Annotated in this window: 48 protein-coding genes and 4 tRNA genes; 40 read left to right on the forward strand and 12 right to left on the reverse strand. The window is 71.6% G+C overall.

Features of this window, described 5'->3' with window-relative positions:
* Positions 1–125: 125 nt before the first annotated feature.
* The gene (locus tag ACWER9_RS24465) at positions 126–542 is read right to left on the reverse strand and encodes a helix-turn-helix domain-containing protein (protein ID WP_452304031.1); all 417 of its coding nucleotides are present in this window, start codon (positions 540–542) and stop codon (positions 126–128) included.
* A 248-nt stretch (positions 543–790) separates the two neighbouring features.
* Between ACWER9_RS24465 and ACWER9_RS24470 the strand changes: the two genes are divergently transcribed.
* Complete coding sequence (locus ACWER9_RS24470; RefSeq protein WP_452304032.1) at positions 791–1,231, forward strand: hypothetical protein; 441 nt, start codon at positions 791–793, stop codon at positions 1,229–1,231.
* 55 nt (positions 1,232–1,286) lie between these two features.
* Here ACWER9_RS24470 and ACWER9_RS24475 read toward each other — a convergent pair whose 3' ends face one another.
* Both ACWER9_RS24475 and ACWER9_RS24480 read right to left on the reverse strand, forming a co-directional pair.
* Complete coding sequence (locus ACWER9_RS24475) at positions 1,287–2,447, reverse strand: class I SAM-dependent methyltransferase (protein WP_452304033.1); 1,161 nt, start codon at positions 2,445–2,447, stop codon at positions 1,287–1,289.
* A gap of 89 nt (positions 2,448–2,536) precedes the next feature.
* Positions 2,537–4,207, reverse strand: a complete 1,671-nt coding sequence (locus ACWER9_RS24480; protein WP_452304034.1) for a DEAD/DEAH box helicase — start codon at positions 4,205–4,207, stop codon at positions 2,537–2,539.
* A 386-nt stretch (positions 4,208–4,593) separates the two neighbouring features.
* Here ACWER9_RS24480 and ACWER9_RS24485 point away from each other — a divergent pair, with 386 nt between their 5' ends.
* A complete protein-coding gene (locus ACWER9_RS24485; protein ID WP_452304035.1) occupies positions 4,594–5,235 on the forward strand; it encodes a ferritin-like fold-containing protein in 642 nt (213 codons plus the stop codon).
* A gap of 75 nt (positions 5,236–5,310) precedes the next feature.
* On the opposite strand, the gene ACWER9_RS24490 is transcribed toward ACWER9_RS24485, so the two are convergent.
* Together ACWER9_RS24490 and ACWER9_RS24495 are read right to left on the reverse strand one after the other, a co-directional pair.
* Positions 5,311–5,538, reverse strand: coding sequence for a DUF3107 domain-containing protein (locus tag ACWER9_RS24490; protein WP_030329796.1), 228 nt, complete (start codon positions 5,536–5,538; stop codon positions 5,311–5,313).
* Between the two features lie 64 nt (positions 5,539–5,602).
* Positions 5,603–6,241 carry a TetR/AcrR family transcriptional regulator gene (locus ACWER9_RS24495; RefSeq protein WP_030489514.1) on the reverse strand — a complete coding sequence of 213 codons (639 nt, stop codon included), beginning with the start codon at positions 6,239–6,241 and terminating at the stop codon, positions 5,603–5,605.
* Between the two features lie 149 nt (positions 6,242–6,390).
* Here ACWER9_RS24495 and ACWER9_RS24500 point away from each other — a divergent pair, with 149 nt between their 5' ends.
* The 6 genes from ACWER9_RS24500 to ACWER9_RS24525 all read left to right on the forward strand — a co-directional run bounded on the left by ACWER9_RS24500 (position 6,391) and on the right by ACWER9_RS24525 (position 14,747).
* Positions 6,391–9,600 carry a hypothetical protein gene (locus tag ACWER9_RS24500; protein ID WP_452304037.1) on the forward strand — a complete coding sequence of 1,070 codons (3,210 nt, stop codon included), beginning with the start codon at positions 6,391–6,393 and terminating at the stop codon, positions 9,598–9,600.
* Positions 9,601–9,623: 23 nt separating this feature from the next.
* Positions 9,624–10,598 (forward strand): alpha/beta fold hydrolase, encoded by a 975-nt coding sequence (locus tag ACWER9_RS24505; RefSeq protein WP_452304038.1) that lies wholly within the window; start codon positions 9,624–9,626, stop codon positions 10,596–10,598.
* 5 nt (positions 10,599–10,603) lie between these two features.
* On the forward strand, positions 10,604–11,452 hold the full coding sequence (locus tag ACWER9_RS24510; protein WP_452304039.1) for a DUF3152 domain-containing protein: 849 nt from the start codon (positions 10,604–10,606) through the stop codon (positions 11,450–11,452).
* 103 nt (positions 11,453–11,555) lie between these two features.
* Positions 11,556–12,374 (forward strand): DUF3152 domain-containing protein, encoded by an 819-nt coding sequence (locus tag ACWER9_RS24515; protein ID WP_452304040.1) that lies wholly within the window; start codon positions 11,556–11,558, stop codon positions 12,372–12,374.
* 123 nt (positions 12,375–12,497) lie between these two features.
* The gene (moeZ, locus tag ACWER9_RS24520) at positions 12,498–13,679 is read left to right on the forward strand and encodes an adenylyltransferase/sulfurtransferase MoeZ (protein ID WP_452304041.1); all 1,182 of its coding nucleotides are present in this window, start codon (positions 12,498–12,500) and stop codon (positions 13,677–13,679) included.
* A gap of 231 nt (positions 13,680–13,910) precedes the next feature.
* Positions 13,911–14,747, forward strand: a complete 837-nt coding sequence (locus tag ACWER9_RS24525; protein ID WP_452304042.1) for a squalene--hopene cyclase — start codon at positions 13,911–13,913, stop codon at positions 14,745–14,747.
* Positions 14,748–14,784: 37 nt separating this feature from the next.
* Here the strand turns inward: ACWER9_RS24525 and ACWER9_RS24530 are convergent, their stop codons facing one another.
* Positions 14,785–16,026 carry a glutamate-5-semialdehyde dehydrogenase gene (locus ACWER9_RS24530; RefSeq protein ID WP_452304043.1) on the reverse strand — a complete coding sequence of 414 codons (1,242 nt, stop codon included), beginning with the start codon at positions 16,024–16,026 and terminating at the stop codon, positions 14,785–14,787.
* A 10-nt stretch (positions 16,027–16,036) separates the two neighbouring features.
* Positions 16,037–17,194 (reverse strand): glutamate 5-kinase, encoded by a 1,158-nt coding sequence (gene proB, locus ACWER9_RS24535; RefSeq protein ID WP_452304044.1) that lies wholly within the window; start codon positions 17,192–17,194, stop codon positions 16,037–16,039.
* Between the two features lie 13 nt (positions 17,195–17,207).
* Here proB and ACWER9_RS24540 point away from each other — a divergent pair, with 13 nt between their 5' ends.
* Complete coding sequence (locus ACWER9_RS24540) at positions 17,208–17,522, forward strand: MGMT family protein (RefSeq protein ID WP_452304045.1); 315 nt, start codon at positions 17,208–17,210, stop codon at positions 17,520–17,522.
* A gap of 26 nt (positions 17,523–17,548) precedes the next feature.
* On the opposite strand, the gene ACWER9_RS24545 is transcribed toward ACWER9_RS24540, so the two are convergent.
* The gene (locus ACWER9_RS24545) at positions 17,549–18,757 is read right to left on the reverse strand and encodes a hypothetical protein (protein ID WP_452304046.1); all 1,209 of its coding nucleotides are present in this window, start codon (positions 18,755–18,757) and stop codon (positions 17,549–17,551) included.
* Entirely contained in the window at positions 18,750–19,298 is a 549-nt protein-coding gene (locus tag ACWER9_RS24550; protein WP_452304069.1) for a SigE family RNA polymerase sigma factor, read from the reverse strand. Before ACWER9_RS24550 ends, ACWER9_RS24545 begins: the two co-directional genes overlap by 8 nt.
* 180 nt (positions 19,299–19,478) lie before the next feature.
* Between ACWER9_RS24550 and ACWER9_RS24555 the strand changes: the two genes are divergently transcribed.
* The 4 genes from ACWER9_RS24555 to ACWER9_RS24570 all read left to right on the forward strand — a co-directional run bounded on the left by ACWER9_RS24555 (position 19,479) and on the right by ACWER9_RS24570 (position 24,525).
* Complete coding sequence (locus tag ACWER9_RS24555) at positions 19,479–20,864, forward strand: MFS transporter (protein ID WP_452304047.1); 1,386 nt, start codon at positions 19,479–19,481, stop codon at positions 20,862–20,864.
* 27 nt (positions 20,865–20,891) lie between these two features.
* Positions 20,892–22,385 (forward strand): pyridoxal phosphate-dependent decarboxylase family protein, encoded by a 1,494-nt coding sequence (locus ACWER9_RS24560; protein WP_452304048.1) that lies wholly within the window; start codon positions 20,892–20,894, stop codon positions 22,383–22,385.
* A gap of 161 nt (positions 22,386–22,546) precedes the next feature.
* Positions 22,547–23,128, forward strand: a complete 582-nt coding sequence (locus ACWER9_RS24565) for an NADH-quinone oxidoreductase subunit B (protein ID WP_088987536.1) — start codon at positions 22,547–22,549, stop codon at positions 23,126–23,128.
* Between the two features lie 80 nt (positions 23,129–23,208).
* Positions 23,209–24,525, forward strand: coding sequence for a DUF2252 domain-containing protein (locus ACWER9_RS24570; RefSeq protein WP_452304049.1), 1,317 nt, complete (start codon positions 23,209–23,211; stop codon positions 24,523–24,525).
* 15 nt (positions 24,526–24,540) lie between these two features.
* Here the strand turns inward: ACWER9_RS24570 and ACWER9_RS24575 are convergent, their stop codons facing one another.
* Positions 24,541–25,587: a glucose 1-dehydrogenase gene (locus tag ACWER9_RS24575; RefSeq protein ID WP_452304050.1), complete on the reverse strand. Its 1,047-nt coding sequence runs from the start codon at positions 25,585–25,587 to the stop codon at positions 24,541–24,543.
* Between the two features lie 105 nt (positions 25,588–25,692).
* Here ACWER9_RS24575 and ACWER9_RS24580 point away from each other — a divergent pair, with 105 nt between their 5' ends.
* Positions 25,693–26,523: an NADH-quinone oxidoreductase subunit C gene (locus ACWER9_RS24580; protein ID WP_452304051.1), complete on the forward strand. Its 831-nt coding sequence runs from the start codon at positions 25,693–25,695 to the stop codon at positions 26,521–26,523.
* Positions 26,523–27,485, forward strand: a complete 963-nt coding sequence (locus tag ACWER9_RS24585) for a complex I subunit 1/NuoH family protein (RefSeq protein WP_357355056.1) — start codon at positions 26,523–26,525, stop codon at positions 27,483–27,485. Before ACWER9_RS24580 ends, ACWER9_RS24585 begins: the two co-directional genes overlap by 1 nt.
* 294 nt (positions 27,486–27,779) lie before the next feature.
* Here ACWER9_RS24585 and ACWER9_RS24590 read toward each other — a convergent pair whose 3' ends face one another.
* Complete coding sequence (locus ACWER9_RS24590) at positions 27,780–28,799, reverse strand: glutathione S-transferase family protein (RefSeq protein ID WP_452304052.1); 1,020 nt, start codon at positions 28,797–28,799, stop codon at positions 27,780–27,782.
* Between the two features lie 85 nt (positions 28,800–28,884).
* Here ACWER9_RS24590 and ACWER9_RS24595 point away from each other — a divergent pair, with 85 nt between their 5' ends.
* From ACWER9_RS24595 to ACWER9_RS24635, 9 genes are all read left to right on the forward strand, one after another.
* Positions 28,885–29,313: an ester cyclase gene (locus ACWER9_RS24595; protein WP_452304053.1), complete on the forward strand. Its 429-nt coding sequence runs from the start codon at positions 28,885–28,887 to the stop codon at positions 29,311–29,313.
* A gap of 84 nt (positions 29,314–29,397) precedes the next feature.
* Positions 29,398–30,009: a NuoI/complex I 23 kDa subunit family protein gene (locus ACWER9_RS24600; protein ID WP_452304054.1), complete on the forward strand. Its 612-nt coding sequence runs from the start codon at positions 29,398–29,400 to the stop codon at positions 30,007–30,009.
* A gap of 25 nt (positions 30,010–30,034) precedes the next feature.
* On the forward strand, positions 30,035–30,595 hold the full coding sequence (locus tag ACWER9_RS24605) for an NADH-quinone oxidoreductase subunit J family protein (RefSeq protein WP_452304055.1): 561 nt from the start codon (positions 30,035–30,037) through the stop codon (positions 30,593–30,595).
* On the forward strand, positions 30,592–30,954 hold the full coding sequence (nuoK, locus tag ACWER9_RS24610) for an NADH-quinone oxidoreductase subunit NuoK (protein WP_452304056.1): 363 nt from the start codon (positions 30,592–30,594) through the stop codon (positions 30,952–30,954). Before ACWER9_RS24605 ends, nuoK begins: the two co-directional genes overlap by 4 nt.
* Positions 30,951–32,882 (forward strand): NADH-quinone oxidoreductase subunit 5 family protein, encoded by a 1,932-nt coding sequence (locus ACWER9_RS24615; protein ID WP_452304057.1) that lies wholly within the window; start codon positions 30,951–30,953, stop codon positions 32,880–32,882. The genes nuoK and ACWER9_RS24615 overlap by 4 nt, the downstream gene beginning before the upstream one ends.
* Positions 32,879–34,387 (forward strand): complex I subunit 4 family protein, encoded by a 1,509-nt coding sequence (locus ACWER9_RS24620; protein ID WP_452304058.1) that lies wholly within the window; start codon positions 32,879–32,881, stop codon positions 34,385–34,387. The genes ACWER9_RS24615 and ACWER9_RS24620 overlap by 4 nt, the downstream gene beginning before the upstream one ends.
* A 55-nt stretch (positions 34,388–34,442) precedes the next feature.
* Complete coding sequence (locus tag ACWER9_RS24625; RefSeq protein ID WP_452304059.1) at positions 34,443–35,930, forward strand: NADH-quinone oxidoreductase subunit N; 1,488 nt, start codon at positions 34,443–34,445, stop codon at positions 35,928–35,930.
* 116 nt (positions 35,931–36,046) lie between these two features.
* On the forward strand, positions 36,047–36,922 hold the full coding sequence (gene htpX / locus ACWER9_RS24630) for a zinc metalloprotease HtpX (protein WP_452304060.1): 876 nt from the start codon (positions 36,047–36,049) through the stop codon (positions 36,920–36,922).
* A 137-nt stretch (positions 36,923–37,059) separates the two neighbouring features.
* A complete protein-coding gene (locus ACWER9_RS24635) occupies positions 37,060–38,319 on the forward strand; it encodes an MFS transporter (protein ID WP_452304061.1) in 1,260 nt (419 codons plus the stop codon).
* A 242-nt stretch (positions 38,320–38,561) separates the two neighbouring features.
* Here the strand turns inward: ACWER9_RS24635 and ACWER9_RS24640 are convergent, their stop codons facing one another.
* Complete coding sequence (locus ACWER9_RS24640) at positions 38,562–39,056, reverse strand: YajQ family cyclic di-GMP-binding protein (RefSeq protein WP_124774541.1); 495 nt, start codon at positions 39,054–39,056, stop codon at positions 38,562–38,564.
* Between the two features lie 147 nt (positions 39,057–39,203).
* On the opposite strand from ACWER9_RS24640, the gene ACWER9_RS24645 reads away from it, so the two are divergent.
* The 16 genes from ACWER9_RS24645 to rplA all read left to right on the forward strand — a co-directional run bounded on the left by ACWER9_RS24645 (position 39,204) and on the right by rplA (position 48,239).
* Positions 39,204–39,287 (forward strand) — tRNA-Tyr (locus ACWER9_RS24645).
* Between the two features lie 193 nt (positions 39,288–39,480).
* A complete protein-coding gene (locus ACWER9_RS24650; RefSeq protein WP_452304070.1) occupies positions 39,481–39,624 on the forward strand; it encodes a hypothetical protein in 144 nt (47 codons plus the stop codon).
* Positions 39,587–40,087 carry an alpha/beta fold hydrolase gene (locus ACWER9_RS24655; RefSeq protein ID WP_452304062.1) on the forward strand — a complete coding sequence of 167 codons (501 nt, stop codon included), beginning with the start codon at positions 39,587–39,589 and terminating at the stop codon, positions 40,085–40,087. The genes ACWER9_RS24650 and ACWER9_RS24655 overlap by 38 nt, the downstream gene beginning before the upstream one ends.
* A gap of 93 nt (positions 40,088–40,180) precedes the next feature.
* Positions 40,181–40,402 carry a hypothetical protein gene (locus ACWER9_RS24660; protein ID WP_452304063.1) on the forward strand — a complete coding sequence of 74 codons (222 nt, stop codon included), beginning with the start codon at positions 40,181–40,183 and terminating at the stop codon, positions 40,400–40,402.
* A 463-nt stretch (positions 40,403–40,865) separates the two neighbouring features.
* Positions 40,866–41,090, forward strand: a complete 225-nt coding sequence (locus ACWER9_RS24665; RefSeq protein WP_452304064.1) for a hypothetical protein — start codon at positions 40,866–40,868, stop codon at positions 41,088–41,090.
* A 110-nt stretch (positions 41,091–41,200) separates the two neighbouring features.
* Complete coding sequence (locus tag ACWER9_RS24670) at positions 41,201–43,729, forward strand: putative bifunctional diguanylate cyclase/phosphodiesterase (RefSeq protein ID WP_452304065.1); 2,529 nt, start codon at positions 41,201–41,203, stop codon at positions 43,727–43,729.
* A 93-nt stretch (positions 43,730–43,822) separates the two neighbouring features.
* Positions 43,823–43,895: transfer RNA gene (locus ACWER9_RS24675), tRNA-Thr, on the forward strand.
* A gap of 24 nt (positions 43,896–43,919) precedes the next feature.
* Positions 43,920–43,992: transfer RNA gene (locus ACWER9_RS24680), tRNA-Met, on the forward strand.
* Between the two features lie 132 nt (positions 43,993–44,124).
* Positions 44,125–44,292 carry a 50S ribosomal protein L33 gene (rpmG, locus tag ACWER9_RS24685; RefSeq protein ID WP_007073056.1) on the forward strand — a complete coding sequence of 56 codons (168 nt, stop codon included), beginning with the start codon at positions 44,125–44,127 and terminating at the stop codon, positions 44,290–44,292.
* Positions 44,293–44,418: 126 nt separating this feature from the next.
* On the forward strand, positions 44,419–44,865 hold the full coding sequence (locus ACWER9_RS24690; RefSeq protein ID WP_357355025.1) for a MaoC family dehydratase N-terminal domain-containing protein: 447 nt from the start codon (positions 44,419–44,421) through the stop codon (positions 44,863–44,865).
* 1 nt (position 44,866) lies between these two features.
* Complete coding sequence (locus ACWER9_RS24695; RefSeq protein WP_452304066.1) at positions 44,867–45,259, forward strand: MaoC family dehydratase; 393 nt, start codon at positions 44,867–44,869, stop codon at positions 45,257–45,259.
* A 129-nt stretch (positions 45,260–45,388) separates the two neighbouring features.
* Positions 45,389–45,461 (forward strand) — tRNA-Trp (locus tag ACWER9_RS24700).
* 211 nt (positions 45,462–45,672) lie between these two features.
* Complete coding sequence (secE, locus tag ACWER9_RS24705; RefSeq protein ID WP_130404755.1) at positions 45,673–46,065, forward strand: preprotein translocase subunit SecE; 393 nt, start codon at positions 45,673–45,675, stop codon at positions 46,063–46,065.
* A 38-nt stretch (positions 46,066–46,103) separates the two neighbouring features.
* Entirely contained in the window at positions 46,104–46,826 is a 723-nt protein-coding gene (nusG, locus tag ACWER9_RS24710) for a transcription termination/antitermination protein NusG (RefSeq protein ID WP_112584800.1), read from the forward strand.
* Between the two features lie 186 nt (positions 46,827–47,012).
* The gene (gene rplK / locus ACWER9_RS24715; RefSeq protein ID WP_452304067.1) at positions 47,013–47,444 is read left to right on the forward strand and encodes a 50S ribosomal protein L11; all 432 of its coding nucleotides are present in this window, start codon (positions 47,013–47,015) and stop codon (positions 47,442–47,444) included.
* Positions 47,445–47,522: 78 nt separating this feature from the next.
* Positions 47,523–48,239 (forward strand): 50S ribosomal protein L1, encoded by a 717-nt coding sequence (gene rplA / locus ACWER9_RS24720; protein ID WP_452304068.1) that lies wholly within the window; start codon positions 47,523–47,525, stop codon positions 48,237–48,239.
* Positions 48,240–48,342: the final 103 nt, after the last annotated feature.

Here is a 48,342-nt window from a genome sequence, read left to right on the forward strand (position 1 = left end):
GATCAAGAGGTTTGCGTCAGATTCCGCCCGTGGTTTGACGCAAACCTCTTGATCACCGCGGAGAAGCGGGCCGGACCCAGCCTCAGCCTCGGTTGAGGGGGGCCGGGTGGGGTGGGGTGGGGTGGTTAGCCGGCTCGGCGGATGGGGCGGCGGGCCAGGTAGCGGAGGAGGTCGCGGATGTGGTGCTTCTCCTCGGCGGGGACCGTGGGGTCGGCCAGCCGGTCCAGGATGGCCCGGACGTCGGCCTCGACCGGGCCGTCGTCGTGGCGTCGGCGGGGCGCGGGACCCGCGTCGGGTAGCCCCAGCGCGCGGAACGCGGCGGCGACCGGGAGGTCCAGTGCGGCGCAGAAGCCGCGCACCTTGGCCAATTCGGGATAGTCCTGCCAATCGCCGGCAAGCCAGCGGAACACGGTGGAGCGACCCACGCCCGTGTGCGAGGCAAGATCACTCACGGTCCAGCCACGTTCGTCGCGAGCGTCATCGATGGCGCGCCGGACGAAGCGGGCGAAGGCCATCTGCGGTGATACGTCGGCTGATCCCATCCCTGCGTGACTTCCCCTCCCGTCGAAGCACCGGGACGATGCGTCTTTCGAGGGTAGTACTCCTGAGGCCGGAAACAATTGACTGACCGCACAAACTGTCCCATGGACGAGACTTTTCTCTGGAACCGTGTGTGCAGAACGAAAATTGCATCGAGCGATCATCATCGTTCTTCAATTAAGCTCGGTGCCCGTCCCGACCTGACGCCTGCCGCCCGCCTCGTCCGCCCGGACCACCGCCGAGGAGCACCATGGCCGAATCGAGCCGCCCCCAGCCGTACCAGCCCGGTGCGGTGAGCCTCTTCTTCGTCGCCAAGGCCGGCGTCTTCGCCGCCGCGTTCTGGATCTGGTTGCTGATCATGGTGCTCCGCACCGACTCCGCGACAGGTCTCCAGGTGCTGGCCGCCACCGGCGCCATCACCACCACACTTGTCGCGGTCCTGCTCGGTGCCCGGATGGCGTTGCAACACAACGCGGCCATCCGGCACGCCGAGGTGAAGAAGCTGCTTGTGGACATCTCCTGGAACGCCTTCACGGCAGCCGGCAACGCCGAGGCCGGGGGCAAGGTCGTGCCGTTCCCGACCAGCGCGGGCGACGCCGACTGGCCCAGCCAGCGGTCCGGTGCCGACCGGGTGTCGGTGCGCGACCACGGTGCCAGCGAGCGCAACGGTGGTCGGGACCGCCGACGCTAGCCACATCGAGGCCAGCAGCGCCTGCGCCCGCAATACCGGCCGACCCACCCAGGTTTCAGGTGGCGGGCCCCTCCCCGGTAGCCAGCAGGGTCTCCAGCCGGGGGGTGACCCGCCACTGGTCGACCAGCTCGCGGTACTCGGCGTGCTGCGGCCCGGTCGCCGCAGCGCCGGTACGACGTGCGCGGATCAGCAGGTTACGTGGGGTGTGCTGCGAGTCCACGAACTCCACCACCTCGGCCCGGTAGCCGTGCACCCGCAACAGCCCGGCGCGCAGGGCGTCGGTGAGCACGTCGGCGAAGCGCTCCCGCAGGATGCCCTGCCGGGTCAGCAGCTCGTACGGGGCCGGGGCGGGGTGGGCGCGGAGCTGCTTCGCCAGATCGTGGTGGCAGCACGGCGCGGCAAGTACCCAGCGGGCCTCCCAGCGAACCGCGCGGGCCAGCGCCTCGTCGGTGGCGGTGTCGCAGGCGTGCAGCGCCAGCACCAGGTCCGGGGCGGGGTCGACGACGGCGTCGGCGATCGTCCCGGCCACGAAGCTGACCTGATCGGCCCAGCCGAGCCGCTGCGCCAACTCGGTGTTGCGCCGCCGCTGGTCCTCCCGGACATCCACACCGACAAGCTGGACGTCGAGGCCCCGACCCGTCAGGTAGCGGTACGCGGCGAACGTGAGGTACGCGTTGCCGCAGCCCAGGTCGACCACCCGCAGCGGTCCGGTCAGATCGTCGGGCAGGGTGGCGGCAAGGGCGCGCAGGAACGCGTCCACCTGGCGGCGTTTGGCCGCCGACCCGCCGATCTCGGCGAAGATCGGGTCGCCGGGGTCGAGCAGGTAATCCTTGGCCCGGTCGTTACCGGCGGGCGTCGCCGCCGGGCGGGACGTCGCGGCTCGGTGCACCTGCGCTTCACCGGACTTGGTCACCCGCAGCTGGAGGGTCGCCTCGGCCGTCTCGACGTGCCAGTTGCCGAACGGCTCGGCAAGCAGTTCGTCGACGGCGGCGGCCGCCTCGGTGCCGGGGGCGACATTGCGGGTGTACGGGCGAGCGCCGTCGGACGTGGTGATCTGCATTCGCGGCCCGGCCTTGAGCGTCACCGGCCGCAGTTCGGCCCGCTCGACTGTGGGGCGGCGCCCTCGGCGGCGGCCGGCGGCGACCGCCCGGGTCAGCGCGGGGTCGAGCAGCAGCGCCCGAACCTCGGTCAGGGCGGCGTCCAGTGGTTGCGGCATCGTTCCATCTTCGGCAGGTGAGGTGGGAGAAGGGAACATCCCCCGCACCGTGCGAGGCGGTGCGGGGGATGTCAGGTGTGGCTGGTACGTCAGTCCGCGGTCGCTTCGGCCGGCGTACCCGCACCGGAACCGCCACCACGGCGGCGCCGGCGGCGGCGCGGCTTGGTCGCCTCGCCGTCGGACCCGGTGGCCGGCTCTGCGGGGCCGCTGTCGGCGGAGATCACCGCGGTCGCCTCGCCCGCGACCACCTCGCCGGCGCGGCGGCGACGCCTGCGGCGGGGGGTGCGGGTGCTCTCGTCGGTGGCGTCGGCCGCAGGCGTCTCGGCCGGCGTGCCGGCGTCGGAGCGGTCACGGCGGCCCTCGCCCCGACCACGGCGCTCGCCGCGACCCTCACCGCGTCGCGAGCCCCGACCGCCGCCGTCGCCCCGGCGGGAGCGGGTCGTCCCGCCCAGGTCCTCCTCGATCTCGGCGGACAGCCCGGCCCGGGTGCGCTCGGCCGTGGGCAACGTGCCGCTGACCTCGGTCGAGATGTGCAGGTCGGTGTAGAGGTGCGGCGACGTGTGGTACGTCTCCGGCGGCTCTGGCATCTCCAGACCGAGGGTCTTGTCGATGATCCGCCAGCGCGGCATGTCGTCCCAGTCGACGAAGGTCACCGCGACGCCCGTCGCGCCGGCCCGGCCGGTACGACCGATCCGGTGGGTGTAGGTGTCCTGGTCTTCCGGGCAGTCGTAGTTGATCACGTGGGTGACGCCGGTGACGTCCAGCCCTCGGGCTGCCACGTCGGTGGCGACCAGGATGTCGATCTTGCCAGCCCGGAAGGCCCGCAGCGCCCGCTCGCGAGCACCCTGGCCGAGGTCACCGTGGACCGCGGCGACCGCGAACCCGCGGAAGTCGAGGTCCTCGGCGACCCGGTCGGCTGCCCTCTTCGTACGCGTGAAGATCATGGTCAGCCCGCGCCCCTCCGCCTGGAGGATGCGTGCCACCACCTCGACCTTGTTCATCGAGTGGGTGCGGTAGACGAGCTGCTGGGTCTGCGGCGACGGGCCGGTCTCGGCGGTGTGCCCGGCGTGGATCGTCATCGGCTGGCGCAGGAAGCGCCGCGACAGGGTGACGATCGGGTCCGGCATGGTGGCCGAGAAGAGCATCGTCTGCCGGTCTTCCGGAAGCATCGCCAGGATCTTCTCGACGTCGTCGAGGAAGCCCAGGTCGAGCATCCGGTCGGCCTCGTCGAGGACGAGCGCGTGCACCCGGTCCAGTCGGAGGTGCTTCTGCTTCTGCAGGTCCATCAACCGGCCGGGGGTGCCGACCAGGATCTCGACGCCCTTGCGCAGCGCGTCGATCTGCGGCTCGTACGCCACGCCACCGTAGATCGGCAGCACCCGGACGCCGCGCGTCCGGCCGGCTGCGGCCAGGTCCTTGGCGACCTGGATGCCCAGCTCACGGGTGGGTACGACGACAAGCGCCTGCGGCACGCCGTCGCTGCCCTCGCCCGGGGCGAAGACCCGGTCGAGCAGCGGTACGCCGAAGCCGAGGGTCTTGCCGGTGCCGGTCGGCGCCTGACCGATCAGGTCGACGCCGCGCAGCGCGATCGGGATCGCGTACTCCTGAATGGCGAAGGCGCGGGTGATGCCGGCCGAGGCCAGGGCCTCGACGGTCTCGGTACGGGCGCCGAGTGCGGCGAACGTGGGGGCCTCCGGGCGAACCGGGGCGGTGGGGGCCAGTTCCTGGCCGTCCAGCAAATCTTGAGTCAGGTCGCTCATGTGGATGTGGGGGTGCCCTCTCGTGGGTGCGCCCGTCATGTCCTCAGGGCGCGTTCGGTTTGACGCGGGCCACACGGTCGGCGGCAGATTGCCGAGCCGGACCGGGCCGCACGCGCGCCGCGGGCTGAGCTTCGATCAGATCGGCGCCCACGGCAACTGCTCCATGTTACCTGAACAGGCATGCCCTCGTCCCGATTCCCTGCCGGGCATCCGACGCGCGGGGCAAGTAATTGTGACTCATGCCACACAAGTGCCCGTGCGTCTGCTGCGTCGATCATGGAGTTGTGCTGGTGGACAAAACACCCTTTGTTTCCCTAGTCGGGCACCACAACTCCTTGATCGACCGGGGGCGGTGTGGAGGGCGGCCACGCGATAGCCTGCCGCTCGTGTCCGCCTCCGGTTCCGCGTACGCCGACCTGCTGGGCCTGGTCGCCTTCGGTGAGCTGCTCGCCTTCGAGCGGATGGCCGGTGACGCGCGGCTCGCCCCTGACCTGCACCGCCGGGCCGCGCTGAACGAGATGGCCGCAGCCGAGATCGCCAACTACCGCCGCCTCGCCGACCGGCTCGGGGCACTCGGCGTGCGGCCGGAGGAGGCGATGGCGCCCTACGTCGGGCCGTTGCAGGCGTACCACGACTCGACCGAGCCACGGGACTGGGCGGAAGTGGTCACGAAGGCGTACGTCGGCGACGCGATCACCGACGACTTCGTTCGCGAGATCGCCGATGCGCTCGAGGAGCCGGACCGGGCGCTGGTGCTCGACGTCCTGCACGACTCCCGGTACGCGGACTTCGCCGCAGAAGAGATCCGGGTGGCCGTCGCCGACGACCCCAGGGTGGCCGGCCGGCTCTCGATGTGGGCCCGGCGGCTGGTCGGCGAGGCGTTGTCCCAGGCTGGCCGCGTCGCCGCCGAGCGGGCCACCCTCACCGCGCTGATCGCGCGGGACGGCCGGGTCGACGTGCCCGGGCTGTTCGGCAGGCTCACCACCGCGCACACCGCGCGGATGGCCGCCGTCGGGCTGAACAACTGACCGACCTGTCGGTCGGGCCGGTGCCGGCCTGCGGCAGGTGGGCCTAGTGCCGACCTGCCGCGATGGCCGGACCGGTCAGCGGACGGTGAACCCGACCGCCCGGGGCGACGCCTCGGCGATCTCGACGTAGGCGACCTTCTCGACCGGAACGATGACCCGCCGGCCCTTCTCGTCGGTCAGGGAGAGCGTGCCGCCGTTGCCGGCGAAGGCGTCGGTCACGATCTGCTCGATCTCGGCCGGCGACTGCGCGCTGTCCAGAACCAGCTCGCGCGGCGCGTACTGCACGCCGATCTTGACCTCCACTGTGCCTCCTCAACTGGGGCGAAAGAACCGCCCTGCGAAGGCTATCCGATCACGGGGTCAACGGTCAGGCTGACTCACCTTGCAGCGGGAAGCTCGCGATGCCCCGCCACGACAGCGCGGCCACCAACGCCTCGGCCTCGGCCTTCGGCACCTGCCGGCCGCCCGCCAGCCAGAACTGCGCGGCCGTCTCCGCCGCGCCGACCAGCCCGGACGCGAGCAACTCGGCGTGCGCCCGGCTCACCCCGGTGTCGGAGATGATGGTGTCGGTGATCGCCGCGATGCAGCCCTGCTCGACCCGTTCCACCCGCTGCCGCACCGCCGGGTCGTTGCGCAGGTCCGATTCGAAGACGAGCCGGAAGGCTTCGCTCTCGTGGTCGACGAAGTCGAAGTACGCCCGCACCGACGCGCTGACCCGCTCCTTGTTGTCACTGGTGCCGCGCATCGCATCTTGCACCTGAGCGACGATGGCGTCACAGTGCGTGTCGAGCAGCGCCAGGTAGAGATCCATCTTCCCGGGAAAGTGTTGGTACAGCACCGGCTTCGAGACCCCGGCCCGCTCGGCGATGTCGTCCATCGCGGCGGCGTGGTAGCCCTGCGCGACGAACACCTCCTGCGCCGCAGCGAGAAGCTGCTTACGGCGCGCGGAGCGGGGCAGGCGAGTTGGCCGGCCAGCGGTCTGAGCACCGTTCCCCGCAGCGGTCATGGGATCCTCCGAGTTCTCCGTACGAGCCGGCATTTTCCCCCCAGACCGGGCGAAGCCCGTGACCTCCGTCGTGGAAATGGCCCGCCGCTGTAACTTATCGCCACTCTCGGCACACGGTAGCCTCAGCGGGGGCGACCAAGGAGCGCGCGGTGAGTGAAACAGGGCAACCCGGAGCCGCCACCCCGGGAGAGCACGGTGACGGAGCGGGTCAGCACGACGACCCGAGCCGTTCCGTCAGCGGGTGGGCACCTCCGGCGGGTGGGTGGCCCCGAGCCGCCGACCACGAGGCTGCCCGGGACGAGGCCCCGCGCTGGCAGCCAGACCCCGCGTCGGGCTGGCGAACCTCCTCGACCCGGCACGGCGATCTGCCATCGCCGCTGGTCGGGGGGTCGGGCGATCCGGAGTCACCGGCCCGCACCAACGGCCACCACGTCAACGGCACGCACCCCCCGGCCGACGTCAACGGCGTCCACCACCCCGGTCTCGAACCGCCGACGGGGCGCCCGAGCCCGGTGAGCGCCCCGCCCGGGCTGCCCGCCGAGGGTCGCCCCGGCGCGCCGAGCGACCGGCTCGTGGTGCCCGCCCAACGTCCCGCTCCACCGGCAGAGCAGGGTGCCACCGAGCCCGACGCGGGCCCCACCGTCGATCCGGCTGCCGCGCACCGTGCCCGCTGGGCCGAGCCCGGCTTACCCACCTCGGCCCCGCCGGCCGTTCAGGTGCCGCCCGTCGGCACCGCCGCGTCGGGCTTCGAGGTGCCGCCCGGCTTTCACGCGCCGACCGGCGAGCGGTTGGCCGCCGACGACAGTCCGGCCGCACCCCGCGACTGGCGGGCCCCGCTCACACCGGAGCACGCGGCGACCTCGGGGCGCACCCCGGGTCCAGCCGCGCACGCCGCCGACGGTGAGCCCGGCCGTGCCGCCGACGAACCCCGACCGGCGGACACCCATCGCGCTGGTGACACCCACCGCTCCGGAGAGTCGCACCGGGCCGGGGAGTCGCCGGCCGCCGAGCCTGACTGGTCGGGGCCCAGCTGGAACCGTCCGAGTTGGGGTGGCGGCTGGGCACCACCCTGGTCCCGCCAGGACGACGAACCGGCTGGCCCGGCAGCACGGGACGAGGCGGCGCCGGGCTGGGTCGCCGAGCCGAACCAGCCGTACGAGCCGGTGCGCGCCGAGGTACCCCGCCCGTACGAGCCGGTGCGCGCCGAGGTGCCCCGGGCGTACGAACCCACCCGGGGCGAATCCGAGCCCGCGCCGGAGCGCCCCGCCGAGCCGACAAGCGCCCCACCGGCCGATCGGCCGTCCTGGGCGGGTGGTGCGACCCCGACAAGTGGTCCGCCCGCCGACCGGCCGTCGTGGGCGGGTTCTGGGGCGAGCAGCGGGCCCCGGGCCGACCGTCCGTCCTGGGCTGGCGGGGTCGACCCGAAGCCGACAAGCGCGCCGCCGGTGCGGCCGTCCTGGGCCGGCGGCTCCGAGGCCGCGACCAGCGTGCCGCCGGTACGACCGTCCTGGGCCGGTGGGTCCGAACCACCCGCGACCGGCCCGGCGTCGGCACGGCCGTCCTGGGCCGGGGGAGCCGATCCGGTGCCGCCCAGCGCACCGCCGACGCGACCGTCCTGGGCCTCCAGCCCGTCGCCGGCGGACAAGCCGGCACCAGCCGATGCGTCACCTGCCGCACCCGCCGGCCCACCCCCGGCACCGGCCGGCCCGCCTCCGACGCTTACCGACGCGCCGCCGGCCCCGGCCGGCCCGTCCCTGGTCGCGGAGCGCTCCTCGTGGACCACCGGCTCGCCGACGGCGAGCGGTTCCCGGGCCGAGCGGCCCGACTGGGCCGAGGGTCGGATCCCGGCGAGTCCGGTCGAACGTCCGTCCTGGCCGGCGAGCCGGTCGGCAGGCATCGGTGGGGGCGACGGGGGTGAGACGCCCGGCCAGTCACGGCCCGAGGTCCGGCCGACCGCGCCGTTCCGACTCCGACCGGAGTCGCCCGAGCCGCCCGCTCCGTCACCCGCCGAGTCGCCCCAGCCGGCCGCGCCGGTCAGCGACCCGGCGTCGAAGGACACCCCGTCCTCAACGGCCGCCGCCACCAAGGGTTCCGGCCGCCGCGACCAGTCCACACCGGCGTCCCCCTCCGCGTATGCGGCGCGCCGATCCGCCCCCGACCCGACGTCGTCGTCCGACGCCGACCGGCAGTCGGCCCCGAGCGCGGTGGTGCTGCCGCAGCGCGTCCCCGCCCAACCGGACGTGCCCGTCGTGCCGGAGCCGCCAGCCGTGGACCCACCCGCCGAGACCCCGGAACTCGCCCGCATCGCCACTCACCTGTGCCGGGATGACGAGCCGGCCCCCTTGCGGGAGCGCCCCGAGGGGTTCGACGTCAACGCGATCCTGGACGCCGTCCGGGAGGTGGCGGGAGTCCGTGACGCGGCCCTGCGGCGTACGCCGGCCGGTGCGCACAGCCTTCGACTGGACCTGGCCGACGGCGCCGACCCGGCCGAGGTGAGCCGGCAGGTGGCCCGGCTTCTGCAGGAGCGGATGGGGTTGGCCGCGGCGCCACAGAACGTGCCCGGTCTGCCCACCACGCCACCTCCGCCGGTTCGCCGTCGCGCGGCCGAGACGCGATCCACCGAGCGGCGTACCCCGGCGACCCAGAACGCGGCCCTGCGCGAGCCCGGCGAGGTTCGGGCCGCCGATTCGCCGACGGTCGTCCGCCCACCCGGCAGTCGGGCCGAGACCACACCGCCCGGCCCGGAGCCGCGGCCCAGCACGGACCCGACGCGCCGCCGTCGGGCGAACACTCCGCACCGGGGTCGCGCCACAGTCGAGGAACCCGGGTCGGTGTCGGCCGCCCCGGCCGGTGCCGCGACAGGTAGCCCGGCGACGCTTGGCACCTCGTACTCAGGTGGTCAGGTGACCACGACGGAGTCGGCGCCGTCCCGGCCGCTGGAGACCGGCGGCACGCCGGGCCCCCGCGTGGTGATCGACCACGTGCAGGTCAGCACCTTCGGCCTGGACGCGAACGTCGAGGTCCGGCTGCTGGCCGGGGAGGACAGCGCCTCCGGGTACGCCACCGGCCCGGCGGTGGACGGCTACGTGCTGCGGCTCTGCGCGGTGGCGGCTGCCGCCGCGGTGGACGAGCTGCTGCGCGGCACCGAGAACGCCGAGCGGGGGCGCTGCTTCGTCGAGCACGCGGCGGTGGTGCCGTTCGGCAACTGCGAGGTGGCCACCGTGGTGGCGCTGCTGGTCTGTGAGGGCTGGGTCGAGCAGCTGGCCGGATCGGCCCTGGTCGCGGGTGACCCCCGTCAGGCGGTGGTCCGGGCGACGCTTGCGGCGGTCAACCGTCGACTGGAGGCGCTGCTGTCCTGAGTGGTCCGGGGCAGACTGGAGGGATGAGAAGCGCCGCCCTCTGGCCGGACCACCTGCTCCCCGACGACAGTGTCCCGCCGCCGTGGCCGGGCCGGGAAGTTCGCCTCGACGGCCTGGTCACGTACGTGCGGGACACCCCGGCCACCGCCGCCGGCGCGGAGCCGGCGCTGTACGTGCACGGGCTGGGCGGGTCGTCACAGAACTGGACCGACCTGGCTGGGCTGCTCGCCGACCGGCTGGACGGGCAGGCCATCGACCTGCCCGGCTTCGGCCGTAGCGAGCCGGGCCCGCGCTACACCGTTCCGGCCTTCGCCGATCTGGTGGTCCGCTGGATCGAGCACTCCGGTCGAGGTCCGGTGCACCTGTTCGGCAACTCGCTCGGCGGCACGGTGGCGGTCCAGGTCGCCGGGCTCCGGCCGGATCTCGTGCGTACCCTCACGCTGATCTCCCCGGCGCTGCCGTTCCTGGATTTCCGGCGCTCGTTGCAGGGGCGGATGCTGCCGGTGCTCGCACTTCCCGGCGGTGAACGGCTTGTCGCCCGGCACCTCACCCAGCTCCCGCCGGAGGTGATGGCCCAGCAGGTGCTGGAGGCCTGCGTCGCCGACCTCAGCCGGATCTGCGATCAGCGCCGGGCCGAGGCGTTGGAGGAGATCCGGGTGCGGTACGAGGCCGAGCACTACGCCGCCGCGTACGTCCGGACGTTCCGTGGGCTGGTCTCCAGCTTCCTGCGGTCGTACCTGCCGGGGCCGGGTTCGCTGTGGCGTCTCGCCGGGGCGGTACGCGCACCGACCCTGGTGGTGGGGGGCCTAAAGGACCGTCTGGTCGACGTGCGGGTCGCGCCGCAGACCGCCCGGGTCATTCCGGACAGCCGATTGATGATGCTCGACGGTGTCGGCCATGTGGCGCAGTTGGAGGTTCCCCGGTTGGTTGCCCGCGCGGTGGTCGCTCTGCTCGCCGAAACGGGGGAGGTCGCGGGGCGGTCCGATCTGGCAGGCTGACCTGGATGCCCAGCTCAGCCCGCCCTCCTGTGCGCCGTCGGCGACGTTTCGCGTTGCTCGCCCAGTTGGTGGCGGTGGTGGTGGCGGTCGGCGCGGCGGTGACCGTGATCGCTGAGGGGCCGGGTGGGCATCCCGGCGCCGAGCGGCTGGCCGCCGAGCAGGTCGGCTCGCCACCGCCGCTGGTGGCCGCGCCGCTGCCGCCGGAGCCTTCGCCCTCTGCCGTGCCTCCGTCCAGCCCGCCCCCGGTGTTGCGGGTGCCCGGCGCGGTGCCGAGCGCCGGCACGGGCAGCTTCGGCTACGACTCCCGCTCCGGCCCGGTGCTGGGCCGGGCGGGTGAGCTGCGGCGTTACCGGGTCGCGGTGGAGTCGGGCAGTGACGAGGACGCCGGCGAGTTCGCCCAGGCGGTTCAGACGGCGCTCGCCGGGCCGGGCAGTTGGGTCGACAGCGGCAGGCTTCGGCTTCAGCAGGTGCCCGGGGCTGCGCCTCGCGACTTCACCGTCTACCTCGCCACGGCTCGCACCGCGGGCCGGATGTGCGCTCAGGGTGGGGTGGACATCCGGATCAACGGCCGGCCGTACACGTCCTGTCGGGCACCCGGTCAGGTGATCATCAACCTGGATCGGTGGCGGCTGTCGGTGCCGCACTTCGTCTCGGCTGCCGTGCCGCTGGCGGTCTACCGGACGTACGTCGTCAATCACGAGGTGGGTCACCAGCTGGGGCATCGGCACGAGCGCTGCCCCGGTGCCGGTCGGCCGGCGCCGGTGATGATGCAGCAGACGCTCTTCCTCAACGGGTGCCGGGCCAACCCGTGGCCGTACCTGAACGGGCGTCGTCACACCGGCCCCGCCCTGTGAGCCGATCGGCTCGACACGCCGACCGTCCACCCCTCCATCAGGCGTCTTATGGCAATAGGAGCAAAATCGGAGAAATGCCCGAATAATCTGTCACGCTTGGCTCATGACGCCGTCGTCCCCTTACGGCCCGCCGCAGCCGTCCGACCCCCGGTCGGCGCTGCGGGGTGCGCGTCCCGCACTCGTTCGGATGCACCGGCGTCGTCGCCGCAGCATGCTGCTCGGCCTACTCGTGCTCGCCGCCGCAGTCGGCGTGACGGTGAGCCGGGGCGGTGAGCCGTCAAGCGAGCCTCCGGCCACCACCCAGGGTGGAATGGGCCACGGCGGTGGGGTCGCGCACCCGGCGCCCACCACCTACCCGTCGGTCGGAGCGGGCCGCTTCACCGTGGCCGACGGCGAGACATCCGTGTACGGCACGGACGGGCCGCTGCGCCGTTACCGGGTCGTCGTCGAACGCGGCGCCGGCCAGGACGCCGACGAGTTCGCCGCCAGGGTGGACGAGGTACTTGCCGACCCGCGCAGTTGGATCGCGTCCGACGAGCTGCGGGTGCAACGGGTGGCCGACGCGGGTGCCGCCGACTTCACCATCTACCTGGCCACCCCGGTCACGTCCGAGCGGATGTGCGCCGAGGGCGGGTTGACCACCGAGCGCTACACCTCCTGCCGCCTGCCCGGTCAGGTCGTCATCAACCTGGCCCGCTGGATGGAGGCGGTCCCCGACTACGGCGCATCGCTGGACACCTACCGGACCTACGTCATCAACCACGAGGTGGGCCACGAGTTCGGCGAGGACCACGAGGCGTGCCCCGGCCCGGGGGAGCCGGCCCCGGTGATGCAGCAGCAGACGTACGGCCTGCACGGCTGCGTCGCCAACGCCTGGCCGTACCTCGACGGTCGTCGCTACGCGGGGGACATCATTCCCTGATCGGACGAGTCGTCGGTTATTCCCGCTCCCGCATACCGGACCACGTGTCGTCCCTCATGGCCGAGCGGGGCTCCCGCGAGCAACAATGGCGCGGTTCACACCGCCGATCCCGGGGAGTCCACCGTGCCGTTGCCCCCGCTCGTCGAGCCCGCCGCCGAGCTGACCGTAGACGAGATCCGCCGTTACTCGCGCCACCTGATCATCCCGGACGTCGGGGTGACCGGCCAGAAGCGGCTCAAGAACGCCCGGGTGCTCTGTGTCGGCGCCGGTGGTCTCGGGTCGCCCGCCCTGATGTACCTCGCCGCAGCCGGGGTCGGCACGCTCGGCATCATCGACTTCGACACCGTCGACGAGTCCAACCTCCAGCGCCAGATCATCCACGGCGTCTCCGACATCGGCAGGTCCAAGGCCGAGTCGGCCGCCGCGTCGATCCGCGAGATCAACCCCCTGGTCAACGTGGAGATCCACAACACCGCGCTGGACCGGGAGAACGTCCGCGAGATCTTCGCCAGGTACGACCTGATCGTCGACGGCACCGACAACTTCGCCACCCGCTACATGGTCAACGACGCGGCAGTGCTGCTGGGCAAGCCGTACGTCTGGGGCTCGATCTACCGCTTCGACGGCCAGGCGTCGGTGTTCTGGGCCGAGCACGGCCCCTGCTACCGCTGCCTCTACCCGGAGCCGCCGCCGCCCGGCATGGTCCCCTCCTGCGCCGAGGGTGGCGTCCTCGGGGTGCTCTGCGCGTCGATCGGCTCGATCCAGGTGAACGAGGCGATCAAGCTGCTCGCCGGCGTCGGTGAGCCGCTCGTCGGCCGCCTGATGGTCTACGACGCCCTGGAGATGGAGTACCGCAAGATCAAGGTTCGCAAGGACCCGAACTGCGCGCTCTGCGGCGAGAACCCGACGGTCACCGACCTGCTCGAAGACTACGAGGACTTCTGCGGCGCGGTCTCCGAAGAAGCCCAGGAGGCGACCGTCGACTCGACAATCACCGCACTCGAGCTCAAGGAGTGGCAGGACGCCGGCAAGGACATCTACCTCGTCGACGTACGGGAGCCGGCCGAGTACGAGATCGTCCGCATCCCCGGCGCCACCCTGATCCCCAAGGGCGACATCATCTCCGGTGAGGCGCTCGCCAAGCTGCCGCAGGACCGGCAGATCGTGCTGCACTGCAAGTCCGGCGTCCGCTCGGCGGAGGCACTCGCCGCGCTCAAGGCGGCCGGTTTCAAGGACGCCGTACACGTGCAGGGCGGCGTGCTCTCCTGGATCAAGCAGATCGACCCGTCGCTGCCCGCGTACTGACCGGGCCGGCCGGGGCGGCCAACACCGTGCCGCCCCGGCCAACACCGTGCCGCCCCGGCCCACACCCGCACCGCCCGCTGCTGGCCCGCGCCGTCTGCCCTGGGCCGCGCCGCCGCTCTTGCAAATCGACGCAGATAACGCCGAGCAGCCCGACGGCCGGAGCGACGCAGCCAGTTCGGCCTGGCCGATTCTCTGAGGCGGCATTGCGTCTGCGCAGGTAGCGTCTCCGCCGTGGTCGACTTGGAAGCCGCGATCGGGTTCGTCGTGGCGCATGGGGACGCGGTGGACCGTGCCCGCCTCTCCTGGCTCCGCAACGGCACCGCCGTGCCCGCCGAGTTGCTGGAGACGGCCGAGGTGGGCCAGTCCGCCGACGGCGGTTGGCCGGCCACCTGGGGCGGCCCGGTCGCCTCGATCGACGCCACCTGCTTCCGGCTCGCCGAACTGGACGACCTGGGCGCGCTCGGCCGACCCGCAGCCCGGCGCGCACTTGACTGGCTGGCGTCCCGGCAGCAGGCCGACGGCGGTTGGGAAGAGGACGCGTCGCTTGCCGACTCGGCACCGGAGTGGGCCCGGCCCGGCGACCCGGAGGCCGCATTCCTCGTGTCCGCAAACGCCGGTTTCTGGCTCACCGTCGCCGGCCTGGACGCCCGGGCCTCGGGTCCGCTCGACCATCGCGTCGGTGGGGCGTACGCCGGGGTGGTGCAGGCGGCGGCCCACTCGCTCGCCGCGCGGCTGCGCCCGGACGGAAGTTGGCCGTCCTACCTCGCGGCCGGCTGGCTGAGCGCGGCCGTACTGCACCGGCAGGAGATGTTCCAGGAGTCGGCGCGGATTCAGGTGGTGCTCGCCGAGCGGATGCCGAAGATGTCCCCCGGCGACGTGGCGTGGTTGGCGGCCACGCTGCGCCGCGCCGGCGTCGACCCACAGGACTGGATCATGGTGCGGGCGCTGCGCCGGTTGGCCGAGACCCAACGCACCGACGGCGGTTGGGAGAGCGACGACGGCCACCAGTTCGACGTGCACGCCACGTTGGCCGCGATCCGGGCGGCCCGGCCCGCGCCGCCCGGCTGAGCCCGCCACGACCCGCGCCGCCTTGCGGCAAGCACCACTAGCGCACGTGGCCGTCGCCGGTTACCACGTACTTGGTGCTGGTCAGCTCGGGTAGGCCCATCGGCCCGCGGGCGTGCAGCTTCTGGGTGGAGATGCCGATCTCCGCGCCGAAGCCGAACTCGCCCCCGTCGGTGAACCGGGTCGAGGCGTTCACCATCACCGCCGCCGCGTCCACCCGTGCGACGAAGTCGCGGGCCGCGCTCGCCGAGTCGGTGAGGATCGCCTCGGTGTGCCCGGTGCCGTAGCGTCGGATGTGCGCCACCGCCTCGTCAAGCGAGTCGACCACCGCCACCGAGATGTCGGCGGACAGGTACTCGGTGGCGTAGTCCTCCTCGGTGGCCGGGACCACGGCGGCGGAGTGGGCGGCCACCTCGGGTGAGCCGTGCACGGTCACCCCCGCCTCGGCGAACGCGGCCAGCACCGGCGGCAGGAACGCGTCGGCGATGCCCGCGTGCACCAGCAGCGACTCGGCGGTGTTGCAGGTGGAGAGGCGTTGCGTCTTGGCGTTCAGCGTCACCGCGAGGGCCTTCGCGAGGTCGGCGGCGGCGTCGACGTAGACGTGGCAGTTGCCCACCCCGGTCTCGATCACCGGCACTGTCGACTCCTCGACCACGGTGCGGATCAGCGACGCGCCACCGCGCGGAATGAGCACGTCGACAAGCCCTCGGGCGCGCATCAGCTCCTTGCCCGAGTCGCGGGAGCTGGCGTCGAGCAACTGCACCGCGTCGGCGGGCAGCCCTGCCCCGGCGACCGCGTCGCGCAGCACCGCGACAAGCGCGGCATTGGAGTGCGCGGCCGACGACGAGCCGCGCAGCAGCGCCGCGTTGCCGGACTTCAGGCAGATCCCGGCGGCGTCCACAGTCACGTTGGGGCGCGCCTCGTAGATGATGCCGACCACCCCGAACGGCACCCGGATCTGGCGCAGCTCCAGGCCGTTGGGCAGAGTGGACCCGCGGACGACCTCGCCCACCGGGTCGGGCAACGCGGCCATCTCACGCAGCGCGTCGGCGATGCCTGCCACCCGCCCCGCGTCGAGCGCGAGCCGGTCGAGCACGGCCGCGCTCAGCCCGGCCTCGCGGCCGGCCGCCAGGTCTGTCTCGTTCGCGGTCAGGATCTCCGGGGTACGCGCCACGAGCGCGTCGGCCATCGCCACAAGCGCGGCGTCCTTCACCGTACGGGTGGCCGTGGCCAGGTCGGCGGCGGCGTCCCGCGCCCGACGCGCCTGCTCGACGACGCTCATCATCGACTCCTCACAGCAGCACGAGGTCGTCGCGGTGGACGACCTCTCGTTCGTACGCCGGGCCGAGCGCCGCGGCGAGTTCGGACGTGGAGCGGCCGAGCAGCCCCGGCAGCTCCACCGCGTCGTAGTTGACAAGCCCTCGGGCGACCGACGCGCCGGCGGTGTCCACCAGGTCCACCGGGTCGCCGGCGGTGAACGTGCCGTCCACGGCGGTGATGCCGGCCGGGAGCAGCGACTTGCGCCGTCCGACGACTGCGGCGACCGCGCCCGGGTCGAGGTGCAACCGCCCCCGGGGTGAGGTGGCGTGGGCCAGCCAGAACAGCCGGGCCGTCGGGCGTTGCCGCTGCGGGTGGAAGAGCGTGCCGACAGGTTCGCCGGCCAGCGCCGGCGCGGCCAGGTCGGCGGCGGTGAGCACCACCGGGATGCCGAAGCCGGTGGCGATCCGGGCCGCCTCGACCTTCGTCACCATGCCGCCGGTGCCGACGCCGGAGCGGCCGGCCCCGCCGATGGTGATGCCGGCGAGGTCCGCGTCGTCGCGGACCTCGGTGATCCGGGTCGAGTGCGGGTTGGTGGGGTCGCCGGTCCAGAGCGCGTCCACGTCGGAGAGGAGCACCAGCAGGTCGGCGTGGACCAGGGCGGCCACCAGGGCGGCCAGCCGGTCGTTGTCGCCGAACCGGATCTCCTGGGTGGCCACCGTGTCGTTCTCGTTGACGATCGGCACCGCCCGCAGGTCGAGCAGCTTGCGCAGCGTCCGGTACGCGTTGCGGTAGTGCGCTCGCCGGGTCACGTCGTCGACGGTCAGCAGCACCTGCCCGACGGTCCGGCCGTGCCGGGCGAAGCTTGTCGCGTACCTGCCGATCAACAGCCCCTGCCCGACGCTCGCGGCGGCCTGCTGGGTGGCCAGGTCGCGCGGGCGTCGGGGTAGCCCGAGTGGGGCGAGCCCGGCGGCGATGGCGCCGGACGAGACAAGCACCACCTCGCGCCCTTCGGCGGTGAGCCGACCGAGGGTGTCGACAAGCGTGTCGACGCGCTCGTCGGCCAACCCGCCGGTGGCGGTGGTCAACGAGGAGGATCCGATCTTGACGACGACCCGTCGGGCCGTCGTGACTGCGTCGCGCACCCGACCATTCTGCGTGGTCACGGCCGCACCGCCCGGCGGCGTTCCCATATGGTGGCGGATTGTGACTCCTGACGAGTACGTCGAGGCGGTGCTCGATCTGGTCGAGCGGATCCCGGAGGGCCGGGTCATGTCGTACGGCGGGGTGGCCGACGCCCTGGCCGAGCGTTCGGGTCGCACCTCGGCCCGGTTGGTCGGCAACATCATGGCGCGGCACGGTGGGTCGGTGCCCTGGCATCGGGTGGTGACCGCGAGTGGTCGACTACCGCCGGGGCACGAGCGGGAGGCGCGGGCGCGACTGCGATCCGAGGGAGTGCCGCTGCGCGGCGAGGGTGTGGACATCGCGGCGGCGGGTTGGTCACCGGACGAGGACCGGTGACCAACCCCGCCGCGCGGGTGCGTGGTTCAGAGCTTGAAGGGTAGATCGACGCTGTTGTCGTCACTGTTGAGGTCGGGCCACTCGCGATCCTGGGCATCGTGGTGGGCGACCCAGAATCCTCGGGTCTGGGCGTCGGCCCCGGGTTTGCTCGGCACGAGCTGGACGAACGTGTAGCGCCGCGACCCACCGGCCGGCACTCCGGGTAGCAGGCACGCCCAGTTGTTGGTGTCGGCCGCGTGCGTCGGGTCGCACGTCGACCAGTCCGCGCCACTGGTCTCGAAGTGGAAGCCGCGGATGGCGATCTGGGGCGCGTCGAGCGGCCCGGCGTTGGTGACCGTGAAGACGGTGGTCAGTTTGCGTCGGGCCACGGAACCGGGGACTTCGGCCAGCTCGTGGGTCATGCTCAACGTCAGGTCGGTGAGCCGGGGGTCCTTGCCGAAAGCCGTGGGGCCGTCGGTCTGATCGAATCGCTCCCCGTCCCACCGGTATGTCCGCACCTGCTCCCGCCGCAGGTACGTGGGGGTGCCGCAGCACGGCACGATGTCGGCCACCCGCACCTCGACCGACCCGTTCTCCTTGATCTCCACCGCGCGAATGTCGTCGAACCCGTCGCCGGTCCGGACCACCCTGCCGACGGTCACGATCCGACCGTCCGGGTCCCGGTCGAAGGCCACCACCTGCTTCGCCGACGTCTCGCCGTACCGGCAGGCGACGAGGGCGACGGTCTCCACGGCGCCGTCGTCGTCCAGGTCGCCGTACTCGAACGCGTCGGCTGCCAACTCCGACACGAGGGTCTGCGTCGTGCTGGCCTTGAGTCGGACCTTCGAGGTGGCGCAGCCGCCCTCCGCCGGGCCTGACGGCCAACTCGGCAGGTCGACGCGGGTGGCGAGCAGTTGGGCCCGACTGATCCGCCCGTCCGGGGGCTTCGGGGTGCCTGTGGTCGCCGCTGGCGACGGTGGCGGTGTGGGCGTCGGCGGTGCCGACGTCGGCGGGGCTGTCGGTTCGACGGACTCCGCCGGAACCGGCGGGCTCTGGTCGTCACGCAGCGCGGCGTTGGCGACGATGGGGGCCACCACCAGGACGACCGCCATGGCGACCACGGCCGCCGCTGTCATCCGGCGGCGTTGGCGGAGGAGATACCGGGCCTGGTCCGGGCCAGGGCCGGCGACCTGGTCGACCACGCCATTGCGGTACGCGGTGAGCCGCTCGCGCAGTCGCGCATCGAGGTCATCCATCGGACACCCCCTCGGTGTTCTCGTCGAGCAGCCCGGCCAGGGCCGTCCGGCCGCGGTGCAACCATGACTTCACGGTGCCCGCGGCCACCCCTTCCTGGGCGGCGATCTGACTGACGGAGAGATCGGCCAGGTAGTGCAGGACGACCGCTCGGCGATGGTTCGCCGGCAACTGCGCCAGCGCGGCGTCGATCGCCACCCGGTCGGGGGTCGGCCCGGCCACCTCGGCCTCGGCGCGTCGCTGCCGCAAGAGATGGTTGCGGGCGGTACGCAGGCGACGCCACCGGCTTCTGGCCAGGTTCCAGGCGACCTGTCGGACCCAGGCGACCGGGTCGTCGTACCGGACCAGGCGGTCCCAGCGGGCCAGCGCTCGGTAGAACGCCTCCTGGGCCAGGTCCTGTGAATGCCCCAGATCCCCGGTGTACGCACACAGTTGGGCGGTCACGCTGCGGAAGTGCGCGTGGTAGAAGTCGTCGAAGGTGATCGTCGCGACCACTTCACCGGCCGTCCGTGTCCCCGGTGGTTCATTGGCGCGGGCTCCCATCGTTGCTGTCACTGCCCCTCCCCGTTGCCGCCGGGCTGGTCTGCCCTGGGCATCGTTAACACTCCGACACAGTGATGGCGGTTGCGGGTTTGCAGTGCCGCCAACCTGACTGTTCGGTTGTGTTCACCAGGGCCGGCAGGGTGGTCAGCCGTCGACCTAACGTGAGTAACATTCGGCCCCATGAAAACGCCGCCGGGTGCCGGCTCGTCAGCCACCGGCCCGCTGCCCCGATCGGTGCACGCCGGCTACGCGCTCGGTTCCCTGGCGACCGGAGCGTTCGGCACCGTGCCCGGTCTGCTGCTGTTGCCGTACCTGACCGACACCCTGGGCGTGGCCGCCGGGCTGGCCGCCCTGCTGGTGCTGCTGCCCAAGGCCTGGGACGTGCTGGTCAACCCGGTTGCCGGGCGGATCTCCGACCGCACCAGGTCACGGTGGGGCGCCCGCCGGCCCTACCTGCTCGTCGCCGGCCTCGCGCTCGCCGTCCTGTTCGCGTCGATCTTCGCCGCACCGTTCGGTAACGGTTCCGGCGCTGCGGCGTACGTGGCGTTCGCCTTCCTCGCCACCGCCACCGCGTTCGCCTTCTTCCAGGTGCCGTACGTGGCGATGCCGGCGGAGCTGACCGGCGACTACGCCGAGCGGACGCGGCTGATGACCTGGCGGATCGCGGTGCTGGCACTTGCCATCCTGGTCTCCGGGGCGGTCGCGCCACTTGTGGTGAGCGTCGGCGGTGACGGCGTGGCCGGGCACCGCTGGATGGGTGTGTTCGTGGCGGTGCTGATCGCGCTCGGTGCCCTCGGCGCGTTCCTGGGCACCCGGTCCGCGCCGACCGGCACGGTGGGCGAGAGCGAGCCGACCCTGCGCGCCCAGCTCGCCGTGGCCGGTGCCAACCGCCCGTTCCGGGCACTGCTGATCTGCTTCGTGGTGCAGTCCGCCGGGGTGGCGACGATCCTGGCCGGGGTCAACTACTTCGCGGGGCAGATCCTGCGCGACGAGGAGAGCGGGCCGACCCTGCTCTTCGTCTGCTTCGTCGGGCCGGCGCTGCTGGTGATGCCGGTCTGGTCCCGGGTCGGTGCCCGGCTGGGCAAGCGGACCGCGCTCGTCGTCGCCTCGCTGATCCTCGCCGTCGGCGCGTTCGCCCTGGTCGCCGCCCCGGTGCTGCCGCCGGTCGCCGTGTACCTCGTGGTCGCGCTGATCGGCGTGGGGTACGCCGGGCAGCAGGTCTTCGCGCTGGCGATGTTGCCGGACTGCATCGCGTACGAGACGGCGCGCACCGGGCGACGGCAGGCGGGCGTCTTCACCGGCCTGTGGACCGCCGGTGAGACCCTCGGCCTGGCACTCGGCCCGGGTATCTACGGGCTGGTGCTTCAGCTCTCCGGTTACGTCTCCTCCGACACCGGCTCGGCGGCGGTCCAGTCCGACACGGCGAGACTCGGCGTCCTCCTCGGCTTCACACTGATCCCCGCCCTGCTCATCGCCCCGCCGATCCTTCTCCTGCGCCAGTACACCCTCACCGCGCGGGGTGACCGGGTCGATCATGGAGTTGTGCTGGGGGATGAGAGCCGTTAACCGTCACGAGAAGGGCACCGCAACTCCATGATCGACGAGAGCAGGGTCGAGGCCGGGGCGCTCTCCGCCACCGGGGTTCCAGCGGAACGGGCACTCGAGGAGGTGCGGAAGCTGCGGGCGGCCGACGCGCCCACCCACGGCGGACGGCTGTTCGCGTACGTCTACGACCCTGCGGTGCCGGGGCTGGACGAGCTGGCCGCCGCCGCCCACCGGGAGAGCGCGCACGTCAACGGTCTGGACCCGACCGCGTTCCCGTCCCTGCTGGCGATGGAGAACGCCCTCGTCGCCGCCGCCGGCCGGGTGCTCGGCGCTGGCCCGGGCACCACCGCACCTGACGTCGTCGGCAGCGTCACCAGCGGCGGCACGGAATCGCTGATCCTCGCCGTCAAGACCGCCCGGGACGCCCACCCGGAGATCTCCGCACCCCGGATCGTGGTGCCGTCGAGCGCGCACGCGGCATTCGCCAAGGCGGCGCACTACCTGCGGGTGGAGCTTGACGTCGTACCCGTCTCCCCCGAGACGCTGCGCCCCGACCCGGCCGCGATGGCCGCCGCGATCCGCCCGGAGACGGTGCTTGTCGCCTGCTCCGCGCCGTCGTACGCGCACGGGGTCGTGGACCCGGTCGCGCAGATCGCGGCCGCCGCCGCCGAGGCCGGGGTGCGCTGCCACGTCGACGCCTGCTTCGGCGGCTGGACCCTGCCGTACCTACGCCGTCTCGGGGAGCCGGTGCCGGCGTTCGACTTCGCGGTGCCCGGGGTCACCTCCATCTCGGTCGACCTGCACAAGTACGCGTACGCGCCGAAGGGGGTGTCGGTGCTGCTGCACCGGGACGCCGCACTTCGTGCTCCGCAGTACTTCGCGTACGCCGACTGGCCCGGCTACACGATGATCAACCCGGTGATCGCGTCCACCCGCTCGGGCGGGCCGATCGCCGCCGCGTACGCCACCGTCCGGCACCTCGGCGACGACGGTTACCTGCGGCTGACCGCCACCACCCGGGACGCGGTCGCCGGTCTGGCCGACGCGGTGCGAACCGTCGACGGGCTGCGATTGATGGCGGAGCCGGAGTCGACGGTGGTCTGCTTCACCGCCACGGAGGATGGCCCGGACCTGTTCGTCCTGGTCGACGAGCTGACCGCGCGGGGCTGGCACACCCAACCCCAGCTCTCGTACGCCGGTCTGCCCGCAAGCGTGCACCTCACCGTCACCGCCGCGGTCGCGCCCCGGGTGGCCGAGTTCGGGCCGGACCTGGGCGACGCGGTGGCGGCGGCGCGAGCGGCCGGCCCGGTGCGGCTGCCCGCGGAGGTGGCCGCGCTGGCCGGCGCCCTCACGCCTGATGCGCTGACCCCGGAGCTGGTCGCGGGCCTGGCCGCAGGGCTGGGAATGGGCGGCGAAGCGGACGGCGCACCGCTGCCGGAGCGGATGGCGGTGGTCAACACTCTGCTCGACGCCGCACCGCCGGCGTTGCGGGAACGGCTGCTCGTCGAGTTCGTCGGCCTGCTGCAACGTCCCAGCTGGTGACCGGAGCGCCGGCCGCGCCGCACGCCCCCGTGGCGTACGGTGCGGCCGGCGGCCGGGCTGTCTGTCGGCTCGGGGACACCTGGCGAGGTGTACGGGCCGCTCACCGCCGGACCGTACGGACGACGCCTGTGATTCACTGTCGAGGAGGAGAGGGGGCGCTCGTGCAGCTGCCGGCAGTGCTCGGCGAGCCGATCCGGTTCGTGCTGAACTGGGGGCGCCGCTACTCGCTCTGGGTGTTCAACTTCGGTCTGGCCTGCTGTGCCATCGAGTTCATCGCGACAAGCATGGGCCGGCACGACTTCATCCGGCTCGGCGTGATCCCGTTCGCCCACGGCCCCCGCCAGGCCGACCTGATGGTGGTCTCCGGCACGGTGACCGACAAGATGGCCCCGGCGATCAAGCGGCTCTACGACCAGATGCCCGAGCCGAAGTACGTCATCTCGTTCGGTGCCTGCTCCAACTGCGGCGGCCCCTACTGGGACTCGTACTCGGTGACCAAGGGTGTCGACCAGCTCATCCCGGTCGACGTGTACGTTCCCGGCTGCCCGCCCCGGCCGGAGGCGCTGCTGCACGGCATCCTGCGCCTTCAGGAGAAGATCGCCGCCGAGCAGTCCGGCATCGGCGGGGTGCCGCAACGGGACGTGCTCGCCGCGCCGCTCGACGCTCCGCCGCGCGAGGCTGCCGCGCCACGCTCGGTCGACTCGCTCACCGCTCCGCCGGTCCGCCCACCCGCCACGACCTGAGTTCGGGCGGCCACGCGGCGCCCGATCGACGGTGGTCGGTTCGTCACCCGTAGTGGACCCACCGCACTAGCCTGCGCACTATGAGCAGCTCAGCGGACCAGCGGTCCGCCCACATCGTCGACGTGCTCACCGAGGAGTTCGGTGCGTCGATGGCTATCGACCCGGCCGCGTTCCGGCGCAAGTTCCGCAAGATGGCGGCGTCGCCGTTCGCCTTCTACCGCGGCAGCGCGGTGCTGTTCTACGCCGACCAGCGCGGCGACTTCGCCGACGACAGGTTCCTCGACGCGCAGACCAGCCGGGTGTGGATCCACGGTGACCTGCACGCGGAGAACTTCGGCACCTACATGAACGCCTCCGGGCAGCTGGTGTTCAACGTCAACGACTTCGACGAGGCGTACGTCGGGCCGTTCACCTGGGACCTGCGCCGGCTCGCCGCGAGCGTGGCGCTGTTGGGCTACGGCAAGGCGCTCTCCGACACGGCGATCGGGGAGTTGGTGGGCGGGTTCGCCAGGTCGTACCTGACCGAGCTGCGGGCCATCGCCGCCGGCGGTGACGACGCCATCGGGTCGATCACCCTGGACAACGCCGACGGGGTGCTGCGCCGGGTGTTGCAACGGGCCCGGCTGAACACCCGCGTCGACCTGCTCGCCGCGCAGACCACCATCGACAACTACGAGCGACGCTTCTCCATCGGCGACGGGGTCTTCGAGATCGACGCCGCCACCCGGGACGTGGTCAGCGCCGCGTTCCAGGACTACCTGGGCACCCTGCCGACCGCCTCGACGCAGCTACGTCCGGTGGCGGCGCGGATCAAGGACCTGGTGCTGCGCAAGGGCGTGGGCATCGGCTCGGCCGGGCTGCCGTCGTACAACCTGCTGCTTGAGGGGCACACCCAGGCACTTGAGAACGACGTCGTCATCTACATGAAGCAGGCGCAGGTGCCGGCCGTGGCGCGGTACGTCACCGACGAGTCGGTCCGTGGCTACTTCCAGCACCAGGGGCACCGGACCGCCGAGTCGCAGCGGGCGTTGCAGGCGCACGCCGACCCGTGGCTGGGCTTCACCGAGCTGAACGGGGCCGGTCAACTCGTCGCCGAGGTGTCCCCGTACGCCGCCGATCTGGACTGGTCGGACGTGAACGAGCCGGAGGAGTTGACCGGGGTCCTCGTCGACCTCGGTCGGGCGGTGGCCCGGATGCACTCGGTCGCCGACGACGAATCCAGTCACGACCTGGTGGACTACTCCACCGAGGAGGCAATCGTCGCGGCGGTCGACACCGACGAGTCGGGCTTCGTCGCCCATCTGGTCGACTTCGCGCACGCGTACGGGGTGCGCGCCCGCCAGGACCACCAGCTCTTCGTCGACCTGTTCCGCAACGGGCGGCTGCCGGGCATCTGATCGGCGGGGCGTCGCTCAGGAGGCGAACTCAAGCACCACCTTGATGTCGTCCGGCCCGGGGGTGTACGCGTCGGCGTACCTGTCCACCGGCACCCGCCTGGTGATCAGCGACTCGAGCCAGACCTGGTCGGCGCGGGCGAGTGCCTGCGCGGCCATGCTCCAGTGCCGCCGGTTGGCGTTCACCGAGCCGAACACCACGTTGTTCTCCAACACCAACTCCCGGTTGAGAGCCCCGGCGTCGAAGTCGATGCTCCGGCCACCACTGGACACCCCGGCCAGGCAGACGATCCCGGTGGGGGCCGCCTTGCACATGACGTCGAGGACCACTGTGGGAGCGCCGGTGCACTCGATCACCACGTCCGGCTCGAAGGGCAGGTCGTTGACCGGCACCGTGTGGTACGTGGCGCCGAGCCCGGCGACCAACTCCGGCTTCGGCCCTTCGGTGTTGCGATCCAGCACGTGGACGGTGAGCCCGCGCTGGGTGCCGAGCAACGCGGCCAGCAACCCGATCGGGCCGGCCCCGGTCACCAGGACGGTCTGCGGCTGCCACTCGGCCCGGTGCCCGATCCGCTCGATGTGGTCCCAGGCCTTCGCCACCACACTCGTCGGCTCCAACAGCACGCCGACCTGAGCAAGTGTCGGGTCGAGCTTGACCGCGAACTGGGGTTCGATCCGCCAGCGGTCCCGGGCGAACCCGGGAAGCGCCTTGATGCCGTGCTCGGTGTACTGACCGTTGCGGCACATGTCCCACTCGCCGACCGCACAGTTGGGGCAGGGGACCGGGTCGGGGTGTCTGACGATGCCCGCCACCAGGTCGCCGGTTTGCAGCGTGCCGCTCGAGTCCTCGATCACCCGGCCCAGTGACTCGTGGCCGATGATCAGGCGTTCCGCACCCGGCGGCGCCTCGCCGTACTCCCCGGCGATGATCTCGTGGTCGGTGCCGCAGATCCCCACCGCCAGCGCCTCGACCAGAACAGAGCCCTCCTCGGCAGCCGGCTCCGGCTGATCCTCGACGAGGCTCAACGAGTTGGCGACCCCGGGTCCCACAGTCACAGCGCGCACGCCCTCATCTTTCCCCGCCGAGGCGTACGCCGCGTCCAAAGCCGGCAGATCGCCTGGCATCGGCGGCGGCCAGGTGTGGGCCCGGCCGGCACTAGGATCAGCGGCATGACTCCCGAAGAGGTCGGCGCTCGACTGGTCGCGCTGCTCGCGCCGGTCGAGGCGACCCCGTCGGTCTCCGGCGGGCAACGGTTCGCCCGGGCCACCGTCGACGTGCCACCGACGAGTTGGCTGACCGCGGTCTCCGCCGCCCGTGACAACACCGAGCTGGCCTGCGACTTCTTCGACTGGCTCTCCGCAGTCGACGAGCTGGCCGACGGCTTCGACGTGGTGGCGCACCTCTGGTCGACGCGGCTGCGCCACGGCCTGCTGCTGCGTACCCGCCTGCCGCGCGAGGCGCCCACCGTCGCCTCGGTGGTCGACGTCTACCCGGGTGCCGCCTGGCACGAGCGGGAGACGCACGAGATGTTCGGCATCGACTTCGCCGGTCACGGAGACCTGCTGCCGCTGCTGCTGCCCCCGGAGTTCGAGGGGCACCCGCTGCGTAAGGAGTTCGTCCTCGCCTCCCGGGTGGCCAAGCCCTGGCCGGGTGCGAAGGAGCCGGGCGAGTCCGAGGCCGGCGGCGGGCGTCGACCGATCCGCCCGCCGGGCGTCCCCGCTCCGGGCGAGTGGGGGCCCACGCCCACCCCGGCCGGCGCCGGTGGAGTCGGGGAGGGCCCGCGTGGCGGCACCCCGGCCAGACCGGCCCGTGAGCGTCCGGCGCGGCCCGCCCCGGAGGCCCGTCCGGCGCGTACTCCCCGGCCATCCGGCACCGCCGACGGCCCGACCCCTGCCGACCAGCCCGCGCCCGGCGCTGGCCCGGCCGCATCGGGGGTCGACCCGATCGCGGACCCGCCGGGCCGCGACGGCCGGAGCGACAACGACGGGGGTACGGCCTGATGCCGCTCTGGGTGGAGCTGGTGCTCCGAATCGGCGGCGTGGTGGTCGCGTTCCTCACCCTGCCGTTGCTCGTCGGCCAGGCCGAGCACAAGGTGATGGCGCACATGCAGGGCCGGCTCGGCCCGATGTACGCGGGCGGCTTCCACGGGTGGGCGCAACTGGTGGCCGACGGGGTCAAGTTCGTGCAGAAGGAGGACATCACGCCGCGCGAGGCGGACCGGGCGGTGTTCCGGTTGGCGCCGGCGGTGGCTCTGGTGCCCTACCTGCTGGTGCTGCTGGTCATTCCGCTCGGGCCGAACGACCTGGTCGGGCAACCGTTGGACATCGGCCTCTTCTTCGTGCTGGCCGTGGTCGGCGTCGGGGTGGTGGCGGTGCTGATGTCGGCGTGGGCGTCGGCAAACAAGTACAGCCTGCTGGGTGGGCTGCGGGGGGCTGCCCAGTTGCTCGGCTACGAGCTGCCGCTGGTGCTTGCCGCCGCGTCGGTGGCGATGGCGGCCGGCACGCTCAGCCTGTCCGGCATCGTCGAGGCGTGGCAGCCGTGGTGGTTGCTCTGGCAGGCGCCCGCAATGATCATCTTCTTTGTCGCGGGGCTGGCCGAGATCCGCCGGCCGCCGTTCGACATGCCGGTGGCCGACTCGGAGCTGGTCTTCGGCTACATGACCGAATACACCGGGCTGCGGTTCGCGTTCTTCCTCCTCGCCGAGTACGTCGGCATCGTGGTGATCGCCGCGCTGACCACGGTGTTGTTCCTGGGCGGTTGGCAGGGCCCGTTCGCCGACGACCAGCTGGGCTGGCTCTGGACGCTGCTCAAGATCTTCGCGGTGTCCTTCGTGATCATCTGGCTCCGGGTGTCCTACCCCCGGCTACGCGAGGACCAACTCCAACGCCTCTGCTGGCTGGTGCTGGTCCCCGCGTCCCTGGCCCAGTTGGTCCTGACCGCAGCCGTCCGCCTAGCGCTCTAACCCCCGCCGGGCCCTGCCCCGCCGGGCCCTGCCCGGCCCCGCCCGGCCCTGCCCCGCCCGGCCCTGCTCACGCCTCGTCGATCATGGAGTTGTGGTGGGTGACAAGTCGCCCGTGAACCACCAATCCAGGCACCACAACTCCATGATCGACGGGTTCGGGCGTCGCCGCCCCGCGATCTTGCACTTTCTGTGCCGACATAAGGGACGTAGTACCCGATTCGACAACCGAAACTGCAAGATCGCTGGGGCTGGGGCTGGGGCTGGGGCTGGGGCTGGGGCTGGGGCGGGCTTGGGTTAGCGCAGCGGGGTGTGTTTCGGGTCTACTGGCTCGGCGGGGGGTGGGGGCGGGGTGCCGTCGCCGAAGGGGCGGCCGCCGAGCGCTTCGCGGCCGTGCGGGGTGAGCCAGTTGGACAGGTCCGGTCCGAGCGGCACGATCCCGGTCGGGTTGATGTCGCGGTGCACCTCGTAGTAGTGCCGCTTGATGTGGTCGAAGTCGATGGTGTCGCCGAAGCCGGGGGTCTGGAACAGGTCCCGGGCGTACGCCCACAGCACCGGCATCTCGCTCAACTTCTGCCGGTTGCACTTGAAGTGACCGTGGTAGACCGGGTCGAAGCGAACAAGTGTGGTGAACAGCCGCACGTCGGCCTCGGTGATGGTGTCGCCGACCAGGTAGCGCTGGTCGGTCAACCGTTCGGTGAGCCAGTCAAGTCGGTCGAAGAGCTGGTGGTACGCCTTGTCGTAGGCTTCCTGGCTGCCGGCGAACCCGCACCGGTAGACGCCGTTGTTGACGTCCCGGAACACCACGGCGTTGACCTCGTCGATCTGCTCCCGCAGGTGTTCGGGGTAGAGCTGCGGGGCGCCCTCGCGGTGGTACGCCCGCCACTGCGTGGACAGGTCCAGGCTCATCTGCGCGTAGTCGTTGGTCACCACCTGCCCGGTCGGCACGTCGACGATCGCCGGCACGGTGATGCCGCGTTCGTAGCCGGGGAAGCGCTTGAAGTACGCCTCCTGGATGCGCTCGATGCCGAGCACCGGGTCCCGACCGTCCGGGTCGAGGTCGAAGGTCCAGCTCCGGGCGTCGTGGGTCGGGCCGGCGACGGCCATCGAGATGGCGTCTTCGAGACCGAGCAACCGCCGTACGATGATCAGTCGGTTGGCCCAGGGGCAGGCCCGGCTGACCGCCAGCCGGTACCGGCCCGGCTCGACGGGGTAGCCGTCCCGCCCGTCCTCGGTGATCCGGGTGGCGATGTACCGCTGGTCGCGGGTGAACTCGCCGCCTGGCTCGACGTACTTGCCGCCTTTTTCCTCGCCCACGTCACCCTCCCGGTCTGGACCAGTGTGTCTCTACCCCATCCTCACGGATCTACGGCTCGACGGCGGTCCCGGATAGCCTGCCGGCATGACGGATGTGGAGGCGGCGGCCCGGCGGTTCATCGCCGATGTGTGGAATGCCCGCCAGGAGGAGTCGGCGTACGAGCTGGTCGCCGAGGAGTGCCCGGGGCTGGGCGGCACCGGGCCGGCGGCGACGCTGGCCTGGCACCGTGAGCGTCGGGCGGCCTTCCCGGACCTGCGCTACAAGATCGTCGACGTGGTCGCGGCCGGTGAGCGGGTGGCCGTGCACTGGCGGGCCGCCGGCACCCACGTCGGGCAGTTCGGGCCGGTGCCTCCGACCGGGCAGGTGGTCAGCTATTCGGGGGCGACGTTCCTGCGCTTCGACGCGGCGGGCCGGATCGTCGAGGTGTGGAGCTGCAACGAGTTGTTCCAGTTGCTGCAACAACTCGGCGTCGAGATGCTCCCCCCGACCATCGTCGGTGGACCCGGGGCGTGAGTGGGCCGATCCGCGGGTGACAGGTAGGCCTTGCGACCGTGGACCTGTGGGTGGTGGTCGCGCGCGCCGTGGCCACAGGGCAGGATGGTCGACATGAGCGACCCCAGCGAGCGCGGTGACACCGGCGACCGCGGCCTTCCCGGCGCGGGCCTGGTGAAGGGGCTGGCGGTCACCCTCAAGACGATGACCAGCCGCTCGACCACCCAGCAGTACCCGGACGTCGCCCCTGACCTGCCGCCCCGCTCGCGCGGCGTGATCGCGCTGTCCGAGGAGAACTGCACGGTCTGCATGCTCTGCGCCCGCGAGTGTCCGGACTGGTGCATCTACATCGACTCGCACAAGGAGGAGGTGGCGGTGCCCGGCGCCGCCCGCCCCCGGCAGCGCAACGTGCTCGACAAGTTCGACATCGACTTCTCGCTCTGCATGTACTGCGGCATCTGCATCGAGGTCTGCCCGTTCGACGCGCTCTACTGGTCGCCGGAGTTCGAGTACGCCGAGTACGACATCAAGGACCTGCTGCACGACAAGGACCACCTCGGTCAGTGGATGGCCACCGTTCCGCCGCCGCAGGCGCACGACCCGAACGGCGAGCCGGCCAAGGAGGAGACCTCCGCCGCGCGCAAGGTGGCCGCCGCCCGTCCCGCTTCGTCTGCCGTACGCCCCGAGCCCGACGCGGACCCGGGTGCCGCGTCGTGAGCACCACAGTCGAGAGGGCGGCGCGGTGACCGGGGCGGATGTGCTGCTGCTCGCCCTCGGCGCGGTGGCGGTCGGCGCCGGCGTGCTGGTGGTGACCACGAAACACCTGGTCCGGGCCGGGCTCTACCTGGTGGTGTGCCTGGGCGCGTTGGCCGGTGACTTCCTGGTGCTCAGCGCCGAGTTGGTGGCCTGGGTCCAGGTGTTGATCTACGTGGGCGCGGTGGTGGTCCTGCTGCTGTTCGCGGTGATGCTGACCCGGGCGCCGATCGGTGTCTCCGACGACCTGGACCGGCCCGGCTGGCCGGCCGCCCTGATCGGCGGCGGCGCCGGGCTGGGGCTGACCGCTCTGCTTGTCGACGCGTACCGGTGGAGCACCGTCGCTTCGCCCTCCACCGGCACCGCCGAACGGCTGGGTGAGCAGATCTTCCAGTCCTGGGTGCTGCCGTTCGAGGTGCTCTCGGTGTTGCTGCTCTCCGCGCTCGTGGGTGCGATCGTGCTGTCCCGGCCGGACATCGGCCGAGCCGCCCCGCACGGCGACGGCCGGGCGGCCGAGCTGGTCGACAGCGAGCCCGGGGGGCGTCGGTGAGGCCGGTCATCCCGTACGTCACCGCCGCGCTGCTCTTCGGCCTCGGCGTGTACGGCGTACTGCGCCGCCGCAACGCGGTGCTGGTGCTGATGTCTGTCGAGTTGATGCTCAACGCGGTCAACCTGATCCTGGTCACCGCGGACACCACCGCCCGCGCCGTGCTCCCGCACTCGGGGCAGGTCTTCGCGCTGTTCGTCATCGTCCTCGCCGCCGCCGAGATCGGGGTGGGGCTGGCGATCGTCCTTCAGCTCTACCGGCTGCGGGCCACCGTGGCCGTGGACGACGTGCCGTTGACCGAGCCGTCGGGTCCCGTCGACGGGCGCGAGCCGGCCGTCCTGGACGCGGAGGCGGGCCGGTGACCGGGCTGCTCGGGGCGCTGCTTCCCGCCGTACCCCTGGTCGCCGGGTTGCTCGGGCTGCTGCTGCCACCGGCCCCTCGACGCGACGGCGCGACCGGCGGCGGCCGGGCCCGGACGACGGCCGTGACGTTCGGCGTCGCCGGCGCGGCCGGAGCGTTGGCGCTTGCCGTCGCGCTGCTGCTCACCGTCGACGGGCCGACGGAGACGTCGAGCACCTGGGTCGACCTCGGCGGGCTTGCGGTGACCCTCGGCGTACGGCTGGACGGCGCCGCCGCGCTCGTCGCCGTCGCGGTCACCGCTGTGGCTCTGGCCGTGCAGGTCTACTCGATCGGCTACCTGCGGCGTGGTCCCCACGACGACGTCGACGTGGACCACCGCTACCCGCCCTACGCCGCCCAGATCAGCCTCTTCACCGGGGCCATGCTGCTGGTGGTGGTGGCCGGTGACCTGATCATGCTGTTGGTGGGCTGGGAGGTGATGGGCCTCTGTTCGTACCTGCTCATCGCCCACGACCGCCGACTGGCCGGCGCTCCCGCCGCGGCCATGAAGGCGTTCCTGGTGACCCGGGTCGGTGACGTCGGGTTCCTGCTCGGCATCGCGCTGCTTGGCGTGTCGACGGGCAGCTTCCGGATCGCCGACGTGCTCGCCCACGACCACTCCACCGCCACGTTGACCGCCGCCGGCCTGCTGCTGCTCGCCGGTGTGGCCGGCAAGAGCGCGCAGTTCCCGCTGCACACCTGGCTGCCGGACGCGATGGCCGGCCCGACGCCGATCTCCGCGCTGATCCACGCGGCGACGATGGTCGCCGCCGGGGTGTACGCGGTGGCCCGGCTCTACCCGCTGTTCACGGCCGCTCCGGTGACGTTGACCGTGCTGGGGGTGCTCGGCGCGATCACGCTGCTGCTCGGCGCGCTCGCGGCCACCGCCCAGGACGACATCAAGCGGGTGCTGGCCTGGTCGACAGTGTCCCAGTTGGGCTACATGACCGGCGCGCTGGCGGTCGGCTCCCCGGCGGCGGCGCTGTTCCACCTGCTCACCCACGCCGCGTTCAAGGCGCTGCTGTTCCTCGCTGCGGGCGCGGTGATCCACGCCGTCGGCACCACCCTGATGTCGGAGATGGGTGGGCTACGGCGCAGCATGCCGGTGACGTTCTGGTGCACCGTGGTGGGCCTGGGCGCGTTGGCCGGGGTGCCGCCGCTGGCCGGTTTCTGGAGCAAGGACGGCGTCCTCACGGTGGCCGAGTCCGCCGCCCTGGAGGGCACCGGCCCGGCACCGTCGTGGGTGGGCTGGATCGTCTGGGTCGCCGGGTTGGTCGGTGTGGCGATCACCGCCTGGTACGCCGGCCGGCTGCTGCTGCGCACCTTCTTCGGCGCTCCGCGCCTGCCCCTGCTCCGGCCGCACGACCCGCCGGCGGTGCTGCGCTGGCCGCTGGTGCTGCTGGCCGTGCCGGCCGCGCTGCTCGGTCTGGCCGGGTTCGTCGGGGCGTTCGCCGATCGCCTGCGGTTCCCCACCGTGCCCGTGGCGGGCTCCGAGGACGGCCTGGCCCACGTGGGGTCGGGGGTGCTCCTGCCGCTGGCGTTGCTGCTGGTCGGGGCGGCGCTTGTCACGCTGGGGTGGCGTCGTGACCCGGCCGCCGACCCGGCGGCCGCGCTGGGTCCGCTGCGGCCGGTCTTCGCCCGCGCGTTCCGGCTCGACGACGTCCAGCACACACTTGTCGTACGCCCCGTCCGCGCGCTGGCCCGTGTCGCCCGCTCCGGTGACGAGGTGGTGGTGGACGGCGCGGTCGAGGGCACCGGGCGGGCCGCGACAGGTCTGGGTGCGGGGCTGGCCGCCCTGCACCGCGCGGCGCTGCCCCGGGCCGCCGCCGGTGTGCTGGCCGGCGCGCTGCTGATCGGGCTGGCCGCCGCCCTCCTGGGAGCTAACTCATGACGCTCGGGCAGGGCTTGCTGGTTGCGGTGCTTGCGGTGCCGGCGCTTGGTGCGGTCGCGGTGGCGGCGACGCCCCGGGACCGGGCGGCTCGGCTGGTCGGGACGGTCGCGGCGGCACTGACCCTGCTGGCGACGGTGGCGCTGGTGTTCGGCCGCCTGGACTGGCTGGTCTGGTCGGACAATGGGCCGGCGGTGCTCCCGTGGCACAACCTGGATCTGCAGTGGGTGCCCGGTCTGGGGTTGCGGTTCCACCTCGGCGTGGACGGCATCTCCTGGCCACTCGTGGTGCTGACCGCGCTGCTCACGTTGCTCTGCTGCGCGTACACGGTGTGGCGGGTGCCGGACGGCGGCAGCGGCCGGGCGCTCGTGGCGTTGCTGCTGGTGGTCGAGGTGGGCATCCTGGGCACCTTCCTCGCCCTGGACCTGGTGCTGTTCTTCCTCTTCTTCGAGGTCGTCCTGCTGCCGATGTACGCGATCATCGCCGGTTGGGGCGGCGCGGACCGGCGTCGGGCGGCCCGCAAGTTCGCGCTGTACACGCTCTTCGGCTCGGTGCTGCTGCTCGTCGGCGTGTACGTGGTGGTCGCCGCCGCCGGTACCGCCGACCTGATGAAGTTGACAGGTGGCGCGGGGATGTCCCGGGGCACCCAGTTGGCGGCGTTCACGCTGCTCGCCGTGGCCTTCGCGGTGAAGAGCCCGCTGTGGCCGCTGCACTCCTGGCTGCCCGACGCGCACACCCAAGCCCCCACGGTGGGCAGTGTGGTGCTGGCCGGGGTGCTGCTGAAGATGGGCACGTACGGCCTGATCCGGGTGGCGGTGGGAGTGGCGCCGGAGGGCGCGCGCTGGGCGGCGCCGGTGCTCGGGGTGCTCGCCGTCGCGGCGATCCTCGTCGGTTCGCTCGTCTGCCTGGCCCAGACCGACGTGAAGCGGCTCATCGCGTACTCGAGCGTGGGGCACATGGGCTTCGTGTTGCTTGGCGTCGCCACGCTGACCACCGTCGGCATCCAGGCGGCGCTCATCGGCAACGTCGCGCACGGGGTGATCACCGGGCTGCTGTTCTTCCTGGCCGGGGCCGTGAAGGACCGGACCGGCACGGGCACCCTCGCCGAGCTGTCCGGGCTGCGTGAGACCGCGCCCCGATTGGCGGGTCTGCTCGCGTTCGCGGCGATCGCCTCGCTGGGTCTGCCCGGGTTGGCCGGCTTCTGGGGGGAGGCGTTCGCGGTGATCGCCGCCGTGCAGGTGGGCGGCCCGCTCTGGACCACCCTCGGGGTGCTGGCGGCGGTCGGTGGGGCGCTCACCGCCGCGTACTTCCTGCGCCTGCTGCGCCAGGTCACCCACAACCGGCCGAGCCCCGCCGTCGGGCAGGTCGGCCCCGGCCTGGCCGGTGCGGAGCTGACCGCGTGGGTGCCGCTGGTGCTGCTCGCGCTGGCGATCGGGCTGGCGCCGACGCTGGTCCTCGGCGTCGCCGAGGCCCCCGTCGACGCCCTGATCGAGGTGGTTTCCCGGTGAGCGCGAGGAGTGCAGCGGAGCAGAGCCCCGCAGTCGCGAACGAAGGCGGGTCCCGATGACCGGCGTGCAGAGCGTGGACAGCGTCGCGCTGCTGCCGGCCTACCTGGCCGCCGGCACGGCCGTGCTCGTGCTCGTCACTGACCTGTTGCTGGCCCGGCCCCGGGCCACGATGGCGGTGGCCTCGCTCGGCGCGCTCGGCACCGCCGTCGGGTCCGCGCTTGTCGGCGCGGCGGGGGAGCGGCGGACGTTCTGTGTCGGCGCCGACTGCTCGTGGATCTTCGGCGGTCGCGCCGCCCTGGTCGGCGTGGTGGTCGCGCTGCTCACCCTGGGCGTGCTCGGGCTGTCGGTACCTGCGCTTCTGGCTGGGCGGTCGCCGGTGGGGGAGTACTGCTTCCTGCTGGCCTGCTCGATGACTGGCGGCGTGGTGCTCGGTGCGGCCGGTGACCTGATCACCCTGATCGTCGCCCTGGAGACGCTGACCCTGCCGCTGTACGTGCTTGTCGGCCTGCGCCGGGGAAGCCTCGCGAGTGCCGAGGCGGCGTTGACGTTCTTCGTGGTCAGCGTGGTGGCGACCACGCTGACCCTGCTCGGTGCGGCGCTGCTGTACGCGGTGTCAGGTGGGCTGCACCTGGACCGGCTCGGCGCGTTGCTCGCCGAGCAGCCGGAGGTGCGGGACCTGCCGTTGACCACCGCCGCGGTGGCGGTGCTGCTTGTCGGCCTGGCCTTCAAGGTGGCGGCGGTGCCGTTCCACGCCTGGGCGCCGGCCACCTACGACGGTGCGCCGCTGCCGGTGGCCGCGTACCTGTCCACGGCGTCGAAGCTTGGCGGCCTTGTCGCCCTGCTCGTCGTGGTGCAGCGGGCGTTGCCGGCGGACCAGACCGGGCCGGTGCTCGCCCTGCTCGCCGTGCTCACCATGACCGTCGGCAATCTGGTCGCCCTGCGTCAGCGGCGGACCGTCCGGCTGCTCGCCTGGTCGTCAGTCGCACAGGCCGGGTACATCCTCGCCCCACTGGGCGCGTTGGCGCTCGCCGCCGGGCGCACCGACGAGGCGAGGTCCGCCGCGTACGCGGCCGCCGTGGCGTACGCCGTCTTCTTTGTGGTGTTGGAGCTGGCCGCCTTCGCCGGGGTGACCGCCCTGCGGCCGACGGGCGCGGACGGCGGCACGCTCGACGACCTGCGCGGGGCGGCCCGCCGACACCCGTGGCGGGCAGCGGCGCTCGGTCTCGCGCTGGTGGGGCTGGCCGGTCTGCCGCCGGGGCTGGCTGGCCTGTTCGCGAAGGTGACAGTGGTACGGGCACTGCTTGACGGTGGCGCCGCCTGGCTGGCGCTGGTGGTGGCGCTGAACGCGGTGATCGGGCTGGCCTACTACCTGCGGGTGACCGCCGCGCTCTGGGCGCCGAACCCCGTCGGCATCCCGAACGGCGGCGGCGCTGTGGCCGTACCCCTGGTGGGGGTGGTGGCGGTGGTGCTGGCGGTGGCGACGGTGGCCGCCGTGGTGCTCGGCGTCGCCCCGCAGTTGGTGCTCGACCTGGCCGGCCGCTGACCTGACCTGCGGGTGCAGTCTCAGTCAACTCTCAGCGTTGTAACGGATGGTTGGCGGGTACCGGGTTGTTGAACCGGTCAGCGGATCCCGGCGATCCGTGCACCGAAGGAGACATCGTGCACCACAACCGTCTGAAGACCGCAGCGCTGCTAGGCCTGCTCAGCGCCCTGATCCTGGCGGTGGGCTACTGGTTCGGCGGCAGCGGCGGCCTGGTCATCGCCGTCCTCGTGTCTCTGGTCATGAACGGCGTTTCCTACTTCTACTCCGACAAGATCGCACTGCGCTCGATGGGGGCGCAACCGGTCAGCGAGGCGCAGTTCCCCGAGCTGTACCGGATGGTCCGGGAGCTGGCCACCGACGCCCAGCAACCGATGCCACGGCTCTACGTCAGCCCGACCGCGCAGCCCAACGCGTTCGCGACAGGTCGTAACCCGCAGCACGCGGCCGTCTGCGTGACCCAGGGCATCACCGAGGTCCTCGACTACCGCGAGCTGCGCGGTGTGATCGGGCACGAGCTGTCCCACGTCTACAACCGGGACATCCTGATCTCCAGCGTGGCGGCCGGCCTGGCCAGCATCATCACCCTGCTGGCCAACCTCGCCTTCTTCATCCCGATCGGCGGCGGGGACGACGAGGACCGCCCGAACCCGGCTGTGTTGCTGCTCACCCTGATCCTGGGCCCGATCGCGGCCACGGTGATCCAGTTGGCGATCAGCCGGAGTCGCGAGTTCCAGGCGGACGCCTCGGGCGCCGAGCTGAGCCGCGACCCGCTGGCGCTCGCAAGCGCGCTCCGCAAGATCGACGCGGTGGCCCGACGTCGGCCCCTGCCGGCCGAGGGGCAGCTCACCAGCACCGCCCACCTCATGATCGCCAGCCCGTTCCGGGGTGGCGGCGTGGCGGCGCTCTTCTCCACGCACCCGAAGATGGAGGACCGCGTCGCCCGACTGGAGCAGATGGCCCGCAACTCGGGACCGGTGCAGTTCCAGCGCTGACCCACTGATCCACCGCCTCCGCCCGTGTCCGGCCGCGCCGGATACGGGCGGAGTGCTGTATTTCCGCTGTCTACCGGCCGCGTGGTGGCGTTAGGGTCGTAACGGCTCACGCTCATTACACCCTCGGGAGGTTCCTGGTGACCGCGCTGCGTCAGTACCTGGGTATCTGGCGGATCCCCGGCGCGCCCATGCTGCTGATCACCGGCATCATCGGGCGGCTCGGCATCGGCATGACCCCGCTGGCGCTGCTCCTGGTGGTCGAGCAGGTGACCGGGCGCTACTCGCTCGCCGCCATCGCGGGCGGCATCTACGCCCTCGCCGGTGCCGCGCTCAGCCCGATCGCCGGGCGGATCGCCGACCGGGTCGGCCCCAGCCCGGTCCTGCTGCTCACCGCCGTCGCCCACCCGCTGGCGCTCGTCGGGTTGCTGCTGGCCAGCCGCTCCGGCGACGACGCCCTCCCCCTCATCTACCTCGCCTCGGGGGTGGTCGGTGCCACCTACCCACCGCTCACCGCCGCCATCCGAGGCGCCTGGAACGACCTGACCAGCCCCGACTCGGGCCGATACCCGCTCCGCAACACCGCGCTTGCCGCCGAGACCACGCTCTTCGAAATCGTCTTCGTCGTCGGCCCACTGCTCGTCGCCGGCTTCGTCCTCGTCGCCGACGCCGCGGCCGCCCTCGTCGGTGCCGCCGTGGTCACCCTGGCCGGCACGACCGCCGTGGCCCTCGGCCGGGTCATGCGCGGCTGGCGTCCACACCCCCGCGAGCACCACGCCCGCGGGCTCGGCCCACTGCGGGTCGCCGGCTTCCCGGCCCTGCTGATCTGCGTGGCCGGCCTGGGCATCGCGTTCGGCGCCGCCGGCGTGATCGTGCCGGCGTTCGCGAGCGACCACACCACCGCCGACCCGGAGAGCCTCGCCGGCCTGCTGCTAGCCGTCTGGGGAGTCGGCAGCGCCATCGGTGGGCTCTGGTTCGGCGTCCGCAAGCCGGCACCGAACATGACCCGGCAGTTCGCCCTGCTGCTCGCCGCGCTGGCCGCCACCTTCGCCGTCTTCGCGGTGATGCCCACCCCACTGGCGTTGGGCGTCGCGCTCGTCGCCGGCGGAGCCACCATCGCGCCCGCGCTGACCCTGGAGAACACCCTTGTCGGCCGGATCGCCCCCACCGGCATGCTGAACGAGGCGTACACCTGGGTGGTCACCGTCGCGGTGGCGTCCAGCGCCGCCGGCGGCTCGGTGGCCGGTGTGATCGTGGACCACGCCGGCGGCGTCCGCTGGGCGTTCCTCTTCGCCGGGGCGGCGGTCGCCGTCGGGGCCGCGGTCGCCGCACTACCCGCCGGGCCGATCGCCCGCGCGGAAACCACAGCGGTACGAACCGAACAACCCGTCCCGGCCTGACGGTGCGGGGCGGTCGACGGCCCGTGGGCGGTGTTGGCTGGCCTTGCCTGGCTTGGCTGGTCCCGCGCGTTGGCTGGTCCAGCGCGCGTTAGCTGGTCCAGCGCGCCTTGATCGACTCGGGTTCCTGAAAGGCGCGGTGTCCCAGTCGCCCGGATGCCCCGGTTCTCAGGAACCCGAGTCGATCTCAGCCGGGCGCTCCGGGTGCGGAGGGCGAATCGGTGACGGGCCGAGGCGTTCGGCTGTCAGCGGTAGTTGTTGAACTGTAGAGCGACGCCGAAGTCCTCGCCCTTGAGCAGCGAGATGACGGCCTGCAGGTCGTCGCGCTTCTTGCCGGTGACGCGCAGCTGGTCGCCCTGGATCTGCGCCTGAACGCCCTTCGGGCCCTCGTCACGGATCTTCTTGCTGATGGCCTTGGCCTTGTCCGTCTCGATGCCCTGGATGACCTTGCAGTCGATCTTGAAGATCTTGCCCGACGGGCGAGGCTCGCCAGCGTCCAGCGACTTCAGCGAGATGTTCCGCTTGACGAGCTTCTCCTTGAACACGTCCAGCGCGGCGCGGACCCGCTCCTCGGTCTCCGCCTGAAGGCCGATCGCCTCCTCACCGGACCAGGAGATCTCAGCGCCGGTGCCACGGAAGTCGAACCGCGTCGCGAGCTCCTTCTCCGCCTGCCGAAGAGCGTTGTCGACCTCCTGGCGGTCAACCTTGCTCACGATGTCGAACGACGGGTTCGCTGCCATGTTTCTGCTCCTGCTGTCCGGCGGTCTGGGCCTGCCGTCGGCCGCCGACCAGCGACACGACCCCCTGACCGTACCCGGTTGCGTCGGCACCGGGGGGAGCCGCTATTCTTGCTTCCGCCGCCGCGTTGCGACGCGGTGGGGTGCCCTGGCGGGTTGCCCGAGCGGCCAATGGGAGCGGACTGTAAATCCGTCGCGAAAGCTTCAGAGGTTCGAATCCTCTACCCGCCACCAGGTGCAGACACGGCCCCTGACCAGCAGAGATGCTGATCGGGGGCCGTTGTCGTTGATCTAGCGGAGTCCGGCTGAGTCCAGTCGTTGACGACTGGTTGTGGGCAGTTCGATCATGCCCGGATAAGTGAAGCTCATAAGGCTGATTGCTGGGGCTGGTTTAGGCCAGGCCGTGAGTGAGGCTCTCCCGCTGATCGTGACGCACGGCTGGCCGGGTTCGGTCGTCGAGCTGCTCGGGGACGGTCGGTCCGCTCACCGACCCGACTGCGCATGGTGGCTCTCCCGAGGACGCGTTTCGTCTGGTGCTGCCGTCGCTGCCCGGCTACGGCTTCTCCGGTGAGCCGACCGAGCCCGGCTGGGACTCCAACCGGATGGCGGGTGCCTGGGCGGTGCTGATGCAGCGTCTCGGCTACCCACGCTTCGTCGCGCAGGGGGCGGTGGGGGCCGCCGTCACCGACGCCATGGGGCGCCAGGGGCCTGAAGGGCTGCTCGGCATCCACGTCAACCTGCTCGCCGGGGCGATCGGCATCAAGGACCAGCTGCCGGGGGAGTCTGCTCAGGAGCGCGCGGCGCACGACGCGCTGAACCTGTTCATGGAGGATGTCTTCGGCTACTTCCTGGAGCAGTCCATCCGACCGCAGACCACCGGGTACGCCCTGCTGGACTCGCCGGCCGGGCTGGCTGCCTGGATGTTCGACCACGACACCGACAGCTACTACAAGATTTCCCGTGCGTTTCTCGATGGCGCGCCGGCGGGCGGCCTCATTCGTGAGTCCATTGTCGACAACGTCATGCTCTACTGACCGGCACCGGCACCGGCACCGGCACCGGCACCGGCACCGGCACCGGCACCGGCACGGTGGTACTGGGAGTTTGGACGGTTTCAGGTGGCGGCCATGGCTGCCGGTCAGCCTCCGCCGCCGGTCACGGTTCCGCTTGGTCTCACCACGTTCCCCGACGAGATCTGGGCCGCTCCGCGCAGCTGGGCCGAGGCCGTCTATCCCGGCCTGTCGTACTTCAACGAGGTTGACCGCGGGGGCCACTTCGCGGCCTGGGAGGAACCGGAACTCTTTGCTGCCGAGGTGCGCGCCGCGTTCCGGTCGCTGCGGAGTGTCTGAGCCCGCGCCCGCACATCCGTCCGGGTGGCGGACGCGCGTCCAGGGTCGCCGTGGGCGGGAGGGGCGCTCCTTGTGAATCGTCCCGGTCCGACCTCGCCTGGAAAGGATCCGTCGAGGTACTGGCGCGTTTGCGAAGACCCGGTATGGTGGTCGATGGCTGGCGCAGAGCGCGAGCATGAGCTACCTCATCGAAGCATCACGCAGAGTGACCGAAGCGTCAGATTTGACAGCTCCGTTGTGGCAGCGCCGAATTGTGTTGAAGGTCGTAATCGACGCTCTCTGAAGCGGTGATCTGCTCTGTAGGCTTGTGATCTGGCCCGGTGCGACGGGGGCGGTGGCCCGAACGGCGGGAAGTCACAGACGGTGGGGCCAGTCGAGCCTCCATCACTTCTCTGGCTGTCTGCGCTGTGGCACGATCGTGGAACCTCCACTATCCCCACGACACTTTCCGACAGGAGCAATCATGTCTGGTCGTAGGTTGGGCCGGCTGCTTGGCTCACTTCTACTCGTTGCCGCACTCGTGAGCGGCCTCGGCGGTGTCGATCTCTTCCGCAACGCAGGGGGCAGCTCGCAGGCTGGCGACATCGTCTGGCAGCGCGTGCAGGCCGGCGACATCGTCTGGCAGACCGGGCGGGACGGCGACATCGTGTGGCAGACTCCGGGGACTGGCGACATCGTTTGGCAGTGAGTTGGGCGCCTCGGGTCGGTCGTCCACGTTGGCTGTTGAGGATGCCGCGCCATTGACGGAATGCTCCGTGGCGGTGCCGTGACCGCTCGGCGTCAATCCGAAGGAGCGGCATGATCGGTCGCGATCAACCCCGGCGCAGGTCGTCCGAGGACGCGTGGATCATCACCGCGCCCCTCGCTCTGATTGCCGTCACCTGCGCCACCATCACGGGTTTGGTCGCCAAGGAGCCGATCGGTGACTGGCCGGAGGCGGCCCTTCTCCTCGTCCTCATGATCGCGGCCGGTCTGCCGTTGCTCAGCCTGGTCGTTCGGCGGCAGACGATCGGTGTCACGCTCACCGAGCTGCCGATGGTCCTCGCGCTCTACTTCCTGCCGCCGCTGACGGTAGTCGTCATCTACACCCTCAGCTCGCTCATCACCCACACCCGGCAGCGGTTCTCGGCGCCCAAGGTGTGGTTCAACGTGGCGCGGGCCGCGGCCGGGACGTCACTGGCCGTTCTGGTGCTCCAGGCGCTCCCGCCCATCGAGGGAGTGGGGCCGAGCACCTGGGGCAGCATCTTCGCCGCCGTGAGCATGGTGATCCTGGTCAGTTACGCCAGTGTCGCCGCCGTGCACACGCTGCTGCACGGTTGGCAGACCGGGCGTGGGACGCTGCGTACCGCCACCCCGGCGGTGCTCACCGCAGCTATCAACGTGTCCGTTGGCCTGATCGTCCTGATCCTGGTCGAGAACACGTGGTGGTCGCTGCTCCTACTCGCCGCCCTCGGTGCCGGTCTGGCCCTGGTCTACCGGGCCTACGCCCAGTTCTTCCGTCAGCACCGCACCCTCACCGACCTGTACGACCTGACCCGCGCGGTGGTGGAGAGCGGGCACAGCGGCACGCTCGCGGACGCGTTGCTCGGCCGGGTCCGCGCTCTGATGCAGGTGGAGTACGCGACGCTGTGGCTCCCGGCCCAGGGTTGGCACCCGGAGACCCTGTTGACCGCCCGAGTGGACGACCGCGGTCTGCTCGACCTGGCGCTCACCCCGCCGACCATCCGGGAGCGGGCCCGTGACACCCGTCGCACCGTCGCCGTCGGCCGCGGTGTGACCACTGACGCTGAGTTCCGCGCTGACCTGGCCGAACGGCGGATCAAGGACGCGGTGGTGGTGCCGCTGCGGTCGGGTCAGGTGGTCATCGGCACCCTCGAGGTGGCCAACCGTCTCGGTGACGGCAACCACTTCACGCCCGCCGACATCGCCGTCCTGGAGACGGTGGCCGCGCACGCGGCGGTGGCCCTGGAAAATTCGCGGCTCGTCGATCGGCTGCGACACGACGCGTACCACGATGCCCTGACCAAGCTGCCCAACCGACGGCGGATCACCGCGGCGCTCGAAGAGTCGGTCAAGTTCCGTACCGACGGCGAGGTGGTGGCCCTGCTGCTCTTCGACGTCGACGGGCTGCGCCAGGTCAACGAGTCGCTGGGTCACGCGGCGGGTGACAAGGTCCTCATCGAGGTCGCCAACAGGTTACGGGCCAGCGCGCCGTCGTCGGCTCTGGTGGGCCGTGCCGGCGGGGACGAGTTCCTGGTGACGCTGCGGTTGGAGAGCACCGAGGCCGCGATTGAGTTGGCCGCCCAACTGCGTGACCAGATCCGCGACGAGATGGTCTTCGACGCGCTCACCCTCGACGTGAACACCGCAGTCGGTGTGGCCGTACACCCGGATCACGGCAGCGATGCGGCGACCCTGTTGCTTCGGGTCGACCTCGCCGCCACCGCGGCCAAGTCGGTGCCGGGCAGTGTGCAGCTGTTCAACCCCGCGCTGGAGTCGCGTTCGCTGCGCCGGCTGGGTCTGGCTGGCGACCTGCGCCGCGCACTGGACCAGGACGAGCTGGAGGTCTACTTCCAGCCCAAGGTGACCCTGCGGGACCGACGCCTGGTTGGTGTCGAGTGTCTGGCCCGGTGGGAGCACCCGGCGCACGGCACTGTCGCTCCGGAGGACTTCGTGGCGGTGGCCGAGCACACCGGCCAGTTGAGCCGCCTCACCGAGGTGGTGCTCCGCGAGGGTCTGCGTCGCAGCCGGGACTGGGCGCTTGCCGACCAGCCGCTGCCCATCGCGGTCAACCTCTCGGCTCGGACGCTTATCGACCAGCACTTCCCGGACCGGGTGCAGGAGTTGTTGACCGAGTACAAGGTGCCGGCGCAGCGCCTCACCCTGGAGATCACCGAGTCGGGGGTGTTGGACGGCACGGACCGGCCCATCCCCACCCTGCAACGGCTGCGGGATCTCGGCGTACGGCTGTCGGTGGACGACTTCGGCACCGGGGACTCGTCCCTGGCGCACCTGCGCCGGCTGCCGGTGCACGAGGTGAAGGTGGACCGCTCCTTCGTGCAGGGCATGGCGACCGACCCGGGGGACCTGGCGATCGTCAACGCGGTGGTGACCCTGTCCCAGCAGTTCGGTCTGGCCGTGGTGGCCGAGGGGGTGGAGAGCGAGCTGACCCTGGAGCTTCTCCAGGACATCGGCTGTGAGATCGGGCAGGGCTTCCTGTTCAGCCGGCCGCTGCCGTACGAGCGGTTGGCGGCCTGGTTCGGCGCACAGGTCGAGCCGGAGACGATCTCCAACGGGGAGCTGCCGCGCCTCCGAGTCGTGCCCTGAGCAGGGCGCGGACACTCACCGGGGATCCGATTTCACCTGTCGAGCCGGGCCGTGTACTCTTACTCCTGCGCGCCCCACGGGGAGATCGCGCAGGCCCCCTTAGCTCAGTCGGCAGAGCGTCTCCATGGTAAGGAGAAGGTCTACGGTTCGATTCCGTAAGGGGGCTCGAGGGTTCAGCTGGACCCATCGCAGCGGTGTAGCTCAGATGGTAGAGCAAGCGGCTCATAATCGCTGTGTCGCCGGTTCAAGTCCGGCCACCGCTACTCTCGTCTTCCGGGCTCGTTGCCGGTGGTCGTAAGAATGGGCGCTTCTGGCGCCCACTTTGCATGTCCGCGCTGTCAGCGTCTAGGCTGGCGCGTCGTAGTTGTTTCCGTTAGCGAGGAAGGCACTCCGCCGTGGCGAAGGCTACCGATGTCCGGCCGAAGATCACTTTGGCGTGTGTGGAGTGCAAGGAGCGCAACTACATCACGCGCAAGAACCGGCGCAACGACCCCGACCGCATCGAGCTGAAGAAGTTCTGCCCGCGCGACGGTCGGCACACGGTCCACCGCGAGACCCGCTGACTTCTGGCCGGCCTCAGAGCCGGCCGCTGTCGAAGCTTTCCAATCGCCGATCTGACCGGTTTGGCGCGGCTCCGCCGCTGCCTACCGATCAGGTCGGCGATTGGCCTTTCCGTGTAGGTTCGCGGCATGCCTCTGGACCCTTCCTTCGTCGGCCGGACGTATCCGCCGACCGCCCCCTACCAGGTGGGCCGAGAAAAGATCCGCGAGTTCGCGAGCGCCATCGGTGCCACCGACCCGGCCCACCACGACCCGGAGGCCGCGCAGGCGCTGGGCCACCCGGACGTGGTGGCTCCGCCGACGTTCCCGGTGATCGTGACGATGGCCGCGAGCCGCCAGATCATCGAGGACCCGGCCCTGGGTGTCGACTACAGCCGCCTGGTGCACGGGGACCAGCGGTTCGCGTACACCAGGCCGGTGGTCGCAGGGGACGAGCTGGTCTGCACCAACACGATCGAGGACGTCAGCACCCGGGGTGGGCACGGCTTCCTGACCACGCGCACCGACGTGAGCACCGTCGGCGGGGAACCCGTGGTCGCCGTCTGGGCCAGGTACGTCATTCGCGGGGAGGCCTGAGATGGAGTTGCCAGCACAGACGTTTCGGGTGACCCGCGCGGACCTGGTCCGCTACGCCGGCGCCTCGGGCGACTTCAACCCGATCCACTGGAGCGACCGGGTCGCCACAGGTGTGGGTCTGCCCGGGGTGATCGCCCACGGCATGTTCACCATGGCGCTCGTCGGCCGGGCGGTGACCGAGTGGGCCGGGTCGCCGGACGCGGTGGTCGAGTACGGCGTGCGTTTCACCCGGCCGGTGGTGGTCCCGGACGACGACCAGGGGACCGAGATCGAGGTCACCGCGCGGGTCCGTGAGGTGACCGAGGACGGTCTCACCCGACTCGAGGTGACCGCCACCTGCCTGGGTGACAAGGTGCTGTCGCAGGCGCGGGCGACCATCCGGACGACACGCTGAACCGAGCCCGCCACGCGTGGTGGAGAGACCGGTTGGGAAAGTCGGGCGGCTACCCGTACACTGGTCCGCCGTGGGGCAAGTGACCCCTGCTCGGTCGTGTGTGACCGCGTGGGGCGAGTGTTGTCACATAGGGGTGTAGCTCAATTGGCAGAGCAGCGGTCTCCAAAACCGCAGGCTGCAGGTTCAAGTCCTGTCACCCCTGCGCCTGAGGCCTGACCGTTCCCGTGGGTCGCGCCGCCAGCTCGGCGGCGTCCGGCCCGTGGTGGTGGCATCGGCGGGGTGGCCCGAGGCATTCGGGCCCTCCGGTGATCCACCGGCCGCGGCCCGTCGCGGGACGGTTGGGTCCGGCCGGCGTGACCAGCGCCGCGTACGCCACTCGGCGTGCGACCCAAGATTCCGCGACGGAGGGCGAAGTGGCCGACAACAAGCGGCACGGCGAGGACGCCGGCGACGATCGTCTGGACGACGAGGTCGTCGACGAGGTAGCCGACGACGACGCCTCCAGCGCGGACGAGCCGGTTTCCCGGGGAGGCACCGCCACGCGGTCCCGTGCCCGGGCGGAGTCGGCGGACAGCCGGCCGACCACTCGGTCGGAGACGGGTCGGGTGGGCGTCTTCGGCCGCATCGCCCGGTTCTTCCGCGAGGTCGTAGCCGAACTGCGTAAGGTCATCTGGCCGACCCGCAAGGAGTTGCTGACCTACACCGCCGTGGTGGTGGCGTTCGTCGCGGTGATGCTGACGATCGTGGGTGTGCTGGACTTCGGCTTCGCCAAGGTCGTGTTGTTTGTCTTTGGCAACTCGGACTGACCGGCTGCCTCCAGCCATAGTGACGGAAGTGAGCGAGCGTGCCTGAGTACGACGAGACCGCCGGACCGGTGGACGAGCAGTCCACGGTCGCGACGGCGGCTGGTGACGAGTCGGTTGAGGCCGCCAGCGAGCCGGAGTTCCCCACCACCGAGCCTGCGCCGGACGAGGACTACGACCCGGTCGCCGAGCTGCGCCAGAAGCTGCGTTACGCACCGGGTGACTGGTATGTGGTGCACTCGTACGCCGGCTACGAGAACAAGGTCAAGACCAACCTCGAGACCCGGATCACGAGCCTCGACATGGAGGACTTCATCTACCAGGTCGAGGTGCCGACCCGGGAAGAGGTCGAGGTCAAGAACGGTAAGCGTTCGCAGATCCAGGCCAAGGTCTTCCCGGGTTACATCCTCGTCCGGATGGAGCTGACCGCCGAGTCGTACTCCTGTGTCCGGAACACCCCGGGCGTGACCGGCTTCGTCGGGGCGACCGACCGGGCCGACCGGCCGGCTCCGCTCTCGCTCGACGAGGTGCTGAAGTGGTTGGCGCCCGCTGTGGAGACCGAGCAGAAGAAGGCGAAGCCGGAGATCAAGGTCCTCGACTTCGAGGTGGGCGACTCCGTCACCGTCACCGACGGCGCGTTCGCGTCGCTGCCGGCCACGATCAGCGAGATCAACGCCGACCAGCAGAAGCTCAAGGTGCTGGTGTCGATCTTCGGTCGCGAGACTCCGGTGGAGCTCAACTTCAACCAGGTCGCCAAGATCTGACTGGTCGTCGGCGGCGGGTCCGACCCGCCGCCGACGTCGGCGTACGCGCTCTCGCTCGACCTCGGCGGACGAGTGGGCTGCGGCCTGCGCTACTCTTGAATGTCGCCGCTGTCGCACCGCGCTGACCGTGCGCGCCCGAGGGCGGCGACAGCCGCATTTTCCCAGCTCCAAGCCCCAGGAAGTGACATGCCTCCGAAGAAGAAGCTCGTCAAGACGTTCACGCTTCAGTTGCCGGCGGGCCAGGCCACGCCGGCGCCGCCGGTCGGCCCCGCGCTCGGCCAGCACGGCGTGAACATCATGGAGTTCTGCAAGTCCTACAACGCGCAGACCGAGTCCCAGCGGGGCGACATCGTCCCCGCCGAGATCAGCGTGTACGAGGACCGGTCCTTCACGTTCGTGCTGAAGACCCCACCCGCCGCCCGGCTGCTGATCAAGGCCGCCGGTGTGCAGAAGGGTTCTGGCGTTCCGCAGGCCGAGAAGGTCGGCGCGGTCAGCCGTGCCCAGCTGCGTGAGATCGCCGAGAAGAAGATGGCCGACCTCAACGCCAACAGCCTCGAGCAGGCCGAGAAGATCATCGCCGGCACCGCCCGGTCGATGGGCATCACCGTCAACGACTGACGTCGGCCCCGACCAACGTTCCGACCGTGGGAGGGCCCGCGCCGAGCGGCCCGCCAGAGACCACAGGAGTAATCAGCAATGCAGCGCAGCAAGAGCTACCGCAAGGCCGCCGATGTCATCGACCGGTCGAAGCTCTACACCCCCTCCGAGGCCGTGAAGCTGGCCAAGGAGACCACCAACGTCAAGTTCGACGCCACGGTCGAGGTCGCCATGCGCCTCGGCGTCGACCCCCGCAAGGCGGACCAGATGGTCCGCGGCACGGTCAACCTGCCGCACGGCACCGGTAAGACCGCCCGCGTGATCGTGTTCGCCAGCGGCGCGAAGGCCGAAGAGGCCGCCGCCGCGGGTGCCGACGAGGTGGGCACCGACGAGCTGGTCGCCCGGATCCAGGGTGGTTGGCTCGACTTCGACGCGGCGATCGCCACGCCGGACCAGATGGCCAAGATCGGCCGGATCGCGCGGATCCTGGGCCCGCGCGGTCTCATGCCGAACCCGAAGACCGGCACGGTGACCATGGACGTCACCAAGGCGGTGCAGGACATCAAGGGCGGCAAGATCACCTTCCGGGTGGACAAGCACTCCAACCTGCACCTGATCATCGGCAAGGCCTCCTTCACCGAGGGCCAGTTGGTGGACAACTACGCCGCGGTGCTCGACGAGGTGCTGCGTGCCAAGCCGTCCGCGGCCAAGGGCAAGTACCTCCGCAAGGTCATCCTGACCACCACGATGGGTCCGGGCGTCCCGGTCGACCCGAACCTGGTGAAGAACCTCCGGGAGGACTCGGCCGAGGCCTGAGTCGACAGTTCGCTCCACCGGGGCTGCTCTCCGCGGCCCGTTGCCAGGCGATCACCGCCGCGCTCGCCAACGCGCCGATGGACCGCTACGACGAGAGCCGGGT

It is taken from the genome of Micromonospora sp. NPDC003944 (assembly GCF_053605225.1).

Bases quoted from the DNA above. Each gene is read 5' to 3' on its own strand.
- ACWER9_RS24550 (WP_452304069.1), bottom strand. From the start codon at position 19,298: ATGGGAGCCCGCGCCAATGAACCACCGGGGACACGGACGGCCGGTGAA.
- proB (WP_452304044.1), bottom strand. From the start codon at position 17,194: ATGGGAACGCCGCCGGGCGGTGCGGCCGTGACCACGCAGAATGGTCGG.
- ACWER9_RS24585 (WP_357355056.1), top strand. From the start codon at position 26,523: ATGCCGCTCTGGGTGGAGCTGGTGCTCCGAATCGGCGGCGTGGTGGTC.
- ACWER9_RS24510 (WP_452304039.1), top strand. From the start codon at position 10,604: ATGCCCAGCTCAGCCCGCCCTCCTGTGCGCCGTCGGCGACGTTTCGCG.
- ACWER9_RS24545 (WP_452304046.1), bottom strand. From the start codon at position 18,757: ATGGATGACCTCGATGCGCGACTGCGCGAGCGGCTCACCGCGTACCGC.
- ACWER9_RS24665 (WP_452304064.1), top strand. From the start codon at position 40,866: ATGTCTGGTCGTAGGTTGGGCCGGCTGCTTGGCTCACTTCTACTCGTT.
- ACWER9_RS24505 (WP_452304038.1), top strand. From the start codon at position 9,624: ATGAGAAGCGCCGCCCTCTGGCCGGACCACCTGCTCCCCGACGACAGT.
- ACWER9_RS24670 (WP_452304065.1), top strand. From the start codon at position 41,201: ATGATCGGTCGCGATCAACCCCGGCGCAGGTCGTCCGAGGACGCGTGG.
- ACWER9_RS24625 (WP_452304059.1), top strand. From the start codon at position 34,443: ATGACCGGCGTGCAGAGCGTGGACAGCGTCGCGCTGCTGCCGGCCTAC.
- ACWER9_RS24560 (WP_452304048.1), top strand. From the start codon at position 20,892: ATGATCGACGAGAGCAGGGTCGAGGCCGGGGCGCTCTCCGCCACCGGG.
- ACWER9_RS24640 (WP_124774541.1), bottom strand. From the start codon at position 39,056: ATGGCAGCGAACCCGTCGTTCGACATCGTGAGCAAGGTTGACCGCCAG.
- ACWER9_RS24620 (WP_452304058.1), top strand. From the start codon at position 32,879: ATGACGCTCGGGCAGGGCTTGCTGGTTGCGGTGCTTGCGGTGCCGGCG.
- ACWER9_RS24465 (WP_452304031.1), bottom strand. From the start codon at position 542: ATGGGATCAGCCGACGTATCACCGCAGATGGCCTTCGCCCGCTTCGTC.
- ACWER9_RS24515 (WP_452304040.1), top strand. From the start codon at position 11,556: ATGACGCCGTCGTCCCCTTACGGCCCGCCGCAGCCGTCCGACCCCCGG.
- ACWER9_RS24580 (WP_452304051.1), top strand. From the start codon at position 25,693: ATGACTCCCGAAGAGGTCGGCGCTCGACTGGTCGCGCTGCTCGCGCCG.
- ACWER9_RS24475 (WP_452304033.1), bottom strand. From the start codon at position 2,447: ATGCCGCAACCACTGGACGCCGCCCTGACCGAGGTTCGGGCGCTGCTG.
- ACWER9_RS24470 (WP_452304032.1), top strand. From the start codon at position 791: ATGGCCGAATCGAGCCGCCCCCAGCCGTACCAGCCCGGTGCGGTGAGC.
- ACWER9_RS24595 (WP_452304053.1), top strand. From the start codon at position 28,885: ATGACGGATGTGGAGGCGGCGGCCCGGCGGTTCATCGCCGATGTGTGG.
- ACWER9_RS24555 (WP_452304047.1), top strand. From the start codon at position 19,479: ATGAAAACGCCGCCGGGTGCCGGCTCGTCAGCCACCGGCCCGCTGCCC.
- ACWER9_RS24480 (WP_452304034.1), bottom strand. From the start codon at position 4,207: ATGAGCGACCTGACTCAAGATTTGCTGGACGGCCAGGAACTGGCCCCC.
- rplA (WP_452304068.1), top strand. From the start codon at position 47,523: ATGCAGCGCAGCAAGAGCTACCGCAAGGCCGCCGATGTCATCGACCGG.
- ACWER9_RS24495 (WP_030489514.1), bottom strand. From the start codon at position 6,241: ATGACCGCTGCGGGGAACGGTGCTCAGACCGCTGGCCGGCCAACTCGC.
- ACWER9_RS24695 (WP_452304066.1), top strand. From the start codon at position 44,867: ATGGAGTTGCCAGCACAGACGTTTCGGGTGACCCGCGCGGACCTGGTC.
- ACWER9_RS24600 (WP_452304054.1), top strand. From the start codon at position 29,398: ATGGTCGACATGAGCGACCCCAGCGAGCGCGGTGACACCGGCGACCGC.
- ACWER9_RS24570 (WP_452304049.1), top strand. From the start codon at position 23,209: ATGAGCAGCTCAGCGGACCAGCGGTCCGCCCACATCGTCGACGTGCTC.
- ACWER9_RS24690 (WP_357355025.1), top strand. From the start codon at position 44,419: ATGCCTCTGGACCCTTCCTTCGTCGGCCGGACGTATCCGCCGACCGCC.
- ACWER9_RS24530 (WP_452304043.1), bottom strand. From the start codon at position 16,026: ATGAGCGTCGTCGAGCAGGCGCGTCGGGCGCGGGACGCCGCCGCCGAC.
- ACWER9_RS24660 (WP_452304063.1), top strand. From the start codon at position 40,181: ATGGCTGCCGGTCAGCCTCCGCCGCCGGTCACGGTTCCGCTTGGTCTC.
- rplK (WP_452304067.1), top strand. From the start codon at position 47,013: ATGCCTCCGAAGAAGAAGCTCGTCAAGACGTTCACGCTTCAGTTGCCG.